Raw genomic sequence first — 49,797 nt, 5'->3', positions numbered from 1 at the left:
CGTGACCGGCACCGTGACCCTTCCCGAGGGCACCGAGATGGTCATGCCGGGCGACAACCTGAAGTTCGACGTCGAGCTGATCGCGCCGATCGCCATGGAAGACGGCCTCCGCTTCGCGATCCGCGAAGGCGGCCGCACCGTGGGCTCGGGCGTCGTCTCGAAGATCGTCGAGTGACGACGGGGTCTTCCCGGGGCTGATGGGCCCCGGGACCTCTCAGGGCCGCGCGACCTCTGTCGGGTGGCCCGCCAGAAATTGGGCACTTAGCCGAGAGGCCCCGGGCAGGAACCGGGGCGCATCGGCCGGAGGCCAGACGCGGTTCGACGAGGGGGCAGGGTGGTCCTGCCTCCTCCTCTCAACTCTCACTAGCCGATGAAGGCGAGATGAAAATGCAAAGCCAGAACATTCGCATTCGGCTGAAGGCGTTCGATTACCGCGTGCTGGACGCCAGCACGCAGGAGATCGTGAACACCGCCAAGCGGACGGGCGCCGACGTGCGCGGCCCGATCCCGCTGCCGAACAAGATCGAGCGCTTCACCGTTCTGCGTGGCCCCCACGTGAACAAGAAGTCCCGCGACCAGTTCGAGATCCGCACCCACAAGCGGCTTCTCGACATCGTCGATCCCACCCCGCAGACCGTGGACGCGCTGATGAAGCTCGACCTCGCCGCGGGCGTGGACGTCGAGATCAAGGTTTAAGGAGGGCACGTAGCATGTTGCGCTCTGGAGTGATCGCAAAGAAGGTCGGCATGACCCGGCTCTTCCTCGAAGATGGCAAGCAGGTGCCCGTCACCGTTCTGCAGCTGGACAAGCTGCAGGTCGTGGCGCAGCGCACCCAGGATCAGCACGGCTACACCGCCGTTCAGCTGGGCTGCGGCACCGTGCGGGCCAAGAATGTCACCAAGCCGATGCGCGGCCATTTCGCCGCCGCCAAGGTGGAACCGAAGCGCAAGGTCGCCGAGTTCCGCGTGGCGCCCGAGAACATGATCGACGTGGGCGAAGAGATCACCGCTGACCACTATTTCGCGGGTCAGTTCGTGGACATCTCCGGCACCTCGATCGGTAAGGGCTTCGCCGGTGCCATGAAGCGGCACAACTTCGGCGGTCTGCGCGCCTCGCACGGCGTGTCGATCAGCCACCGCTCGCATGGTTCGACCGGTCAGTGTCAGGACCCCGGCAAGGTGTTCAAGGGCAAGAAGATGGCCGGCCACATGGGCGCCGTGCGCGTCACCACGCAGAACCTGCAGATCGTCAAGACCGATGCAGAGCGTGGCCTGATCATGGTCAAGGGTGCCGTCCCCGGCGCCAAGGGCGGCTGGGTCACCGTGAAGGACGCGGTGAAGAAGGCACAGCCCGAAGGCATCATCCTGCCCGCCGCGCTGAAGTCGGCTGCCGACGAAGCCAAGCGTCAGGCCGAGGAAGCCGCCAAGCAGGCCGAGGAAGAGGCACGGGCCGCCGAAGAGGCACGCCTGGCCGAAGAGGCCGCGCAGCAGGAAGAGGCTCTCAAGGAAGCCGAGGCCGAGATCGCTGCCGATGAAGACGGCGCCGCGGGCTCGGACGACGAGAAGAAGGAAGGCGAGGAATGAAACTCGACGTGATCAAACTGGACGGCGCCAGCGCCGGATCGGTCGAGCTCGGCGACGAGATCTTCAATCTCGAGCCGCGCGCCGACCTCCTGCACCGCGTCGTGCGCTGGCAGCGCAACAAGGCCATGCAGGGCACCCATGCCACGCTCGGCCGCTCCGATGTCAGCTACTCGACCAAGAAGATCTACCGTCAGAAGGGCACCGGCGGCGCACGCCACGGCTCCCGCAAGGCGCCGATCTTCCGCAAGGGCGGCATCTACAAGGGCCCGACCCCGCGCAGCCACGCCCATGACCTTCCCAAGAAGGTCCGCAAGCTTGGCCTGATGCACGCGCTGTCGGCCAAGGCCCGCGAAGGCCAGCTGGTCGTCATCGACACCGCGGAGTGCGACGGCAAGACCGGCACCCTGGCCAAGCAGGTCCGGGATCTGGGCTGGAAGCGCGCGCTGGTGATCGACGGGACCGAGGTCAACGACGGCTTCGCCCGCGCGGCGGCCAACATCGACGGTCTCGACGTGCTGCCCTCGGTCGGCGCAAACGTCTATGACATCCTCAAGCGCGACACGCTCGTGCTGACCAAGGCGGGTGTCGAAGCACTGGAGGCTCGACTGAAATGAGCGCGAAAGAGACACATTACGACGTGATCCGGAAGCCGGTGATCACCGAGAAGTCCACCATGGCCTCCGAACAGAACGCCGTGGTCTTCGAGGTGGCTCTCGAGGCGAACAAGCCGCAGATCAAGGAAGCGGTCGAGGCGCTCTTCGGCGTCAAGGTGAAGGCGGTCAACACCACCATCACCAAAGGCAAGACCAAGCGCTTCCGCGGCCGCCCCGGTCGCCGGTCGGACTTCAAGAAGGCCTATGTGACCCTCGAAGAGGGAAACACCATCGACGTGACCACCGGTCTCTGATAACAGGCCGCGAATCCTTCGTCGTGGCCCCGGCAGGTCCGGGGCCACGTCGTTTTTCACCGGGCGGGGTGCGTCGCGCGCGCCAACCGGATCCCGCGGACAGGCTTCCGGCCTGACGCGATACCACCGGGCACCTACGGGGGCCTACATCCGAGGGACGGGCAACCGTCCCGCAACATAGGCAGGGCCAGGACAGAGGGTCCGATCCCTGCCGTCTGACATACGGAAGACAGAAAGCATGGCACTCAAGTCGTACAAGCCGACGACGCCGGGCCAGCGCGGGCTGGTGCTGATCGACCGTTCGGAGCTGTATAAGGGACGCCCTGTCAAGGCCCTCACCGAGGGTCTGACCAAGTCGGGCGGTCGCAACAACACCGGACGGATCACGGCACGTCGCCGCGGCGGCGGGGCGAAACGCCTCTACCGGATCGTCGATTTCAAGCGTGGCAAGGCCGATGTGACCGCCACCGTCGTTCGCATCGAATACGACCCGAACCGCACCGCATTCATCGCGCTCCTGCAGTACGATGACGGCGAGCAGGCCTATATCCTCGCGCCCCAGCGCCTCGCCATCGGCGACCGCGTGGTCTCGAGCGCGAAGGCCGACATCAAGCCGGGCAACGCGATGCCCTTCTCGGGCATGCCGATCGGCACGATCGTCCACAACATCGAGCTGAAGCCGGGCAAGGGCGGCCAGATCGCACGCGCCGCGGGCACCTACGCCCAGTTCGTCGGCCGTGACGGCGGCTACGCGCAGATCCGCCTGTCCTCGGGCGAGCTTCGCATGGTCCGCCAGGAATGCTACGCCACCGTCGGCGCGGTTTCCAACCCGGACAACTCGAACCAGAACATCGGCAAGGCCGGCCGCACCCGCCACATGGGCAAGCGTCCGTCCGTCCGCGGTGTCGTGATGAACCCGATCGACCACCCGCACGGCGGTGGTGAGGGTCGCACCTCCGGTGGCCGCCACCCGGTCACGCCCTGGGGCAAGCCCACCAAGGGGGCCCGGACCCGCAACACCAACAAGGCGTCGCAGAAGCTCATCCTTCGCTCGCGCCACGCACGGAAGAAGAGGCGCTAAGATATGGCACGTTCTGTTTGGAAAGGCCCCTTCGTGGACGCCTACGTCCTGAAGAAGGCCGAGGCCGCCCGCGAATCCGGGCGCAACGAAGTCATCAAGATCTGGTCGCGCCGTTCGACGATCCTGCCCCAGTTCGTGGGCCTGACGTTCGGCGTCTACAACGGCCACAAGCACGTTCCGGTGAACGTGTCCGAAGACATGATCGGCCAGAAGTTCGGTGAATACTCGCCGACCCGTACCTACTACGGGCATGCTGCCGACAAGAAAGCGAAGCGGAAGTAAGTCATGGGCCAGGAAAAGAACCCCCGCCGCGTGGCTGACAACGAGGCAATGGCGAAGCTGCGTATGCTTCGCACCAGCCCGCAGAAGCTGAACCTCGTCGCAGCGATGATCCGCGGCAAGAAGGTCGAGAAGGCGCTGACCGATCTCACCTTCTCCAAGAAGCGCGTGGCTCTCGACGTGAAGAAATGCCTTCAGTCGGCGATCGCCAACGCCGAGAACAACCACGGTCTCGACGTCGACGAACTGGTCGTCGCCGAAGCCTGGGTCGGCAAGAACCTCGTGATGAAGCGCGGCCGTCCGCGGGCGCGTGGCCGGTTCGGCCGCATCATGAAGCCGTTCTCGGAAATCACCATCAAGGTGCGTCAGGTCGAGGAGCAAGCCTAATGGGTAACAAGACCAATCCGATCGGCATGCGGCTCCAGGTCAACCGCACCTGGGACAGCCGCTGGTATGCCGACACCAAGGACTACGGCGACCTGCTGCTCGAGGATATCGCGATCCGCGAGTTCATCCACGACGAGTGCAAGCAGGCCGGTGTCGCCCGCATCATCATCGAGCGTCCGCACAAGAAGTGCCGCGTGACCATTCACGCCGCGCGTCCCGGTGTCATCATCGGCAAGAAGGGCGCGGACATCGAGGCGCTTCGCAAGAAGCTCTCGTCGATGACCGACAGCGAGCTGCACCTGAACATCGTCGAGGTGCGCAAGCCCGAGCTCGACGCCCGTCTGGTCGGCGAGTCGATCGCCCAGCAGCTCGAGCGTCGTGTGTCCTTCCGCCGCGCGATGAAGCGCTCGGTGCAGAACGCCATGCGCATGGGTGCCCTCGGCATCCGGGTCAACGTGTCGGGCCGCCTCGGCGGCGCCGAGATCGCCCGGACCGAATGGTACCGCGAAGGCCGGGTGCCGCTGCACACGCTGCGTGCCGACATCGACCACGCGTCGGTCGAGGCCGAGACGCCCTACGGCATCATCGGGATCAAGATCTGGATCTTCAAAGGCGAGATCATGGAGCACGATCCCCAGGCGCGTGACCGCAAGGCGCAGGAACTCCAGGACGGACCCGCCCCGCGCGGTCCCCGTCGCTGAGGAGGTTTGAGACATGCTTCAACCGAAACGTACGAAGTACCGCAAGCAGCAGAAGGGCCGGATCAAGGGCGTCGCCAAGGGCGGCTCTGACCTGAACTTCGGCACCTACGGCCTGAAGGCCCTGCAGCCCGAGCGCGTCACCGCGCGCCAGATCGAGGCGGCACGCCGCGCCATGACGCGTCACATGAAGCGTCAGGGCCGTGTCTGGATCCGCATCTTCCCCGACACCCCGGTCACCTCGAAGCCGACCGAGGTCCGCATGGGTAAGGGCAAGGGCTCGGTCGATTTCTGGGCCTGCAAGGTCAAGCCCGGCCGGGTGATGTTCGAGATCGACGGCGTGGGTGACGAGGTCGCGCGCGAAGCGCTGCGGCTGGCCTCCATGAAGCTGCCGATCAAGACCCGCGTGGTGGTCCGCGAGGACTGGTAAGCCACGTCGCTTGCAGAGAGATCGAGGCCCCCGCCGGGAAACCGGCGGGGGTCTTTTGTTTTGGGGGAGAGGGCAGGGGGGGGCGTCTGGGATTGGGCTGTCCCAGCGTTTGCCCTGACGCGAGGGGGATCAGCCGCCAAAAGCTCACCACCCGCGCCACCCGTCTAGATAGTCGCGTCCCCGCGCGCCCCTCTGGCGTCCGCCGCCCCACCTCCACCATCAGGGCAGAGCACCCCACCTCTCCGCACCACCCCGCCGGAAGAGAACTCCACGTGGAGTTCTCCCGGTGATTTCCACGTGGAAATCACCCCTCGCCAGCCCTGCCGGGCTGCGCTACACCGCCGCCATGACCGAGATCCGTTCGCTCTTCGCGACCCGCCTCTACCGCGCGCCCCTGGCCCCCGCCGACGAGATCGACCGGGCCGAGCTCGAGGCCTCCTGCTATTCCATCGCCGACGACGACGAGGCCGGGCAGGAATGGTGCGAGGAGAACGGCTACCCGGGCTATACCTCCTATGCCTCGCTGACCGATCTGCCCTGGCGCTTCCCGATCTTCGCCGAGGTGGTCCGCGCGCTCGACGCCCATGTCACCGCCTTCGCCGCCGACCTCGAGTTCGACCTCGCCGAGCGTGCGCTGGTGCTCGAGGACATCTGGATCAACATCCTGCCCGAGGGCGGCAGCCACGGCAGCCACATCCACCCGCATTCGGTGATCTCGGGCACGACCTATGTCGCCATGCCCGGCGGCACCTCGGCGCTGAAGCTCGAGGACCCGCGCCTGCCGATGATGATGGCCGCGCCCATCCGCAAGCCCGACTGCCGCGAGGAGCTCAAGAGCTTCGTCTACGTCACGCCCGAGCCGGGCGAGGTGCTCCTCTGGGAGAGCTGGCTGCGCCACGAGGTGCCGATGAACATGGCCGAGGACGACCGCATCTCGGTGAGCTTCAACTACCGCTGGGAGTAAGCGGGCCCCTTGTCTCCCGCGGGCCAGCGTGGCTATCTGAAAACCTGAGACCAACGGATCCGACCCATGGCCAACTCGAGAGAAGACATCCGCAAGGAGCCTGTGAAGGGCGGCGTTGTCGCTCGCGGCTCGCAGAGCGGGCGCTTCGTCTCGGTCGAAACCGAGGAAGGCACCTCGCATGCCTCGGAAAAGAGCCTCGCAACGCTCAGGGAGGTTTCGACGCGGCGCCGCGCTGCGCTGAAACGGCTCGCGGATCGCTAGGCGCCACTATCGCGTCACGCTGGCGGATGCCATCGAGGCCCATGACGAGGCCATGGCGATCCAGGGCCGGCCGGGCATCGCCAGCCTTCACCTGATCGAATCCGCCCTCGCGCGCCCTTATTCGGGCTACCACCGGCGCATCGAGGCCAAGGCGGCCGCGCTCCTGCACAGTTTCGTCGGAAACCACGGCTTCGTGGACGGCAACAAGCGCACGGCCTGGCTTCTGGTCGAGCTGTTCATCGAACGCAGCGGCTATCGGCTCGCCATTCCCGACGATGCCCCCATCGACGACCTGGTCGTGGCGGTGGCGGAAGGGGCGCTTGGCGTCGAGGATCTGAAGCTCTGGTTCGGCACCAGACTGGAGCGCAAGGCGCAATAGCGGGCGCCCAGGCGGCGCCCGCCAAAACAAGGCTTGCGCCAAACCCCGATCCCGGTTAGGTGGCACCCTCATCCACGGACTCCACCGGAATCAGGGTGACCCTGCGGGCTACGCGGGCAGGGGCCTTCCGGTGATGTTGAAAAGGAAAGGGCGCCATGAACGCCAGCGAACTCCGTGACAAGACCCCGGACGAACTCCGGGACCAGCTTGTCCTGCTCAAGAAAGAGGCCTTCAACCTGCGCTTCCAGCAGGCCACCGGCCAGATCGAGAACACCGCGCGCATGAAGCTCGTGCGCCGGGACGTCGCGCGGATCAAGACCGTGCTGAACGAGAAGGCCGCCGCAGCGGCCTCCGCGGAATAAGGGGAACGGACCATGCCCAAGCGTATCCTTCAAGGCACCGTGACCTCGACGGCGAACGCCCAGACCGTGACGGTCTCGGTCGAGCGCCGCTTCAAGCACCCCGTGCTGAAGAAGACCATCCGGAAATCGAAGAAGTACCGCGCCCACGACGAGGCCGGCTCGATCCAGGTGGGTGATTCCGTGCGCATCATCGAATGCGCGCCGAAGTCGAAGACCAAGCGCTGGGAGGTGATCGCCGAATAAGGCGCATCATCTTCCGGTTTTAGCGAAACCCTGGGGGCGACAACAGAACACCCCTCAAAGGTCGGGAGAAACCACATGATCCAGATGCAGACCAATCTGGATGTCGCTGACAACTCCGGCGCGCGCCGGGTGCAGTGCATCAAGGTCCTGGGTGGTTCCAAGCGCAAGTACGCTTCCGTGGGCGACATCATCGTCGTCTCGGTCAAGGAAGCCATCCCGCGCGGCCGCGTGAAGAAAGGTGACGTCCGCAAGGCCGTCGTCGTGCGCACCGCCAAGGAGGTCCGTCGCGAAGACGGCACCGCCATCCGCTTCGACCGCAACGCCGCCGTCATCCTGAACAACACGGGCGAGCCTGTCGGCACCCGTATCTTCGGGCCGGTCGTGCGCGAGCTGCGGGCGAAGAACTTCATGAAGATCATCTCGCTTGCTCCGGAGGTGCTCTAATGGCCGCGAAACTCCGCAAGGGCGACAAGGTCGTCGTGCTCACCGGCAAGGACAAGGGCAAAGAGGGTGAGATCACCTCTGTCGACCCGAAAGCCGGCAAGGCCGTCGTCGAGGGCGTGAACATGGCCGTGCGCCATCAGCGCCAGACCCAGACCAACCAGGGCGGCCGTCAGCCGAAGGCGCTGCCGATCGACCTGTCGAACCTCGCCATCGTCGACAAGAACGGCAAGGCCACCCGCGTCGGCTTCCGCGAGGAAGACGGCAAGAAGGTGCGTTACGCCAAGACCACGGGGGATGCGATCTGATGCTCGATACCCAGAACTACACCCCGCGTCTCAAGGCGCTCTACCGGGACGAGGTCCGGGCCAAGCTCCGCGAGGAGTTCGGCTACACCAACGACCTGCAGATCCCCTTCCTCGAGAAGATCACCCTGAACATCGGCTGCGGTGCCGAGGCGGTGCGTGACAGCAAGAAGGCGAAATCGGCTCAGGAAGACCTGACCAAGATCGCCGGTCAGCACGCGGTCGTCACGAAGGCGAAGAAGTCCATCGCGGGCTTCCGCGTCCGTGAGGAAATGCCGCTCGGCGCCAAGGTGACCCTGCGCCATGCCCGCATGTACGAGTTTCTCGATCGTCTGATCACCGTCGCGATGCCCCGGATCCGGGACTTCCGCGGTGTGAAGCCGTCCTTCGACGGCCGTGGCAACTTCGCCATGGGCATCAAGGAACACATCGTCTTCCCCGAGATCGACTTCGACAAGGTCGACGAGGTCTGGGGCATGGACATCAACATCACCACGACCGCGAAGACCGACGCGGAAGCCAAGGCGCTGTTGAAGCACTTCAACATGCCGTTCAACGCATAAGGGGATTCTGAACTATGGCGAAGAAATCCATGGTTGAGCGCGAGAAGAAGCGTCAGCGCCTCGTGGCCAAATACGCCGAGAAGCGTGCTGCGCTGAAGGAAATCGCGAACGACGAAGCGAAGCCGATGGAAGAGCGGTTCAAAGCACGGCTGAAGCTCGCAGAGCTGCCGCGCAACTCCTCGCCGACCCGGCTTCACAACCGCTGTCAGCTCACGGGGCGTCCGCACGCCTATTACCGCAAGCTGAAGATCAGCCGCATCATGCTCCGCAACCTCGGTTCGCAGGGCCTGCTGCCCGGCATGGTCAAGTCGAGCTGGTAAGGAGGTCCTGAGATGAACGATCCTATCGGCGATATGCTGACCCGCATCCGCAACGCGCAGCTGCGGGGCAAGTCCACCGTCTCGACGCCGGCGTCCAAGCTTCGCGCCTGGGTGCTCGATGTCCTGGCCGACGAAGGCTACATCCGCGGCTACGAGAAGGGCACCGACGAGCGCGGTCACCCGACGCTCCAGATCGCCCTCAAGTACTACGAGGGTGCGCCCGTCATCCGCGAGCTGACCCGCGTCTCCAAGCCGGGCCGCCGCGTCTACCTGGGCGTGACCGACATTCCGCAGGTCCGCCAGGGCCTGGGCGTGTCGATCGTCTCGACCCCCAAGGGCGTGATGTCGGATGCCAATGCACGCGCGGCCAATGTCGGCGGCGAAGTGCTCTGCACGGTATTCTAAGGAGGTCCTGAGCATGTCTCGTATTGGTAAGAAGCCGGTCGAACTGCCCTCGGGGGTCTCCGCCTCCGTGTCGGGTCAGACGATCGAAGTGAAGGGCCCCAAGGGCACGCAGAGCTTCACCGCCACCGACGACGTCACCATCGTCGTCGAAGGCGACACGGTCTCCGTGTCGCCGCGCGGCAAGTCGAAGCGCGCCCGCCAGCAGTGGGGGATGGCCCGCACCATGGTCGCGAACCTGGTGCATGGCGTCCAGGAGACCTTCAAGAAAGAGCTGGAGATCCAGGGCGTGGGTTACCGGGCGCAGGTTCAGGGCAATGTCCTGAAGCTGAACCTCGGCCTCAGCCACGACGTGGATTTCCCCATTCCGGACGGTGTGACTGTCACCGCGGCGAAGCCGACGGAGCTCGTGGTCGAAGGCCACGACGCCCAGCAGGTCGGCCAGGTCGCGGCGAACATCCGTGATTGGCGGCGTCCCGAGCCCTACAAGGGCAAGGGCATCCGCTACAAGGGTGAGTACATCTTCCAGAAGGAAGGCAAGAAGAAGTAAGGACGCAAGGACATGGCTAACAGCAAACGTGACCTGTTCCGCAAACGCCGCCTGCGCGTCCGGAACAAGCTTCGCAGCGCAAATTCGGGCCGTGCCCGCCTTTCGGTGCATCGCTCGAACAAGAACATCAGCGTTCAGCTGATCGACGACGTCAACGGCCGGACCCTGGCCGCGGCCTCCTCCATGGAGAAGGCGCTTGGCGTGGTCGGCAAGAACGACCTCGAAGCGGCCCAGAAGGTCGGCGCGGCGATTGCCGAGCGGGCCAAGAAGGCCGGTGTCGAGGAAGCCTATTTCGACCGTGGGGGCTTTCTGTTCCACGGCCGTGTGAAGGCGCTGGCAGATGCCGCTCGCGAGGGTGGCCTGAAGCTCTGATATGTGAGGGCCGGGGGTTCCCGGCCTTCGCGTCATGTCCCGGGCCGGATCCTCGCGATCGCGGCCCGGGGTGCATTCTCCCGCAGCCGGCCTTGCCGGCACTAGGGGGACCGCAAGGGTAGGCGGGTCCGCCCGCCTCGATGATCGGGGCACCGGAGCGATCCGGGCACTTCGATTGGAACATCGCGCTGCGGCGCAGAGAAGAACAGGAATGCCAGATGGCAGAACGTGAGAACAGAGGGCGTGGCCGTCGCGATCGCGACGAAGCGCCGGAATTCGCAGATCGCCTTGTCGCGATCAACCGCGTGTCGAAGACCGTGAAGGGCGGCAAGCGCTTCGGCTTCGCAGCGCTCGTCGTGGTCGGCGACCAGAAGGGCCGCGTCGGCTTCGGCAAGGGCAAGGCCAAGGAGGTCCCCGAGGCCATCCGCAAGGCCACCGAGCAGGCCAAGCGTGGCATGATGCGCGTGCCGCTGCGCGAGGGCCGCACCCTGCACCACGACGTCGAGGGCCGCCACGGCGCGGGCCGGGTCGTGATGCGGACCGCCCCCCAGGGTACCGGGATCATCGCCGGTGGTCCGATGCGTGCCGTCTTCGAGATGCTGGGCGTTCAGGACGTGGTCGCCAAGTCGGTGGGCTCGCAGAACCCCTACAACATGATCCGCGCGACGCTGAACGGCCTGTCGCGTGAGGCCAGCCCCCGCCAGGTGGCGCAGCGTCGCGGCAAGAAGGTCGCCGACATCCTGCCCAAGCGGGACGAGGCCCCGGATCACGGTGATCCGCAGACCCACCTCGCCGAGGAGGCATGAGCACCATGGCAAAGACCATCGTCGTCAAGCAGATCGGCAGCCCGATCCGCCGCCCCGAGAAGCAGCGCCAGACGCTGATCGGCCTGGGGCTGAACAAGATGCACAAGACCCGCGAGCTCGAGGACACCCCCTCGGTGCGCGGCATGATCGCCAAGATCCCGCATCTGGTGGAGATCGTCGAAGAGCGCGGCTGAGCCCGCCCTTCGGATCTTGCGAATGAGCTATGAAAGGCGCGCTCCGAGAGGGGCGCGCCTTTTGCGTGTTGGGTGCGCGGTGGGGGCGGGGCTGCGCTACTCGGGAGCAGGGAGCAGGGAGCAGGGAGCAGGCAGCAGGCAGCAGGCAGCAGGCAGCAGGGAGCAGGGAGCAGGGGCTTGGGTCGGCTTGACTGTTGTCTCGACGGTCAATCGGGGGGCGCCTCTCCGATCGCCAAAAGAACCACCAGTCACAACTGTTGGCCGCCGCTCCCCAGAATCCCCCCTCGCCACCATCCCCAACAGAGGGCGCGCTCCGGACCGGGGGCCGGCGCTGCTGTCCTCTGAGCTGCGCGCTTTATCCCAGCAAGGTCAGGACTAGGGCTGATCTAGGCACGCCACCCCAAGGAGCGCCGGCCCAAGGGGCCGGTCCGGCGCGCGCCCGGCACCTTCGGTGCTGTTCGGGCGCAAGAGGCGCTGGGGTGATCCGCGTGGCGCGAGAAGACCAGAGTGCAGGGGACACACGCGCGTCGCTCGGAAAGGTCCGCATGGTTCTGTCCCAGCCGATTGCCGCTTGAATACGTTGCACCAAGCGCAACCCGCGCCCAGCACCAAACCCCGCACCACCGCACTCAATCCCGCGACCGCACTCCCCCGTCACCCCGCCCCGCCACAACGTCACCGGGAATTCTGCCACGCATCCCCGCGCCTGCCCTTGAACCGCCTGCCCACCCCGTCTATACGCCCCCGGTGATCTCTGAGGATCACACCGACCACATCTGAAAACGCCGCGTTTGGCCCATCCGTCGCTGGGGGCCACATCCGGCAAGGAGAAGCGACATGAAACTCAACGAACTGCGCGACAACGAAGGCGCCAACCGCCGCAAGAAGCGTATCGGCCGCGGCCCGGGCTCGGGCGTCGGCAAGATGGGCGGCCGCGGCATCAAGGGCCAGAAGTCCCGTTCGGGCGTGGCCATCAACGGCTACGAGGGCGGCCAGATGCCGCTCTACCAGCGCCTGCCGAAGCGCGGCTTCAACAAGCCCAACCGCAAGACCTTCGCCGTCGTGAACCTCGGCATCATCCAGAAGTTCATCGAGGCCGGCAAGCTCGACGCGGGCAAGCCGATCGACGAGGACGCACTGGTCGCCTCCGGCGTCGTGCGCCGCAAGCTCGACGGCATCCGCGTGCTCGCCAAGGGCGACATCTCGTCCAAGGTCTCGCTGACCGTCACCGGCGCCTCGAAGTCGGCTGTCGCCGCGGTCGAGAAGGCCGGCGGTTCGATCACCACGGCTCAGGCGGCCGAATAAAGGTTGTGGGCGGCCCGCGCGCCGCTTACATCCGTTAGCAGTTTCCGACGCCGCCTCAGCCCCTCAAGGCTCGGGGCGGCGTTTGACCGAATAGAGAGACCGCTTCATGGCATCTGCTGTCGAACAAATGGCCGCGAATACGAGCTGGTCCGCGCTCGCATCGGCCACCGACCTTCGCAAACGCATCTTCTACACGCTGGCGCTGCTCTGCATCTTCCGCCTCGGCACCTTCATCCCGGTGCCCGGGATCGACGGGCAGGCGCTTCGGGAATTCATGGAAGGCGCGCAGTCGGGCATCGGCGGCATCCTGACCATGTTCACCGGCGGCGCGCTGGGACGCATGGGCATCTTCGCCCTGGGCATCATGCCCTATATCTCGGCCTCGATCATCGTGCAGCTCCTGGCCTCCATGGTGCCGGCGCTCGAGCAGCTCAAGAAAGAGGGCGAGCAGGGGCGCAAGAAGATCAACCAGTACACCCGCTACGGCACGGTGCTCCTGGCGACCTTCCAGGCCTACGGTCTGGCTGTGAGCCTGGAAGCGGGCGACCTGGTGACCGATCCCGGCTGGTATTTCCGCGCCGCGACCGTGATCACCCTGGTCGGCGGCACGATGTTCCTGATGTGGCTCGGTGAGCAGATCACCGCGCGCGGCGTCGGCAACGGCATCTCGCTGATCATCTTCGTCGGCATCATCGCCGAGGTTCCCGCCGCCCTGGCGCAGTTCTTCGCCTCGGGCCGTTCGGGCGCCATCAGCCCGGCCGTGATCATCGGCGTGATCCTCATGGTGGTGGCGGTGATCACCTTCGTGGTCTTCATGGAGCGGGCGCTCCGCAAGATCACCATCCAGTATCCGCGCCGCCAGGTCGGCATGAAGATGACCGAGGCGCAGAACAGCCACCTGCCGGTCAAGGTAAATCCCGCGGGCGTGATCCCGGCGATCTTCGCCTCCTCGCTCCTGCTGCTGCCGGTCACGGTCTCGACCTTCTCGGGCGAGGGCAGCACCGGTCCGGTGATGTCGACGCTCCTGGCCTATTTCGGCCCCGGGCAGCCGCTCTACCTGCTGTTCTTCGCGGCGATGATCGTCTTCTTCGCCTATTTCTATACCTTCAACGTCTCGTTCAAACCCGATGACGTGGCCGACAACCTGAAGAAGCAGAACGGCTTCGTGCCGGGCATCCGTCCGGGCAAGCGGACCTCGGAATACCTCGAATACGTGGTGAACCGCGTGCTGGTGCTGGGCTCGGCCTATCTGGCCTTCGTCTGCCTCCTGCCCGAGATCGTCCGCAGCCAGTTCGCGATCCCCTTCTACTTCGGCGGCACCTCGGTTCTCATCGTGGTGAGCGTGACGATGGACACCATTCAGCAGGTGCAGAGCCACCTCCTCGCGCATCAATACGAAGGTCTTATTCAGAAGTCGCAGCTCCGCGGTAAGGGTAAGACCCGCAAGAGAAAAGGACCGCAGCGCCGATGAACATCATTCTTCTCGGACCGCCGGGTGCCGGCAAAGGCACCCAGGCCCGCCACCTCGTCGATGGCCGTGGCATGACCCAGCTCTCGACCGGCGACATGCTGCGCGAAGCCAAGGACTCGGGCACCGAGATGGGCCAGGTCGTGGCCGATGTGATGGCCAAGGGCGAGCTGGTGACCGACGAGATCGTGATCGGCCTGATCCGCGAGAAGCTGCAGGGCGAGAAGACCGCGGGCTTCATCTTCGACGGCTTCCCGCGCACGCTCGCCCAGGCCGACGCGCTTGGGGCGCTCCTGGCCGAACAGGGCGAGAGCCTCGATGCGGTGATCGAGATGCGCGTCGACGACGAGGCGCTGGTCGAGCGCATCACCGCGCGGTCGACCTGCGGCAACTGCGGCGAGGTCTACAACGACAAGACCAAGCCGATCCCCTCGGATGGCGTCTGCTCGAACTGCGGCGAAAAGGCCGAGTTCAAGCGCCGCGCCGACGACAACGCCGAAAGCCTCAAGCAGCGGCTGATGGAATACTACAAGAAGACCTCGCCGCTCCTGGGCTACTACTACGCCAAGGGCCAGCTCGAGCGGGTCGACGGCCTGGGCGACATCTCCGAGGTGCAATCGGCAATCGCCGGCGTGCTTGACGCCACGGCATCTTGAACAATTTCTGCGGATGCACAGTTATCGCCTTGGAATGAGCGACCGCGCATTCCCTTCGTAAGGCACAGCCAAAGACGGTTTCTGAAAGGCGTCCGGTCCCCCTCCCGGGCGCCTTTCTCGTTAGGGCGCGCGGGCGCCTCGCGGATCATCGCGGCGGGAGCGGGGCAGGGGCCTTGCCGGACCGGGCACCGCGCCCCATATCCCTGCCCGAGGCCGCACCCCGCCGGCGATCTTCGCGGGTCGGCGGCGGGGCTTCGCCTGAGGGCTTGACCCCCCGGTCAAATCACACTACCCACCGGCATCTCCGAAAGGGGAATCGCCTTTTGCGGCGTGTTTTCCGACCGCCGCAAGACCACCTGATCGACAATTGGCCCGCGGGCGTCGCCGCCCAAGGGCCTTGTGTTGTGAAAAAAGGTTCTGGAGCTACGGAACCGCAACTAGAGGACATAGAGACTTGGCACGTATTGCCGGCGTCAACATCCCGACGAACAAACGGGTGCCCATCGCACTCACCTACATCCACGGCATCGGCCCGAACTCCGCCCAGGAGATCTGCCAGGCCGTCAACATCGACGCGACCCGTCGCGTGAACGAGCTGAGCGACGCCGAAGTCGTCGCCATGCGCGAGCACATCGACGCGAACTACACCGTCGAGGGCGACCTGCGCCGTGAGGTTCAGATCAACGTCAAGCGCCTGATGGACCTTGGCTGCTACCGCGGCCTGCGCCATCGTCGCAACCTCCCCGTGCGCGGTCAGCGCACCCACACCAATGCCCGCACCCGCAAGGGCCCGGCCAAGCCGATCGCTGGCAAGAAGAAGTAAGGGAGGCTCGCAACAATGGCACGTGATACCCGTCGCGGAGGCAAGAAGAAGGTCTCCAAGAACATTGCAGCTGGCGTCGCCCATGTGAACTCCAGCTTCAACAACACCAAGGTCCTGATCTCGGACGTGCAAGGCAACGCGATCTCCTGGTCGTCCGCCGGCACCATGGGCTTCAAGGGCTCGCGCAAGTCGACGCCTTACGCCGCGCAGCTCGCGGCCGAGGACGCCGGCAAGAAGGCGCAGGAGCACGGCGTCAAGACCCTCGAGGTCGAGGTGCAGGGCCCCGGTTCGGGCCGCGAATCCGCGCTGCGCGCGCTCGCCGCTGTCGGCTTCAACATCACGTCGATCCGCGACGTGACGCCGATCGCGCACAACGGCTGCCGCCCGCCCAAGCGTCGCCGCGTCTGATACGGACGTTTTCTTGTCCGGGGCCCGGCATCTGTCCGGGCCCCGGACCTCGCGTTTCTTAACCTCGGGCGTCTCGAGCCTTTCGGACATGGGGTCGAGACAGGAATGGAGGTCATACATGATCCACAAGAATTGGGCAGAGCTCATCAAGCCGACCCAGCTTGATGTTCGTCCCGGCAACGAACCGGCCAAATCCGCGACCCTGGTCGCCGAACCGCTCGAGCGCGGCTTCGGCCTGACGCTCGGCAACGCGCTGCGCCGGGTTCTCCTGTCGTCGCTGCAGGGCGCGGCGATCACCTCGGTGCAGATCGACAACGTGCTGCACGAGTTTTCCTCGGTCGACGGCGTCCGCGAGGATGTGACCGACATCGTCCTGAACCTCAAGGCCGTCTCGCTGAAGATGGAGGTCGAGGGGCCGAAGCGGCTGTCGATTTCGAAAAAGGGCCCCGGCGTCGTCACCGCCGGCGACATCTCGGAATCGAACGGCATCGAGGTCCTGAACAAGGACCACGTGATCTGCCACCTGGACGAGGGCGCAGAGCTCTACATGGAGCTCACCGTCAACCAGGGCAAAGGTTACGTCTCGGCCGACAAGAACAAGCCCGAGGATGCGCCCATCGGCCTGATGCCGATCGACGCGATCTATTCCCCGGTCAAGAAGGTCGCCTATGACGTGCAGCCCACCCGCGAGGGCCAGGTGCTGGACTACGACAAGCTGACCATGAAGATCGAGACCGACGGCTCGGTCAGCCCCGAGGACGCCATCGCCTTCGCGGCGCGCATCCTGCAGGACCAGCTGTCGATCTTCGTCAACTTCGACGAGCCGGAAAGCGCCCAGCGTCAGGACGACGACGACGGCCTCGAGTTCAACCCGCTTCTGCTGAAGAAGGTCGACGAGCTCGAACTGTCGGTGCGTTCGGCCAACTGCCTGAAGAACGACAACATCGTCTATATCGGCGACCTGATCCAGAAGACCGAAGCCGAGATGCTCCGCACTCCGAACTTCGGCCGCAAGTCGCTGAACGAGATCAAGGAAGTGCTCTCGGGCATGGGCCTGCATCTCGGCATGGACGTCGAGGACTGGCCGCCGGACAACATCGAGGATCTCTCGAAGAAGATGGAAGACCAGTTCTGAGACATGCCCGTCCGGGTGGCCCACCCGCCCGGACGCCGCATCGGGTCGCATGACCCCAAGGAGAGCGGCCTCACCACGCATGGGCCGCCGGACAAAGCAAAACGAACCTAGGAGACACGACAATGCGTCACGCAAAAGGCTACCGTCGCCTCAACCGCACCCATGAGCACCGCAAGGCGCTCTGGGCCAACATGGCCGGCTCGCTGATCGAGCACGAGCAGATCAAGACGACCCTGCCGAAGGCCAAGGAACTGCGCCCGATCGTCGAGAAGCTGATCACGCTCGGCAAGCGCGGCGATCTGCACGCCCGCCGCCAGGCCGCAGCGCAGCTCAAGCAAGATGCCCACGTCGAGAAGCTTTTCGAAGTGCTGGGCCCCCGCTACGCCGAGCGTCAGGGCGGCTACATCCGCGTCCTGAAGGCCGGCTTCCGCTATGGCGACATGGCGCCCATGGCCATCATCGAGCTCGTGGACCGCGATCCCGAGGCGAAAGGCGCGGGCGACAAGGCCCGTCTCGAGGCCGAAGAGGCCTTCGCCGACGAGGAGTGATCCCCGGGGCGCGCGTTCCGCGCCCGACCGATCTTCCTGGCCCCGCCGGTTCCCCCGGCGGGGCCTTTTCTTTTCCGGCCCTTTTCCGCGCCCCGCATGGCCCCTCGCGGGCCTCCGCACTGGCAGCGGCGCGCGGAATGCCTATCTGTCCCCGGCGAGGACGCAACGAAAGGACAGGCCCCCCGTGCAGCGCACGCACAGCATCGAGGATGTCTTCGACCGGATCGAGGCGGCCACCGGCGACGGGCGGCTGACCCTGGGCGAGGCGGTGGACGCGCTTGGCGGGCGCGGCTACGGGCCCTTCCTCTTCCTGCCCGCGCTCCTGGAGATCACGCCTTTCGGCGGCATCCCCGGCGTGCCGACGCTGCTGGCGCTGCTGATCAGCCTTTTCGCGGTGCAGATCGCCCTTGGCCGCGACCGGATCTGGGCGCCCGCCGTGCTGCGCGCCCGCTCGGTCGAGGGGGAGCGTCTGCACCAGGCCATCGAGATGCTGCGCCCCGCCGGGCAGCGCGTCGAGCGCTGGTTCCCCGGCCGCCTGCCGATGCTGGTGCGCGGCCCGGTGCGGCGGCTCGCGGCGCTGGTGGTGGTGACGCTCTGCCTGACCGTCCCGGCGCTGGAGCTGGTGCCCTTCGCCAGCACCGCGCCGATGGCGGCGATCGCGATGATCGGCCTGGCGCTGACCCTGCGCGACGGGCTCCTCATGGCGCTGGGGTTTGCGCTCTCGGCGGGCGCGGTCGGGGTGATCGTCTGGGCGCTCCTGAGGCTGCCGATCTGAGCGACGCCCCTTGCCCGCGCGCTTGCAAAGCCCGCGGGCGGGCGACATATCTCGGCCCATGACCTGTTTCCGGCCCTTGCCCCGCGCCGCCGCCGCCCCTTCGCGCCCCCGCGCCGCGCGAGAGGCGCGCCGCTGATGGGCGATCTCTTCGACAGCGACCCCGCGCCCGAGCGCCCCGGCCCCGAGACGCCCCAGTCCCGCGCCGCGGGCCCCGACCGCGCGCCGCGCCCCCTGGCCGACCGGCTCCGGCCGCAAAGCCTCGACGAGGTGATCGGCCAGGACCAGATCCTCGGGGACGACGGCCCCCTGCGGGTCATGCTCGACGGCGGCGCGCTCGGCTCGATCGTCTTCTGGGGCCCGCCCGGGGTCGGCAAGACCACCATCGCGCGGCTTCTGGCGCATGAGACCGACCTGGAGTTCGTGCAGATCAGCGCGATCTTTTCCGGCGTGGCCGAACTGCGCAAGGTCTTCGACGCCGCCCGCCAGCGCCGCCGGGCGGGGCAGGGGACGCTGCTCTTCGTCGACGAGATCCACCGCTTCAACAAGGCCCAGCAGGACAGCTTCCTGCCGCATATGGAAGACGGCACCATCCTGCTCGTCGGCGCCACCACCGAGAACCCGAGCTTCGAGCTGAACGCGGCGCTTCTGTCGCGCGCCCAGGTCATGGTGCTGACCCGCCTTGAAGAGCCGGACCTGGCCGACCTCCTGGCGCGCGCCGAGGCGGAACTGGGCGCGCCCCTGCCGCTCGACGAGGGCGCGCGCCGGGCGCTTCTGGAGATGGCCGACGGCGACGGACGGGCGCTTCTGAACCTGGTCGAACAGATCGCCGCCTGGAGCACCGAGGCGCCGCTCGGCCGCGAGGCGCTGTCGAAGCGGCTGATGCGGCGCGCGGCGCAATACGACAAGTCCGGCGACGGCCATTACAACCTGATCTCGGCGCTGCACAAATCGGTGCGCGGCTCGGACCCCGATGCCGCGCTCTACTGGTTCGCGCGGATGCTCGAGGCCGGCGAGGACCCGCGCTACCTGGCGCGGCGGCTGACCCGCATGGCGGTCGAGGACATCTGCCTGGCCGATCCCGAGGCGCAAAGGGTCTGCCTCGAGGCCTGGCAGAGCTACGAGCGCCTCGGCTCGCCCGAGGGCGAGCTGGCGCTGGCCAACGCGGTGATCTACCTGGCGCTCGCGCCGAAATCGAACGCCGCCTACAGCGCCTACAAGGCCGCCCGCGAGGCGGCGCGGAAATCCGGCTCGGCGCCGCCGCCGAAACACATCCTGAACGCGCCGACCAAGCTCATGTCGGAGCAGGGCTACGGCGCGGGCTACGCCTATGACCACGACCAGGACGAGGCCTTCTCGGGCCAGAACTACTTTCCCGAAGGCATGGCGCGCCCGGAGTTCTACCGCCCCGTGGAGCGCGGCTTCGAACGCGAACTGAAGAAGCGCCAGGACTACTTCGCCCGCCTCCGCCGCGAGCGCGGCGGCTGACCGCGCGCCGCGCCGCCGCCCACAGCCAGAAACACCCGCCCAGCAAAAAAGCGCGCCCCGCAAAGGCGCGCATTCCACACTCACCACCCGCAGCCCGCCCGCTGGGCCAAAAGCACGCCGCCCCCTGCCTTCAGCGTGGCGAAAATACCTCGGGAGCGCGAGGGCAGAGCCCTCGCCGCCCGGGCACCGGGCGCCAGCACGCCCGGACAACCGGCCCCAGACCGAAGCTTACTTCCCGATCATCTCCGCCTGCCGCACGATCACCTCGGCCTGCTTGATCGAGGCGATGTCGACCAGCCGCCCCTTGTAGACCGTCGCGCCTTCGCCACGGGCCTTGGCGGCCTCCATGGCCTCGAGGATCTCGCGGGCCTCGCCGATGGCCTCGGCGGTGGGCGTGAAGACCTCGTTCGACAGCGCCACCTGCTTGGGGTGGATCGCCCATTTGCCGACCATGCCCAGGGTGGCCGAGCGGCGCGCCTGGGCGCGGAAACCTTCCTCGTCGGAGAAATCGCCGAAGGGCCCGTCGACCGGCAGCACGCCGTGGGTGCGGCAGGCGGCGACGATATTGGCCTGGGCCCAGTGCCAGGGATCGGCCCAGTAGTTCTGCCCTTCGCGGTGCATGTAGTAGCCCTCCTGGGTGCCGCCGATGCCGGTGGTGGCCATGCCCATGGAGGCCGCGAAATCCGCCGCGCCGAGGCTCATGGCCTGCAGCCGGGGCGAACCGGCGGCGATCTCCTCGACATGGGCGATGCCGGCGGCCGATTCGATGATCACCTCGAAGCCGAGCCGCCGCCCGCGACCCGCGGCGGCCTCGGCGGCGGTCACCAGCGCGTCGACGGCGTAGAGATCGCCGGCCGTGCCGACCTTGGGGATCATGATCAGGTCGAGCCGGTCGGGCGCCTCCTCGACCAGGGCCAGCACGTCGCGGTACCAATAAGGCGTGTCGAGCCCGTTGATCCGCACCGAGAGGGTCTTCTCGCCCCAGTCGATGTCGCCGATCGCCTGCACGACGTTCTTCCGGGCCTCGGCCTTGTCGTCGGGGGCGACGGAATCCTCGAGGTCGAGGTTGATGACATCGGCCTCCGAGGCCGCCATCTTCTCGAAGATCGCGGGCCGCGAGCCGGGGCCGAAGAGCTGGCAGCGGTTGAGCCGGGCGACGGGCGCGGGTTGGATGCGGAACGACATGGGGCCTCCACCTTGGTAAGGAAATTACATATGCGTCAGCATTTGCGATATTATCTTGCGAGCGCTTCTGCAACCGGATTTTGCAGACGCAGAAACTGCGCGGCGTCACGCAAGATCGTCCCGGCATCTCTGGACAAGCCGGGACAATCCCCCGATCCCACCGGGGATTTCGCGCAGAATTCCGCAAGACATTCCGCGCCGCTCCGCTAGGTTTGGCGCAAAGAACAGGAGAGAGTGATGATCGAGACACCCTATCTGCTTTTCCTCGGCGATGCGCCCGATCCGCTGGCGGCCAAGGTCGCCCAGGGCATCAAGGACTGGCGGCCCGAGAACTGCGTCGGCCAGCTGCGCCTCGAGGGCTGCCAGGCGGATATGGGGCTCACCGACATGACGCTCGAGGAGGCCCGCGCCGCCGGCGCCAAGACGCTGGTGATCGGCGTGGCCAACCGCGGCGGGGTGATTTCCCAGGCCTGGAAAGAGGTGCTGCTGGCGGCGCTCGATGCGGGTTTCGACATCGCCAGCGGGCTGCACAATCTGCTGCACGACGAGGCGGACCTCGCCGCCCGCGCCGAAGAGCGCGGCCGCGCGCTGCACGACGTGCGGGTGCCCGAGGTGCAATACCCGATCGCCGACGGCAAGAAGCGCCAGGGCAAGCGGGTGCTGGCCGTGGGCACCGATTGCTCGATCGGCAAGATGTACACCGCGCTGGCGCTGGACGCCGAGATGAAGAAACAGGGCATGAAGTCCTCCTTCCGGGCGACCGGCCAGACCGGCATCCTGATCACCGGCGAGGGCGTGCCGCTCGACGCGGTGGTGGCCGACTTCATGGCCGGGGCGGTGGAATGGCTGACGCCCGACAACGACCCGGACCACTGGGACGTGATCGAAGGGCAGGGCAGCCTCTATCACGTCTCCTACTCGGGCGTGACCATGGCGCTCATTCACGGCGGCCAGCCGGATGCGCTGATCCTCTGCCACGAGCCGACCCGCACCCATATGCGCGGGCTGCCCGACTACAGCCTGCCGAGCCTCGAGGAGCTGCGCGAGCTGTCCCTGACGCTGGCGCGGGTGGCGAACCCGGCCTGCCAGGTGGTGGGCATCTCGGTGAACACCAAGGCGCTCTCGGACGAGGAAGCCGACAGCTACCTGGCCGGCCTCGAAGAGCGGCTGGGCCTGCCGGCGGTCGATCCCTACCGCCACGGCGCGGGCAAGCTGGTCGCGGCGCTGGCCAAGGTCTGAGCCGCGCAGCCCGGGCGTCCTGCGTGGCGCCCGGCTATCGCATCGGACAAGGGAATTCAGCCAGGATCGAACAGGGGGTCGAGATGACCATCGAAGTGACGCGCGACGTCTTCCGCCTCGCCGAGGCCTTCACCATCAGCCGGGGCTCGCGCACCGAGGCCAAGGTGCTGACCGTCCGGGTCACCCGCGACGGCGTGACCGGGCAGGGCGAATGCGTGCCCTATGCGCGCTACGGCGAAACGCTGGACAGCGTGGCGGCCGAGATCGAGGGGCTCGACCCCGGGATCACCCGCGCCGCGCTGCAGAAGGCGCTGCCCGCGGGCGCCGCGCGCAACGCGGTCGACTGCGCGCTCTGGGACCTCGAGGCCAAGGCTGCGGGCAAACGCGTCTGGGAGCTGGCGGGCCTTGCCGCCCCGGGCCCCGAGATCACCGCCTACACGCTGTCGCTCGACACGCCCGAGAAGATGGAGGCCTCGGCCCGCAAACACGGCCACCGCCCGCTTCTGAAGATCAAGCTCGGCACGCCCGACGACATGGCCCGGCTCGAGGCCGTGCGGCGCGGCGCCCCCGAGGCGCGGATCATCGTCGACGCCAACGAGGGCTGGACCGCCGAGGTCTATTCCGAGCTGGCCCCGCATCTGGCCCGGCTGGGCGTCGCGCTGGTCGAACAGCCGCTGCCCGCGGGCGAGGACGAGGCGCTGATCGGGCTCGACCGCCCGGTGCCGCTCTGCGCCGACGAAAGCTGCCACGACCGCGCTTCGCTGCCCGAGCTCGAGGGCAAATACGACGTCGTGAACATCAAGCTCGACAAGACCGGCGGGCTGACCGAGGCCTTGGCCCTGCGCGAGGACGCCCGGGCGCGCGGCTACGGCGTGATGGTCGGCTGCATGGTCGGCTCGAGCCTGGCCATGGCGCCCGCGACGCTGGTCGCCCAGGGCGCGCAGGTGACCGATCTTGACGGCCCCCTGCTTCTGGCCGAAGACCGCAACACGCCGCTGCGCTTCGACGAAGCGGGCGTGCACCCGCCCGAGGCGGCGCTCTGGGGCTGAGCGCGGCCGCCGCATCGATCAAGGAGAGACCCGCATGACCCGCACCGTCTACGTGAACGGCGACTACCTGCCCGAGACCGAGGCCAAGGTCTCGATCTTCGACCGGGCCTTCCTGATGGCCGATGGCGTCTACGAGGTGACAAGTGTGCTCGACGGCAAGCTCATCGACTTCCCGGGCCACGCCAAGCGGCTGGAGCGGTCGCTCTCCGAGCTGGACATGCCGAACCCGGTGACCACCGAGGAGCTGCTCGAGATCCACCGCGAGCTGGTGGCGCGCAACGGCATCGAGGAGGGGCTGGTCTACCTGCAGATCACCCGCGGCGCGCCCGCCGACCGCGACTTCGCCTTCCCCGACCCCGAGACCACGCCGCCGACCATCGTGCTCTTCACCCAGAACAAGCCGGGGCTGGCCGCGAGCCCGGTGGCCGACAAGGGCATCAAGGTCATCTCCATCGAGGACCAGCGCTGGGGCCGCCGCGACATCAAGACGGTGCAGCTTCTCTACCCCTCGATGGGCAAGATGATGGCCAAGAAGGCCGGGGCGGATGACGCCTGGATGGTCGAGGACGGCTTCGTCACCGAGGGCACCTCGAACAACGCTTATATCGTCAAGGGCAACACCATCGTGACCCGGGCGCTGTCGAACGACATCCTGCACGGGATCACCCGCGCCGCCGTCCTGCGTTTCGCCGAAGAGGCGCAGATGCAGGTCGAGGAGCGGAACTACTCCATCGAGGAAGCCAAGACCGCCGACGAGGCCTTCATCACCTCGGCCTCGACCTTCGTGATGCCGGTGGTCGAGATCGACGGCGCTCCGGTCGGCGCGGGCACGCCCGGCCCCAAGGCCCGCCGCCTGCGCGAGATCTACCTCGAGGAAAGCCGCAAGGCCGCGGTCTGATCTAGCCCGCCCCGAGGTCGACCTGCTGGTAGAGGCAGCCGGTCTCGGGGTCGAAGCTGCCGGCGCGGCCGCTCAGCCGCTCGGGCAGCTCGAACTCCGCGCAAAGCCGGTATTCGCCGGGGTTCAAGACCTCGTAGCGATAGGGCGCCTCGGTGAAGGGATCGCTGCGGCGGGTGTCGTAGTGGCAGCTCTCGCCTGGCGACAGGTCCTCGGGCAGGGCGTCGCCGCCGGTTGCCGCCTTGCAGGCCACCAGGCTCGTGAGCCCCAGAAGGTCCGAGAACCGCGCCTCGTCGCGGGCCTCGGCGCGGCCCTGGCCGGGGCCGCCGACCTGCCAGAAGGCCGATGCCACCAGGATCAGCGCCAGCCCACCTAGGCCCGCGACCGCCAGCCGGTCCGGGGCCGGGCGGCGCGCCTCGGCCATGAGCCCGCGGATGTAGAGAAAGACCAGCCCCGCCGCGAGCGCCACCAGAAGCGCCTTGGCCAGGAAGCGCGGTGTCAGCTCCCCGGAAAGGAAGGCATAGAGCACCGCCACCGCATCGCCGATCAGCGCCGCGGCGGCCAGAAGCAGCAGCACATGCCCGAGCCAGGCGCGGCTGCGCGACCGCGCCCCCGCCGGATCGCCCTGCCGGTTGGTGACCATGCGCCGGTCGAGCAGCAGGAACAGCGGCACGAAGATCACCAGGTTGGCGATGGCCCACCGCATGGTGCCGCTGAAGCCGCCGTAACGCGGCGCATCGGCGGGATCGGGAAACCAGCGGCCGATCAGCGAAAAGCCCAGCGTGACGAGATAGCCGATGCTGACGCCCAGCGACAGGAACATCAGCGCGTAAAGGAACGCCTCGCGCGCCCCGAGCGCCGGGCCCGGGCGCGGCACCGGCTGGCCTTCGGGCCCCTCGGCCCAGGCGTCGAGCGCGGCGCGGGTCTCGGCCTCGGACCAGCCGGCGCCGGTCAGCGCGCGGGTGATCTCGGCCCGAGAGGTGCCCCGGGCCAGCGCCTCGCGCACGTAGTCGTCGCGCCGGACCTCGGGGCGCATGGCTCAGCCCTTCTTGCCGACGTTCTGGTCGAAGGCGGTCTGGAAGGCCTCCTGTTTCTCGGGCGCGGCCTCGGTCTGGTAGTTGGCCTTCCACTCGGCCATGGTCATGCCGTAGAAAATCTCGCGCGCCTCGTCCTTCTGCATCTCGATGCCGCGTTCCTGGGCGGCCTCCTGGTACCAGCGCGACAGGCAGTTCCGGCAGAAGCCCGCGAGGTTCATCATGTCGATGTTCTGGACGTCGGTGCGCTCTTCCATCAGGTGCTGGCGCAACCGGCGGAAGGCGGCGGCTTCAAGCTCGGTGCGGGTTGTATCGTCCATCGCGGCCTCCTACTGACGCTTTGGTCATAGGTCGGATGTTTTGGGCATCGGCGCAAGGGGCGGGTCATGCCGCTGTCGCAGTGCCCTGCGATGGGCAGGGCGGGGCCCCGCCGGGCTTGCATCCGGCGCCCGGCTTCGGTTGGAGTTGAGGCGCGAGACGAGATGCGTCATAAGCGCGGTGACTGATAGCGGTAACGGCGCGAAGCGCGGACAGGAGCAGGACGATATGAGACGGATGCGTAACGTGAAGATCGTGGCCACGCTGGGCCCGGCCTCTTCGACCTACGAGATGATCCGCGCGCTGCACGAGGCGGGGGCGGATGTCTTCCGGCTCAACATGAGCCACGGCACCCACGAGGAAATCGCCGAGCGGCACGCGATCATCCGCCAGGTCGAGGAAGACCTCGGCACCACCATCGGCATTCTGGCCGACCTGCAGGGCCCGAAGCTGCGCGTCGGCGCCTTCGCCAAGGGCGAGGAGGAGCTCGAGGAAGGCCAGTCCTTCCGGCTCGACCTCGACAGCGCCAAGGGCGACGCCAAGCGCGTGACCCTGCCGCATCCCGAGATCTTCCAGGCGCTCGAGCCCGGCGCCTCGCTGCTGGTCAACGACGGCAAGATCCGCCTCAAGGTCGAGGCCTGCGGCAAGGATTTCGCCGATTGCACCGTGGTGGTCGGCGGCACCATCTCGAATCGCAAGGGCGTGAACGTGCCCGACGTGGTGCTGCCGCTGGCGGCGCTTTCCGAGAAGGACCGCACCGATCTGGAGTTCGTGGCCGACCTCGGCGTCGAATGGCTGGCGCTCTCCTTCGTGCAGCGCGCCGCCGACGTGGAAGAGGCGCGCCGGCTCGCCAAGGGCCGCGCCGCGATCCTGTCGAAGATCGAGAAGCCCGCGGCCGTGAAGGCCTTCGACGAGATCCTCTATGCCTCGGACGGCATCATGGTCGCGCGCGGCGACCTGGGCGTCGAGCTGCCGGTGCAGAACGTGCCGCCGATCCAGAAGCGCCTGATCCGCAAGTGCCGCGCCGCGGCCAAGCCGGTGATCGTCGCGACCCAGATGCTCGAATCGATGATCGAGAGCCCGATGCCGACCCGCGCCGAGGTCTCCGACGTGGCCACCGCGATCTACGAGGGTTCGGACGCGATCATGCTCTCGGCGGAATCGGCGGCGGGTGACTACCCGATCGAGGCGGTGACGACGATGAACAACGTCGCCTGCGAGGTCGAAAGCGACCCGACCTACACCGAGATTATCGAGGCCTCGCGCCTCGCCGACAAGCGCAGCGTCGCCGACGGCATCGTCGCCGCCGCCCGCGAGATCGCCGAGAGCGCCAAGGTCAAGGCGATCTGCTGCTACACCCAGTCGGGCACCACGGCGCTCCTGGTGGCGCGCGAACGCCCGCGGGTGCCGATCCTGGCGCTGTCCTCCTCGAAGTCGACGGCGCGGCGGCTGGCGCTGACCTGGGGCACCAAATGCGTGACCATCGGCCCGCTCGACCGGTTCAAATCGGCGGTGGTCGATGCCGCCAAGGCGGCGCGCGAGCTGGAATATGCCACCACCGAGGATCTGATCGTGGTGACCGCCGGGGTGCCCTTCAACACCACCGGCACGACCAACATCCTGCGCGTGGCGCCCTGCGACGAACGTTTGATCTACGCCACCGACCCGGAATAACCTGTGTCCCGGTAAGCGGGACGGGGGCAGGGCGATGACGCCGGATATCGCGCTGGCGCTGGGGGTCTTCTTCCTGGCGCTGGCGATCACCTCGGGGCTGGCCGCCCTGAGCGAGGGGCGGCGGCCCTACGTGGCGCTCCTCTTGCTGATCGGGGCGGGTGCCGCGGGGGTGCACGCCTGGCAGGCGACCGAGGGCGGGCTGGTCCTGGCCGATGTGCCCATGGCCTTTTACCGCATCATCGCCAGCCTGCGCTGATCGCTTTCACCGAAGACTTGCAATCGCATCGGACCGCTTGTAAGGGGGCGGCTCTGACGTCGCGCGGCCGGCCAGGTGGCATTGCCGAGTTGCGTGGAACGACGCTCAAGCCAAGGAGATGGAAATGCCCAAGATGAAGACCAAGTCGAGCGCCAAGAAGCGCTTCAAGATCTCGGCCCGCGGCAAGGTGATCGCGGCTCAGGCCGGGAAACGCCACGGCATGATCAAACGCACGAACAAGTTCATCCGCGACGCGCGCGGCACGACGACCCTGTCGGAGCCCGACGCAAAGATCATCAAGGGCTATATGCCCTACGATCGCTGATCCCACGGATACGAGAAGGAGCTAGATCATGTCTCGAGTCAAAGGTGGGACCACGACCCACGCCCGTCACAAGAAGATCACCAAGGCAGCCAAGGGTTACTACGGCCGCCGCAAGAACACCTTCAAGGTCGCCACGCAGGCGGTCGACAAGGCGAACCAATACGCCACGCGCGACCGCAAGAACCGCAAGCGCAATTTCCGCGCGCTGTGGATCCAGCGGATCAACGCCGCGGTGCGTGCGCATGACGAATCGCTGACCTACTCGCGCTTCGTGAACGGCCTGTCGAAGGCCGGCATCGAGGTCGACCGCAAGGTGCTGGCCGATCTCGCCGTGCACGAGCCCGACGCCTTCGGCGCGATCGTCGACAAGGCGAAGGGCGCGCTGGCTGCATAAGCGCCGGGCACTGATCGCAGATCATCGAAAGCCGCTCCCTCCAGGGGGCGGCTTTTTTCTTTGGGGGATGCCGGGGGCGGTGTCCGCCCGCCGGGCGGCCTCACCGCAGCGCCGGATCGGCGGCGCGCATCGCTTCGGCCAGATGCGCGGCGATCCGGGCGGAGCCCTGGGGCGAGGGATGCAGCCGGTCGGGCGCGAATAGCTCGGCGCGCTCAGGCGGCATGACCGCGCCCATGTCGGCCAGGACCACGCCGGGATCGGCCTCCGCCATGGCGGTGAGCCGCTCGGCCAGAACGTCGTAGGGCCTGCGGCAGATCGTGCCGGCGTAGATCGGCGAGGTGTAGTAATCCGCCCAGAGGACCCGCGCGCCCTTGGCCCTCTGCGCCGCGACCAGCTCCGCGATGGCGCCGGAGCGGCCGTCGGGCGACAGGAGCCGGTCGAGCACCGCGCCGCAGTCGTTGCAGCCGCAGTCCCCGCGCAGGTCGTTGCCGCCGCCGTCGAGCACCACCCAGGTGGGCGAGACGCCGGTGAGCTGGTTGGGGATGCTGAGCGCCCCGCGCGCGCGGGTGACGCGGGCCAGCGGCAGGGAGACGTCGCCCACCGGCTGGCCGAGCCGCGCCTCCAGGCCATCGGCGACCGAGGCGCCCTCAATCCGGTTCCAGGCCATGATGGAATCGCCCGCGACCACGATCTCGGCGCCGGGCGGCACGCCGCGCCCGCAGGCGCTGGCGAGACACAGGAGGGCGGCGATCAGGAGCGGGCGCATGGCATTCTCCGGGAGGGGGCTCGGGTCGGGCTCTGCCTGAGGCACCTAGCGCGATTGCCCGCAAGGGCAGGGGCCGCGCCCCGCGCGTGACCCGGGATTGTCCGCTTGAAGCAGGCCAAGCGGCGCTGTAGCAGGGGCCGCGAGCATGTGAGGGGCCCCGCAATGGAAGATCTGCGTCAGAAATACATCGACCGCATCGCGCAGGCCGGCGACGAGGACAGCCTCGAGTCGCTGCGCGTCGAGGCGCTCGGCAAGAAGGGCGAAATCAGCCTGAAGATGCGCGAGCTGGGCAAGATGTCGCCCGAGGAGCGCAAGACCGCGGGCCCCGCGCTGAACGCGCTCAAGGACGAGATCAACAGCGCGCTGGCCGCCAAGAAGGAGGCCCTGGGCGATGCCGCGCTCGAGGCGCGGCTGCAGGAGGAATGGCTCGACGTGACGCTGCCCGGGCGCAGCCGGCGGGCGGGCTCGATCCACCCGATCAGCCAGGTCACCGAGGAGGTCACCGCGATCTTCGCCGACATGGGTTTCGCGGTTGCCGAGGGCCCCCAGATCGACACCGACTGGTATAATTTCGACGCGCTGAACATCCCCGGCCACCACCCCGCGCGGGCCGAGATGGACACCTTCTACATGCACCGCGACGAGGGCGACAATCGCCCGCCGCATGTGCTGCGCACCCATACCTCGCCGGTGCAGATCCGGCACATGGAGAAGCACGGCGCGCCCTGCCGGATCATCGCGCCGGGCCGGGTCTACCGGGCCGATTACGACCAGACCCATACGCCGATGTTCCACCAGGTCGAGGGGCTGGCCATCGACCGCGAGATCTCCATGGCCAACCTCAAGTGGGTGCTCGAGGAGTTCTTCGCCGCCTTCTTCGAAGTGAAGGGCATCAAGACCCGCTTCCGGGCCTCGCATTTCCCCTTCACCGAGCCCTCCGCCGAGGTCGACATCCAGTGCTCCTGGGAGGACGGCCAGCTGAAGATCGGCGAGGGCGACGGCTGGCTCGAGGTCCTGGGCTCGGGCATGGTGCACCCCAAGGTGCTGGAGGCCGCGGGCGTCGATCCCAAGGCCTGGCAGGGCTTTGCCTTCGGCATGGGCATCGACCGGATCGCCATGCTGAAATACGGCATCCCGGACCTGCGCGCCTTCTTCGACAGCGACCTGCGCTGGCTGCGCCACTACGGTTTCTCGGGGCTGCAGGTGCCGACGCTGCACGGCGGTCTGTCGCGCTGAGGGCGGGCGCGATCCGCGACGCGGATCGCGGGTCGGTTTTCGACGCGAAAACCTTCCGACCCGGCGCGCTTCCGACCGGCCCCGCTTTCCCCGAGGGAAAGCGCCACGCTTTTTCCGTGAAAGAGCGCAGCCCCCGCCCCCCGGGCCCGCCGGCCCCGGGCCTTCCACCCCGCTGCCCGATCCGCTAGGAGACCGGCAACACGGCAAGCAGAGAGCGCGCGAGACATGAAGTTCACCCTGTCCTGGCTGAAGCACCACCTCGAGACCGAGGCCTCGGTCGCCACGATCGCCGAGACGCTCACCGACCTCGGGCTCGAGGTCGAGGGCGTCGACGACCCCGCCGAGCGCCTCGGCGCCTTCACCCTGGGCCGCGTGATCGCCGCCGAGAAACACCCCGATGCCGACAAGCTGAAGGTCTGCCGGGTCGAGACCGACGCGGGCGAGACCCAGATCATCTGCGGCGCGCCCAACGCCCGCGAAGGCATCACCGTGGTCATCGCCAAGCCCGGCACCTATGTGCCCGGCATCGACACCACCATCCAGGTCGGCAAGATCCGCGGCGTCGAGAGCCACGGCATGATGTGCTCCGAACGCGAGATGGAGCTTTCGGAGGAACACTCCGGCATCATCGAGCTGCCCTCGGGCGAGGTCGGCCAGCGCTTCACCGACTGGCTGGCGCAAAACGACCCGGACAAGATCGACCCGGTCTTCGAGATCGCCATCACCCCCAACCGCCCCGACGCGCTGGGTGTGCGCGGCGTGGCCCGCGACCTCGCGGCGCGGGGGCTGGGCAGGCTCCTGCCGCGCGACACCGACCCGGTGCCGGGCGCGTTCGCAAGCCCGATCTCGGTCACCATCGATGAGGCGGCCCGCGAGGCCTGCCCGGTCTTCTACGGCCGGCTGATCCGCGGCGTGAAGAACGGCCCCAGCCCGGACTGGCTGCAGCGCCAGCTCAAGGCCATCGGCCTGCGCCCGATCTCCTTCCTCGTGGATGTGACCAACTTCTTCACCTACGACCGCAACCGCCCGCTGCACGTCTTCGACGCCGACAAGGTCTCGGGCGATCTGCGGGTGCATCTCTCCGAGGGCGGCGAGAGCTTCGCGGCGCTCGACGACAAGATCTACACGTTGGCCCCGGGCATGACGGTGATCTCGGACGACAGCGGCGTCGAGAGCCTTGGCGGCATCATGGGCGGGCTCGAGACCGGGGTGACCGAGGAGACGGCGAACGTCTTCCTCGAGGCGGCCTTCTTCGACCCGGTGCGCACCGCGCATACCGGCCGGGCGCTGAAGATCAACTCGGACGCGCGCTACCGCTTCGAGCGCGGCATCGACCCGGCCTGGACCCCGCATGGCATCGAACATGCGACCCGGATGATCCTCGATCACGCCGGGGGCGAGGCCTCCGAGGTGGTCATCGCCGGCGCGCTGCCGGATCATTCCCGCGCCTACAAGCTCGACACCGCGCGCTGCCAGAGCCTCGTCGGCATGGAGATCGCCCCCGAAGTCCAGCGCGCCACGCTCGAGGCGCTGGGCTTCACGCTGGACGGCGACATGGCCCAGGTGCCCTCCTGGCGGCCCGATGTTCTGGGCGAGGCCGACCTCGTCGAGGAAGTGGCCCGCATGGCCTCGCTCACGCAGCTCGAGGGCAAGCCCCTGCCGCGCCGCGAGCCGGGCGTGCCGAAGCCGATCCTCTCGCCCATGCAGATCCGCGAGCGCACCGGGCGGCGCAGCGCCGCGGCGCTCGGCTACAACGAATGCGTGACCTACAGCTTCATCGACCGCCGGGCGGCCGAGCTGTTTGGTGGCGGCGGCGATGCGACCATGCTGGCCAACCCGATCTCCTCGGAGATGAGCCACATGCGCCCCTCGCTTCTGCCGGGGCTCCTGCAGGCGGCGGCGCGCAACCAGGCGCGCGGCATGGCCGACCAGGCGCTCTTCGAGCTGGGTTATGCCTTCTCGGGCGGCGAGCCGGGCGAGGAGCACCAGCTTCTGACCGGCCTCCTGGTCGGGCGCACCGGGCCGAAGGACGTACATGGCGCCTCGCGGCCGGTCGACCTTTACGACGCCAAGGCCGATGCCGAGGCGCTCCTGGCCGCCATGGGCGCGCCGCGCAAGATGCAGATCCAGCGCGGCGGCTCGGACTGGTGGCATCCCGGGCGCCACGGCGTCCTCTGCCTCGGCCCGAAGAAGGTGCTGGGCGTCTTCGGCGAGCTGCACCCCAAGGTGCTGCGCGCGCTCGACGTGAAGGGCCCGGCGGTGGGCTTCACCCTCTGGCCGGGCGAGATCCCGATGCCGAAGAACAGCGCTACCACCCGTCCGGCACTGGCCCAGAGCGATCTGCAGCCGGTCGAGCGCGACTTCGCCTTCGTGGTCGACACAGAGGTGCAGGCGCTGGACCTGGTGAACGCCGCGGCGGGTGCCGACAAGGCGCTGATCGAGGAGGTCCGGGTCTTCGACGAGTTCATCGGCGGCAGCCTCGGCGAGGGCAAGAAGTCCCTCGCCATCACCGTGCGCCTGCAGCCGGTCGAGAAGACGCTGAAGGAAAAGGACATCGAGGCGGTGGCCGCCAAGATCGTCGAAAAGGTCACCCGCGCCACCGGCGGCAGCCTGCGCGGCTGAGCCGAGCCTCTGGGCCGCCCGCCCGGGCGGCCTAGCTCAAGCCCGAGAAGGGCGATCCCGAAGGAGGAAGCGACATGGGCCTGAACGTCTACCTGGCGGGCGAGATTCACACCGACTGGCGCGAGCAGATCATCGACGGCGCGCAGGGGCTGGACGTGACCTTCTCGGGCCCGGTCACCGATCACGCGGCCTCGGACGATTGCGGCGTGGCGATCCTCGGCGCCGAGGAGCAGAAGTTCTGGCACGACCGCAAGGGCGCGCTGGTGAACGGCATCCGTACCCGCAAGGCGCTCGAGGATGCCGACGTGGTGGTCGTGCGCTTCGGCGAGAAATACAAGCAGTGGAACGCCGCCTTCGACGCGGGCATCGCCGCGGCGCTCGGCAAGAGCCTGGTGGTCCTGCAGCCGCCCGAGCACGACCACGCCCTGAAAGAGGTCAATGCCGCCGCCGCCGCCGTGGCCCGCGCGCCCGGGGAAGTGGTGGAGATCCTGCGCTACGTGTTGACCGGGCAGTTGCCGGAATAACACGGACCGGGCCCTGAGTGGCCTGCCTGCCCGTCCCGGAGGCGGGTCCTCGAGGTTTCATCTCGCCCGCGAAGTGGCGAGGCGCTATGCACGTCCCCGCCCCGCGGGCCTTTCGCGGGGGAGCTTCTGACACCATTCGGGACGTCGCTTCATGATCAGTGAATTCAAGGACTTCATCGCCAAGGGCAATGTCATGGACATGGCCGTCGGCATCATCGTCGGCGCGGCTTTCACCGCCATCGTGACCTCGCTTGTCGGCGATATCATCAACCCGATCATCGCGCTTTTCACCGGCGGGATCGATTTCTCGGGCTGGTTCTACACGCTCGACGGCTCCGACCAGCCTTCGATCGAGGCCGCCCGCGAGGCCGGGGTGCCGGTCTTCGCCATCGGCTCCTTCCTCATGGCGGTGATCAATTTCCTGATCGTGGCCTTCGTGGTCTTCCTCCTGGTGAAGACGGTGAACCGGATCAAATCCGCCGCCGAGAAGCCCGACGAAGTGGCGCCCTCGGTGCCGACCGGGCCCTCGCAGGTGGACCTGCTGATCGAGATCCGGGACGCGTTGAAGAAGTAGGTTTTTGGGGTCGATTGGGGCTGGGGGCGCTTGCGTGTCCGGCCGTGGGCGCCTGTTGCGCGGGCGAGGGGGCTGTCTGCCCCCTCGCGCTCCCCCGAGAGGTATTTAAGGCCCGGTCATGCAGGCGGGGCGGGGCGCGGGTTGTGAGCGTTGTGGGTTGGATTTGGGGGTGTGTGACGGCAGCATCGGAGGGCGGCGCTTTGGGCCTTGCGTTCGGGCGGCACCGAGGGCGGTTCCGCCAGCGTCGAGGGTTGATCAGCGCCGACGGTCGCTCATTTGGCGCTTTCTTGCGCCCTCTGTGGCACGTAGTGGGCCCGGGAGTAGCGCCAGCCCGGAGCGCCCTCTGTGGCGAGGGTATGGACCGGGGAGCAGCACCAGCCCGGAGCACCTTCTGTGGCAAGGGGTGGACCGGGGGCGCAGCGCCAGCCCGGAGCGCCCTCCGTTGCAAAGGGTGGACCGGGGCCGCAGCCCCGGCCCCCCACGCCCTCAGGCGGACTTCAGCACCAGCTGCGGCGAGGTCACGTCGATGCCGAGCGCCCGGCCGACCGCGAAATAGGTCAGCTTGCCGCCGTGCACGTTCAGCCCCTCGAGCAGGTGCGGATCGTCCAGCATCGCCTGCTTCCAGCCCTTGTCGGCCAGCGCCAGCATATGCGGCAGCGTCGCGTTGCCGAGCGCCAGCGTCGAGGTCCGCGCCACCGCGCCGGGCATATTGGCCACGCAGTAGTGCATGATGCCGTCGACCTCGTAGACCGGGTCCTGGTGGGTCGTGGGCTTCGAAGTCTCGAAGCAGCCGCCCTGGTCGATCGCCACGTCCACCAGCGCCGCGCCGGGCTTCATGTCGGAGAGATCCGCGCGGCTGATCAGCTTCGGCGCGGCGGCACCGGGGATCAGCACCGCGCCGATCACCATGTCCGAGGCGCGGGCGACCTCGGCGGTGTTGGCCTGCGTCGCGTAGAGCGTCTTGAATTCGCCGCGGAACATGTCGTCGAGCTGCTTGAGCCGCGGCAGCGAGCGGTCGAGCACGGTCACATCCGCGCCCATGCCGGCGGCGATCCGCGCCGCATGGGTGCCGACCACGCCGCCGCCGATCACCGCAACCTTCGCCGGCGAGACGCCGGGCACGCCGCCCATCAGCACGCCGCGCCCGCCGTTGGCCTTCTGCAGGGTCCAGGCGCCCATCTGCGGGGCAAGCTTGCCCGCCACCTCGGACATCGGCGCCAGGAGCGGCAGCCCCCCGCGCGGATCGGTCACCGTCTCGTAGGCGATGCAGGTCGCGCCCGAGGCGATCAGGTCATGGGTCTGCTCGGGGTCGGGGGCGAGATGCAGATAGGTGAAGAGCACCTGGCCCTCGCGCAGCATCTGGCGCTCGGCCTTCTGCGGCTCCTTGACCTTCACCACCATGTCGGCCTCGGCGAAGATCTCCTCGGCGCTGTCGACGATCCGCGCGCCCTGGGCGCTGTAATCGCTGTCGGGGAAGCCCGCGCCCTCGCCGGCGCCGGACTGGATCAGCACCTCGTGGCCGTGCGCGATGGCCTCGGCGGCGGCGCCGGGGGTGAGACCGACGCGGAACTCCTGCGCCTTGATCTCCGTGGGACATCCGATCTTCATGGCTACCTCCCGTATTTCCTCCTCGCGAGCCTGCCAGAGGAGGCGCGCAATGTGTGTGACATTTCGCTGGCACCTCGCGGTGATCTGCGCAAGAATCCAGCGGCAACGAGGCTCAACGTCGAAGGATCTTGCGGACCATGACGCTCGACACGATGGATCGTCGACTGTTGGGGCTCCTGCAGAAGCGCGGGCGGATCTCCAACGCCGACCTGGCCGAGGCCGCGGGGCTGTCCTCCTCGGCCTGCCACCGGCGCGTCGCCCGGCTCGAGGCCGAGGGCTACGTCTCGGGCTACGTGGCGCTTCTGGACGCCCGGCGGCTGCGGATGTCGGCCACGATCTTCGTCGAGATCACCCTGACGCATCAGTCCGACGAGACGCTCGACGCCTTCGAGACAGCGGTCCGGCGCATCCCGAACGTACTGGAATGCCACCTCATGGCGGGCACCGCGGACTACCTGGTGAAGGTCGTCGCCGAGGACACCGAGGACTTCGCCCGCATCCATCGCCAATACCTCACCAGGCTGCCCGGGGTGGCGCAGATGCATTCCTCGTTTTCGCTCCGGGAAGTGCAGAAAACCACCGCGCTGCCGCTCTGAGACCCGCGCCCGGGGCAAAAAAACCGGAACTCCGGGGCCGCGAGGGGGTTGAATGGCATCGACCCGGGCCCGTAGAGGGCGCGACGCAAGAACCACAAGCAACCACAGGGACCGCAGGCGCGCCCCCCGAGGTGCGGCGCTGCGTCAAGGATCTATGAATCATCAAGACAAGATGAAGCAGGAGCCGCTCCTGTTTTTTCCCAGGGTCAACCGCACGGTCTTCTCCGTCTCGGCGATCCTGATCATCGGGTTCATCATCTTCGGTGCAACCTTCAATGACACCGCCAGCGCGCTCTTCTCCGGGATGCAGTCCTGGCTCGCCGGCAACCTTGGCTGGGCGATGATCATCCTGGTCAACGTGCTCCTGATCGCCGTGGTCTGGCTGGCCTTCGGCCGCTTCGGCGACATCCGGCTGGGTCGGATGACCGAGGAGCCCGCCTATGACCTCTTCTCCTGGACGGCGATGCTGTTCTCGGCGGGCATCGGCATCGGCCTGATCTACTGGGGCGTGGCCGAGCCACTCTATCACTATTTCGCGCCGCCGATCGGCGACCCGGAGACCCAGGAGGCCGCGCAGCAGGCCATGGTGATCTCCTTCATGCACTGGGGCTTCCACGCCTGGGCGATCTACGCGATCGTGGCGCTGAGCCTGGCGTATTTCCACTTCCGCAAGGGCCTGCCGCTGACCATCCGCTCGGCGCTTTACCCGGTGCTCGGTGACCGGATCTACGGCTTCTGGGGCGACGTGGTGGACATCCTCGCGGTCTTCGGCACGATGTTCGGCATCGTCACCTCGCTGGGCCTTGGCGCCATGCAGATCAACTCGGGCCTGGGCCAGGTCCTGGGCATCGAGCAATCGGCGACCATGCAGATCCTGATCATCGCCGCGATCACGGCCATGGCGACGCTCTCGGTGGTGGCGGGTCTCGACGGCGGCATCAAGCGGCTGTCGAACATCAACATCCTGCTGTCGCTCCTGTTCCTGGTGTTCATGGTGGTCGTCGGGCCGACGCTCTTCATCTTCGACACCTTCGTGCAGAGCTACGGCGCCTATGTCCGCGACCTCGTGCAATGGGGCACCTGGGCCGAGGCCTGGACCGATGGCGGCACCTGGCAGAACTCCTGGACCATCTTCTACTGGGCCTGGTGGGTGAGCTGGGCGCCCTTCGTCGGCGTCTTCGTCGCCCGCATCAGCCGCGGCCGGACCATCCGGCAGTTCCTGATCGGCGTCATGCTGATCCCGGCCACGATCATGTTCTTCTGGTTCGCGGCCTTCGGCGGCACCGCGCTGCAGATCTCGCTGGGCGGGGATCCGACCATCGTGAACGCGACCAAGGAGGCCTATGGCGACGCGATGTTCGCGCTCCTGGACTACTTCCCGGCCTCCGAGCTGATGTCCGGCTTCGCCATCGTGCTGATCGTCCTGTGGTTCGTGACCTCCTCGGACTCGGGCAGCTTCGTGATCGACATGCTGACCGCCGGGGGCGATCCGAACCCGCCGAAGGTGCAGCGCATCTTCTGGGCGGTCTCCGAGGGCGCCGTGGCCTCGGTCCTGCTTCTGGCGGGCGGTCTCTCGGCGCTGCAGGCGGCCGCGGTGGTCGCGGGCTTCCCCTTCGCGGTGGTGGTGCTGTTGATCCTCTTCGGGCTGATCCGGGCGCTGTCCTGGGATCCGCTGATGGTCTACCGCCACAACAAGCAATACCGCGACGACGACGAGGCGGACCACGCCATGCCCTCGGAGCTGCCGGGCGAGCTTTACGGCTCCGACCCGACGCCGCCGCCGAAGGCGCAGCCGAGCCCTGCGGAGTGAGGCTTCGCCGCTGAGCGCGGTGGGATGAGACGGGAGGCGCCCCGTGGCCGGAGAGGCTGCGGGGCGTTTTCGTGTGGGGGAGGGGGGCGTGGTGCGGCAGGGCGTGGAGCGACGGCAGGCCCGGTGGCAGGGCGTGGAAGCGCGCCGGCGGCCCCGGTTGCAGGGCGTAGGGGGCGCGCCGACAACCCCCCGGTCGAAGGGCGCGGGATCACTGCAACAGCCCCGTTGGCCGCTGCCGCCAGCCGAGGCACCGGCGCGCGCGAAGCACGACCACAACGCGCGGTCCACTTGCGCCACCAAGAACTGCACACCCACCCAACAGCCCGCCCCCCTCACAACACATCCCGCCAGAGGGCGCGCGCCGGACCGGGGGCCGGCGCTGCTGCCCTCTGGGCTCAGCGCTTTATCCCCACAAGGTCAGGACTAGGGGATAGCTACGCGCACCACCCTAAGGAGCGCCGGCCCAAGGGGCCGGTCCGGCGCGCGCCCGGCATCTTCGATGCTATTCGGGCGCAAGGAGGCGCGTGGGAAGGCTGAGGGCGGGCTTGGCACCTTCGGTGCTAATTGGGGGAAAAAGAAAGCGGGGCGCGCATGGGGAGGCGTGGGTGTGGCAGAGATGTGGTGGTCTCAAGGTGCAGGGCCTTCGCAGCATTGAGCAGCGCAATGGTCAGGGGAGGGGATGGGCGTCGCTGGACGGTCTTCCACTCTCCGGTCCGCCCTCGACTCTTCGTTCGGAACGATCCGCCCTCATCCGCCACAGCACTGCATCCACCACCGCCCCCCATCCTCTATAGCGTCCCATCCACCACCGCACCCAATCCCCAATTCCCCCCAACCCCCCAACCCCCACCCGCCCTTGCGCCCGCCGGGCGCTTCGGCAAGTGTCGGGCGCAAGAGGAGGACCGGTATGGCGGCAGAGCGGATCGAGGCGGATTACATCGTCGTGGGCGCGGGCAGCGCCGGCTGCGTCCTGGCGCGCAGGCTCTCGGACGCGGGCCACAGCGTGCTGCTGCTCGAGGCCGGCGGGCGCGACAACTACCATTGGGTGCACATCCCGATGGGCTACCTCTACTGCATAGGCAACCCGCGCACCGACTGGATGTTCAAGACCCGCCCCGAGCCGGGGCTGAACGGGCGCGAGCTGCTCTATCCGCGCGGGCGCATCCTGGGCGGCTCTTCGGCGATCAACGGCATGCTCTACCTGCGCGGCCAGGCGGCGGATTACGACGGCTGGCGGCAGATGGGCCTCTCGGGCTGGGGCTGGGACGAGGTGCTGCCCTATTTCCGCAAGAGCCAGGACTACGTCGAGGGCGAGAGCCCGCACCACGGTGCCGGCGGCCCCTGGCGGATCGAGAACCAACGGCTGAAATGGCAGGTGCTCGACGACTGGATGGAGGCCGCCGCCGCCGAGGGGCTGCCCAAGGTCGGCGATTTCAACACCGGCGACAACGAGGGCGTGGGCTACTTCCGCGTCAGCCAGAAGCGCGGCTGGCGGGTCTCCATGGCGAGCGCCTTCCTCAAGGGCGCCGACAAGACCCGGTTGCGGATCGAGACCGGCGCCCAGGTCATGCGGCTCGTGACCGAGGAGGGCCGCGTCCGGGGGCTGATCTTCGACCAGCAGGGCACCCCCCGCGAGGCCCGCGCCCGGAGCGAGGTGATCCTCTCGGCGGGCGCCATCGGCTCGCCGCAGATCCTCATGCTCTCGGGCATCGGGCCGGGCGAGCATCTCGCCGAGCGGGGCATTACGGTCGCGGCCGACAGGCCCGGGGTCGGCGGCAACCTGCAGGACCACCTGCAGCTGCGCTGCGCCTGGCGGCTGACCGGGGCCAAGACGCTGAACCAGCTGGCCAATTCCTGGATCGGCAAGGCGCGGATCGGGCTCGAATACGCGCTCTCGCGCTCGGGGCCGATGTCCATGGCGCCCTCGCAGCTTGGCGCCTTCGCGCGCTCGCGGCCGGACCTGGCGACGCCGGATCTCGAATACCACGTGCAGCCCCTGTCGCTGCCGGCCTTCGGCCAGCCGCTCGATCCCTTCCCGGCGGTGACCGCCAGCGTCTGCAACCTGCGCCCCGAGAGCCGGGGCACGGTGCGGCTCTCCGGGCCGGACTTCCGCGCCGCCCCGGAGATCGCGCCGAATTACCTCGCGACCGAGGGCGACCGCCGCGTCGCCGCCGATGCGATCCGGCTGACCCGGCGGATCATGGCCCAGGCCCCCATGGCGCGCTACGCCCCCGAGGAGCTGAAGCCCGGAGACGCGCTCCAGAGCGACGCCGAGCTGGCCCGCGCCGCGGGCGACATCGGCACGACGATCTTCCACCCGGTGGGCACCGTGGCCATGGGCGCCGAGGAGACGGCGCCGCTCGACGCAAGGCTGCGGCTGCGCGGGCTCTCCGGGCTGCGGGTGGTCGACGCCAGCGTGATGCCGTGGATCACCAGCGGCAACACCAACGCGCCGACGGTGATGATCGCCGAGAAGGCCTCGGACATGATCCTGGAGGACGCGCGGGGCTGAGCGGGGCCGGGCGCCGGGGCGGTTTGGGCCGTTTTATTTAAGCGGGAGCTGCTGGGACGCGGTGATCCGCGCCGGGTTCGGCACCTAGGCTCTCAAGCGCCGGATGGGTCCGCACGGGTCATTCTGAAATCGGCGGGCGGGCTCGAACACCAACGCAAGGGCAGGGCGCCCCGCGCATCGGGCGCACGGCAAAATGCACCCCCCAGAAACGACAAACCCCCGCGGGCAGAACCAGCGGGGGCATCTATGACCGGGCCAAGGCCCGATCGTGTCCGAAAGGCTGCCTCAGAGCAGACCTTCGCGCTGCGCCTTCTTGCGCGCCAGCTTGCGCGCACGGCGGATCGCTTCGGCCTTCTCGCGGGCTTTCTTCTCGGAGGGTTTCTCGAAATGCTGCCGAAGCTTCATCTCGCGGAACACCCCTTCACGCTGGAGCTTTTTCTTCAGCGCACGAAGAGCCTGGTCGACGTTGTTGTCGCGAACACTCACCTGCATGTGGTTGTCACCACCTTTCTAGGTTGAAGTTACAAGGAATTGCAGGAGGTGGCCGTATAGCAAAGGGATGCTAGCTTGTCTAGGGTGCCGCTGACCCGGAAATTCCACCGGAAAGGATGCCTCTCATGAGTGACGAGACAAGCGAGAAGCTGATCGAGGCCGCGCTGATGCATGTGCCCTTCGACGGCTGGACCGAGACCACCTTCCGCGCCGCCCTGCGCGACGCCGAGGTCGACCGCACCGTGGCCGAGGCGCTCTTTCCGCGCGGCGCGGTGGACCTGGCCTTGGCCTTCCACCGCCGCGGCGACGCGCGCATGCGCGCCCGCATCGAGGAGACCGACCTGAGCGGCATGCGCTTCCGCGACAAGGTGGCCTTTGCCGTCCGCGCCCGGATCGAGGCCGCCGAGGACCGCGAGGCGGTGCGGCGGGGCACGACGCTCTTTTCCCTGCCGCCCTATGCGCCCGACGGGGCCCGGGCGATCTGGGGCACCGCGGATGCGATCTGGACGGCGCTGGGCGACACTTCGGACGATGTGAACTGGTACACCAAGCGCGCGACGCTCTCGGGGGTCTATTCGGCGACGCTGCTCTACTGGCTGGGCGACGATTCGATCGACCACCAGGCGACCTGGGAGTTCCTCGACCGCCGGATCGGCGACGTGACGAAGATCGAGGAAGCCAAGGCGCGGGTGAACCGCAACCCTGTGCTCTCGCGGATGCTCGCGGTGCCGACCCGGGTGATGGGCGGGATCAAGCCGCCGAAGCGGCGAGAGGACCTGCCCGGGCAGACGGGGATGTGAGCGGGGGGCTGGGGGCTTGAGCGGTTAGATGCCTCTCTGTGCCCCTGCTGCCCGCGCTCCAAGAGAAGCTGTAGAGGAAGGTGGCCTTGAGCGTTCTGAACGCTCCGCCATAACCCGCGCTGCCTGGTCGGCCTGAAGGACGCAGAATGGGCCAGTCGCCATCACGAATGAAGACCACCGCACCCCATACCGCGCCCCTCCTTGCGCCCGAACAGCACCGAAGGTGCCGGGCGCGCGCCGGACCGGCCCGATGGGCCGGCGCTCCTTGGAATGGCGTGCATAGCTCACAGTGAGCAATGACCTTGCTGACATAAAGCGCATAGCCCGGAGGGCAGAAGCGCCGGCCCCCGGTCCGGCGCGCGCCCTCTGTTGGGGTCTGTGGGGCAGGGGGCGATGCGTACCCTGCGAACGACGGGGCCGCACCACCTACCTGCGGTCAGAGACGTGCTCGCTGCCGGGACAGGCTGGGAAGGGGGGCTCCGTCCATAGACGACGACAGAGCCGCCCTGTGCACCGCCGCGCGGTCCGGCGCGGTCCCCATGTCGGGACAAGTAGGGCAGGCGGTCCTGCGTCTCGCGCGAACGACAAAACCGCCCCGCACCCCCTCCCAACTTCTCCGCCAACACCCGCCACACCCCCTCAACCCCACGCCTTCCCCGCAAACCGAGTTGCCACTCCCGCCCCGAGGGGCCAGTCTCCCGCCAACGTCACCAAGGGTCCAAGGCAAGGGAGACAGGACATGGCCGAGATGATGCGCGCGGTGGAGATATCCCAGAGCGGCGGGCCGGAGGTGCTCACCCCGATCACCCGCGCGCGGCCCGAGCCCGGCCACGGCCAGGTGCTGATCAAGGTCGCCTATGCCGGGGTGAACCGCCCCGACGCGCTGCAGCGGGCGGGCAATTACACCCCGCCGCCGGATGCCTCGGACTTGCCGGGCCTGGAAGCCTCGGGCGAGGTCGTGGCGCTTGGCCCCGGCGCCGAGGGCGTGGCGCTGGGCGACCAGGTCTGCGCGCTCCTGCCCGGGGGCGGCTATGCCGAATATGTCGTTACCCCGGCGGCGCATTGCCTGCCGGTGCCCAAGGGCCTCTCGCTCAAGGAGGCCGCCTGCCTGCCCGAGACCTATTTCACCGTCTGGTCCAACGTCTTCATGCGCGGCGGGCTCACGGGCGGCGAGCGCATCCTGATCCACGGCGGCTCCTCGGGGATCGGCACCACCGCGATCCAGCTCGCGCGCAACGCCGGGGCCCGGGTCTTCGCCACCGCCGGCTCGGCGGAGAAATGCGCGGCCTGCGAGAAGCTCGGCGCCGAGCGCGCGATCAACTACCGCGAGGAGGACTTCGTCGAGATCCTGCGCGCCGAGGGCGGCGCCGACCTGATCCTCGACATGGTGGGCGGCGATTACATCCCGCGCAACATCAAGGCGCTGGCCGACGACGGGCGGCTGGTGCAGATCGCCTTCCTCTCGAGCCCCAAGGTCGAGATGAACTTCGCCCCCTTGATGGTGCGGCGGCTGACCTTCACCGGCTCGACCCTGCGCCCGCAGTCGGTCGCAGCCAAGGCCCGCATCGCCGAGGAGCTGCAGACCCATGTCTGGCCGCTGCTCGACGCCGGCACCGTCGGGCCGATCATGGATTCGGAGTTCCCGCTGGAAGAGGCGCGCGCCGCCCATGAGCGCATGGAGGGCTCGACCCATATCGGCAAGATCGTCCTCAAGGTAGCAGACTGAGATGAGCGAGGAGGCGGGCCGGAAAAGCCCGCTCGACCATCTCTACGACTGGTCGGTGCGGGACAGTTTCGAGACCTTCCGCGAGGCGATGTCGGGGGCGATGCTCTTCCCCGACAAGCGCCAGATCCGCCGCTATTGCCTGGCCCGCGCGCTGGCGGGCCCCGCCGCGGCGGGGCTCATCGCCGAGTTCGGCGTCTGGCGCGGGCACGGCGTGAACCTGTTTGCCAAGGCCGCGCCCGACCGCGAGGTCTGGGGCTTCGACAGCTTCGAGGGGCTCGAGGAGGATTGGACCGGCCATGCCAAGGGCGGTCAGGCCGGGCGCTTCTCGCTGCAGGGCGCGCTGCCCGAGGTGGCGGAGAACGTGCATCTGGTGAAAGGCTGGGTGCAGGACACCCTGCCGGACTGGCTTGCCGCGCGGCCCGGGACGGCGCTGGCCTTCGCGCATATGGACCTCGATACCTACAGCCCCACCCGCTTCGTGCTGGAGGCGCTGGCGCCGCGGCTTGTGCCCGGCAGCGTCCTGCTGTTTGACGAGCTCTACGGCTACCCCGGATGGCGTCACCACGAATGGCGCGCGCTCTCCGAGGTTCTGGCCCCGGAGCGCTACCGGTTCCTCGCCTTCTCGACCGAGGCGGTGGGGATCGAGATCATTTCCGACACCCAAGGAGGAGCACCATGGCCAAGACCATGATCATCGAGGACCACGGCGGCCCGGAGGTCTTCAAATCCGTCGACCGCGAGGTCGGCGCGCCCGGCCCGGGCGAGATCCGCATCCGCCACGAGGCGGTAGGTCTGAACTTCATCGACGTCTACCAGCGGACGGGGCTCTACAAGATGGAGCTGCCGCATGCGCTGGGCATGGAGGCCGCCGGCGTGATCGAGGCCGTGGGCGAGGGCGTCACCCACCTCAAGGAGGGCGACCGCGCCGCCTATGCCGCCGCGCCTCCGGGCGCCTATGCCGAGGCCCGGGTCATGCCCGCCGCCCAGGTCTGCCCGCTGCCCGAGGGCATCTCCTTCGAGGAGGGGGCCGCGATGATGCTCAAGGGGCTGACGGTGCAGTATCTCTTCCACCGCACCACGCCGATTGCAAAGGGCGACACGGTGCTCTTCCACGCCGCCGCCGGCGGGGTCGGGCTGATCGCCTGCCAATGGGCGAAATCCGAGGGCATCCGCCTGATCGGCACCGCCGGATCGGACGAGAAATGCGCCCTGGCCGAGGAACACGGCGCCGAGCGCTGCCTGAACTACCGCGACGCGGATTGGCCAGAGCAGGTCCGGGCCCTGACCGAGGGCAAGGGCGTACATGTGGTCATGGACGCCGTGGGCGCGGCCACCTTCGAGGGCTCGCTCTCGGTCCTGCGGCCCTTGGGGATGATGATCTCCTTCGGCAATGCCTCGGGCCCGGTGCCGCCCTTCAGCATTGCCGATCTGGGTGCCAAGGGCTCGCTGAAGATCACCCGGCCGACGCTCTTCACCCATATCGCCGAGCACGAGACCTGCCAGGAGATGGCGGCGATGCTCTTCGAGAAGGTGCGCTCGGGCGCGGTGAAGATCCGCATCGACCAGCGCTTCGGGCTGGAGGAGGTCGCCGAGGCGCACCGGACGCTCGAGGCGCGGAAGACGACCGGCAGCACGGTGCTGGTGGTGTGATGGGCTGAGGGCAGGGGCTCGCCGGTGGATGGCTGGCCCCCGGCCTTTGGCGTGGCCGGGCCGTCTTTCTTGCGCCCGAATAGCACCGAAGGTGCCGGGCGCGCGCCGGACCGGCCCGATGGGCCGGCGCTCTTTGGGATGGCGCGCTCAGATCGCCTCTAGTCCTGACCTTACCGGGATAAAGCGCATAGCTCGGAGGTCGGCAGCGCCGCCCCCCGGTCCGGCGCGCGCCCTCTGTTGCGAAGGGTGAGTGAGCGGAAGGCGTGGCGTGGGCCCTTGTGTGCAGCACTCACGTGAAGCGCGCATGACAAGCGAAACGCTTCAAACTCTCGGACATCCCGAACATCCCAGAGCCCCTCCTTGCGCCCGAACAGCACCGAAGGTGCCGGGCGCGCGCCGGACCGGCCCCTTGGGCCGGCGCTCCTTGGGATGGCGTGCTTAGCTTTTCTCTAGCCCTGACCTTGTTGGGATAAAGTGCCTCGCTCGGAGCTCAGTAGCGCCGGCCCCCGGTCCGGCGCGCGCCCTCCGTCGCGAAGGGTGAGTGAGCGGAAGGCGTGACGTGGACCCCTGTGTACCGCCTTCAGGTAGAGCACGCATGACAAGCGGAACGCCTCCAACTCTCCGGCATCCCGCACACCCCAGAGCCCTTTCTTGCGCCCAGCACCTGCCGCCAGCACCTACCCCAGCGCGCGCCAGCCGATGTCGCGGCGGCAGAAGCCCTCGGGCCAGTCGACCGCGTCGACCAGCGCATAGGCGCGGTCGCGGGCCTCGCCGAGGCTCGCGCCCCGGGCGGTGGCGTTCAGCACCCGACCGCCGCTGGCCACCACCGCGCCCTCGCGGGTGGCGGTGCCGGCGTGGAAGGTCATGTGGAAGCTGTCCTCGGGCAGATCACCCAGCCCGCGGATCACGCTGCCTTTCTCGTAGGCCCCGGGATAGCCCTCGGCGGCCATGACCACGGTCATCGCGTGGTCCTCGGCCCAGCTCACCCGGGCCTCGCCGAGCCGCCCTTCGGCGCAGGCGTGGATCAGGTCGAGCGCCTGGGCCCCGAGCCGCATCATCAGCGCCTGGCACTCGGGATCGCCGAAGCGGACGTTGTATTCCACCAGCCGCGGCGCGCCGTTCTCGATCATCAGCCCGGCATAGAGCACCCCCTGGTAGGGCGTGCCGCGGCGGGCCATCTCGGCGATCGTGGGCTTCACGATCTCTTCGAGCGCCCGGGCCGTGACGGTCTCGTCCATGATCGGCGCGGGGCTATAGGCGCCCATGCCGCCGGTGTTGGGCCCGGTGTCGCCTTCGCCCACGCGCTTGTGGTCCTGGGCGGTGCCAACGGCCAGCACGTCCCTGCCGTCGCAGAGCACGAAGAAGGAGGCCTCCTCGCCGGTCATGAACTCCTCGATCACCACCTCGGCGCCGGCCGCGCCGAAGGCGCCGCCGAACATCTCCGCGAGGGCGGCCTCGGCCTCCTCGAGGCTCTCGGCGATGATCACGCCCTTTCCGGCGGCGAGCCCGTCGGCCTTGATCACCACCGGGAAGGGGCCCTGGCGCACATGCGCGAGCGCCGCGGCCTCCTCGGTGAAATGCGCATAAGCCGCGGTGGGCGCGCCCGAGGCGTCGCAGATCTCCTTGGTGAAGGCCTTGGAGGCCTCGAGCCGGGCGGCCTCGCGGCTCGGGCCGAAGACCAGGATGCCGGCGTCGCGCAGGGTGTCGGCCACGCCCGCGGCGAGCGGCGCCTCGGGGCCGATGATCACCAGGTCGATGGCGTTCTCGCCGGCGAACTCGGCCACCGCGCCGCCGTCCTCGATGTCGAGCGCCGCGCAGGTGGCGATCTCGGCGATGCCGGCATTGCCCGGCGCCACGATCAGCTTGTCGCACTTGGGGTTCTGCATCGCCGCCCAGGCCAGGGCATGTTCGCGCCCGCCGCCGCCGAGGATGAGGATGTTCATGGCCCGTTCTCCGTCTCGCCCGTCCCTTGCTGGCCCGCCTCGTAGCCGCGTGGCCCCCGCCGCACAAGCCTTGGCCCGGCGAAAGCCCGCGCGGGCCCGGTTTTCCCCGCTGCGAAGCGGCGCTAGTGTCGGGCAGGCAAGACAAGCGGCAGGGCAGGCATGAGCGACCTCATCGACGACGGCGAAAGCGGCAACACCCCGGAATTCACCGTCTCCGAGATTTCCGGCGCGGTGAAACGCACCATCGAGGGCGAGTTCGGCCATGTCCGCATCAAGGGCGAGGTCGGCCGGGTCTCGCGGCCGCGTTCGGGCCATGTCTACCTGGACCTGAAGGACGACCGCGCAGTGATCTCGGGGGTGATGTGGAAGGGCGTCGCCGCGCGCCAGGACACCCAGCCCGAAGAGGGCATGGAGGTCGTCGCCACCGGCCGGCTGACCACCTTCCCGGGGCAGTCGAAATACCAGATCGTGATCGAGGACATCCGCCCCGCCGGCATGGGCGCGCTCATGGCGATGCTGGAGAAGCGCCGCAAGGCGCTGGCCGCCGAGGGGCTTTTCGACGAGGGCCGCAAGAAGCCGCGGCCCTTCCTGCCCGAGATCATCGGCGTGGTGACCTCGCCTTCGGGGGCGGTGATCCGCGACATCCTGCACCGGCTGCGCGAGCGTTTCCCCCGCAAGGTGCTGATCTGGCCGGTGGCAGTGCAGGGCCAGGCCTCGGCCCCCGAGGTCGCCCGCGCGATCCGCGGCTTCAACGCGCTGACCCCCGGCGGCGCGCTGCCCCGGCCCGACCTGCTGATCGTGGCGCGGGGCGGCGGCTCGATCGAGGATCTCTGGGGTTTCAACGAAGAGATCGTGGTGCGCGCGGCGGCCGAGTCGCAGATCCCGCTGATCTCGGCGGTGGGCCATGAGACCGACACCACGCTGATCGATTTCGCCGCCGACCTGCGCGCGCCCACGCCCACCGCCGCCGCGGAACTGGCGGTGCCGGTCCGGCGCGACCTCCTGGCCTGGAGCGGCGAGATGCAGGCGCGCATGGGCCGCGCGGTCTCGCAGCGGCTCGAGTATCGCGGCCAGCGGCTGGGCGACCTGGCCCGGGCGCTGCCCCGGGCCGAGACGCTTCTGGACAGCGCCCGCCAACGGCTCGACACCGGTGGCGAGCGGCTGCCCGCGGCGCTGATCCGCGGGGTGCAGAGCCGCCGGGTGACGCTGTCCGAGACCGCCGGCAGCCTGCGCCCCGGCATGCTGCGCGCGCGCACCGCCGAGGGGAGGCGCGCGCTCGAGGTCTGGGGCGCCCGGCTCGCGCCGGCGCTCGGGCGGCTGACCGAGACCCGCGCCCAGGCCCTGGGGCGGGTTAGCGACCGGCTGAGCCTGCGCCCGATCCAGCGCGAGGTCTCCGAGCACCGCCGCAGCCTCGAGGCGCTGGCGCTGCGGCTCGACCAGGGCGCCGAGGCGCGGCTGCGCGCGGGCCGCGAGGGGCTCGCGGGGCTCGACCGGCTGCACGAGACGCTGGGCTACAAGGCGACGCTCGAGCGCGGCTACGCGGTGGTGCGGGGCGCGGGCGGCGTGCTGACCACTCGCGCCGAGGCCGAGGCCGCGGGCGGGCTGGAGATCGAGTTCAAGGACGGCCGGTTGAAGATCGGCGGCGGTGCCGGGGTCGGTGGCGGCGGGGCCGGTGGGGCCGCGAAGAAGGGCGAGGCGCGGAAGAAGAGCGCGCCGGAGCAGGGGTCGTTGTTCTGAAGGTTGGGGGGCTGGCTGGCGTGTTCCTAGTGCAGCCAGGCGGTGTCGCTGGGTTTGGAACGGCGTGAGACGCGGGTATTCAGGCTTCTGGCTGCAGAATGGTAATGCCGAAGGCCATTCGATATTCGTGGCCGTCCGACGGGGTATCTGACCGCTCAGGGCGGCTTCCGATAGAGGGACCGGGCGCGGGAAAATCGACGGGCATTACCGGCCGTCGAATAGTAGAGCCGACCTGCGTGCGCTGCTTCTGACCACCAAGCCGCGCTGCTGCCCGTCTGAAGGCGCCACCCTCACAACCCGCGCCCCTGCCCAACATCACAACAGGCACACCCGAGGGCGCGCACCGGACCGGGGGCCGGCGCTTCTGACCTCTGAGTAAAGCGCTTTATCCCAGCAAGGTCAGGGCTAGGGGATAGCTAAGCGCGCCACCCCAAGGAGCGCCGGCCCAAGGGGCCGGTCCGGCGCGCGCCCGGCACCTTCGGTGCTATTCGGGCGCAAGAGGGCGCGGGGCGGTGGCCACGGGCATTCGGGGGGAGCGGGGCACTAGCTGATGTGGGCTGCCGTGGTGCCATTGGTGGCATGAGGGCGCGAGGGGTCTTGTCTGGCTCCGAGTCGTGAGGAAGCCTTTCTCGGCTCGGCTCGGTTCGGCTCGGCTCGGCTCGGCTCGGCTCGGCTCGGCTCGGCTCGGCTCGGCTCGGCTCG

At 68.3% G+C, this 49,797-nt stretch carries 59 protein-coding genes; 52 read left to right on the top strand and 7 right to left on the bottom strand.

Features of this window, described 5'->3' with window-relative positions; all coding sequences use genetic code 11:
- The 33 genes from ACX938_RS16705 to ACX938_RS16545 all read left to right on the top strand — a co-directional run.
- The coding region (locus ACX938_RS16705) for an EF-Tu C-terminal domain-related protein (RefSeq protein WP_459431881.1) at positions 1 to 175 on the top strand (175 nt) is incomplete at its 5' end.
- A gap of 212 nt (positions 176 to 387) precedes the next feature.
- Complete coding sequence (gene rpsJ, locus ACX938_RS16700; protein ID WP_076450108.1) at positions 388 to 696, top strand: 30S ribosomal protein S10; 309 nt, start codon at positions 388 to 390, stop codon at positions 694 to 696.
- Positions 697 to 710: 14 nt separating this feature from the next.
- On the top strand, positions 711 to 1,583 hold the full coding sequence (gene rplC, locus ACX938_RS16695; protein WP_232754984.1) for a 50S ribosomal protein L3: 873 nt from the start codon (positions 711 to 713) through the stop codon (positions 1,581 to 1,583).
- Complete coding sequence (rplD, locus tag ACX938_RS16690; RefSeq protein ID WP_232754985.1) at positions 1,580 to 2,197, top strand: 50S ribosomal protein L4; 618 nt, start codon at positions 1,580 to 1,582, stop codon at positions 2,195 to 2,197. Before rplC ends, rplD begins: the two co-directional genes overlap by 4 nt.
- Positions 2,194 to 2,490: a 50S ribosomal protein L23 gene (locus tag ACX938_RS16685; protein ID WP_232754986.1), complete on the top strand. Its 297-nt coding sequence runs from the start codon at positions 2,194 to 2,196 to the stop codon at positions 2,488 to 2,490. Before rplD ends, ACX938_RS16685 begins: the two co-directional genes overlap by 4 nt.
- Before the next feature lie 238 nt (positions 2,491 to 2,728).
- Entirely contained in the window at positions 2,729 to 3,571 is an 843-nt protein-coding gene (rplB, locus tag ACX938_RS16680) for a 50S ribosomal protein L2 (RefSeq protein WP_232754987.1), read from the top strand.
- Positions 3,572 to 3,574: 3 nt separating this feature from the next.
- Positions 3,575 to 3,853, top strand: coding sequence for a 30S ribosomal protein S19 (gene rpsS / locus ACX938_RS16675; protein ID WP_216336671.1), 279 nt, complete (start codon positions 3,575 to 3,577; stop codon positions 3,851 to 3,853).
- 3 nt (positions 3,854 to 3,856) lie between these two features.
- Positions 3,857 to 4,237 carry a 50S ribosomal protein L22 gene (gene rplV / locus ACX938_RS16670; protein WP_232754988.1) on the top strand — a complete coding sequence of 127 codons (381 nt, stop codon included), beginning with the start codon at positions 3,857 to 3,859 and terminating at the stop codon, positions 4,235 to 4,237.
- Positions 4,237 to 4,938, top strand: a complete 702-nt coding sequence (rpsC, locus tag ACX938_RS16665) for a 30S ribosomal protein S3 (protein ID WP_232754989.1) — start codon at positions 4,237 to 4,239, stop codon at positions 4,936 to 4,938. Before rplV ends, rpsC begins: the two co-directional genes overlap by 1 nt.
- Positions 4,939 to 4,951: 13 nt before the next feature.
- Entirely contained in the window at positions 4,952 to 5,365 is a 414-nt protein-coding gene (rplP, locus tag ACX938_RS16660; protein ID WP_459431880.1) for a 50S ribosomal protein L16, read from the top strand.
- Between the two features lie 346 nt (positions 5,366 to 5,711).
- Positions 5,712 to 6,329, top strand: coding sequence for a 2OG-Fe(II) oxygenase family protein (locus ACX938_RS16655; protein ID WP_459431879.1), 618 nt, complete (start codon positions 5,712 to 5,714; stop codon positions 6,327 to 6,329).
- Positions 6,330 to 6,395: 66 nt separating this feature from the next.
- Positions 6,396 to 6,590: a hypothetical protein gene (locus tag ACX938_RS16650; protein ID WP_459431878.1), complete on the top strand. Its 195-nt coding sequence runs from the start codon at positions 6,396 to 6,398 to the stop codon at positions 6,588 to 6,590.
- Between the two features lie 52 nt (positions 6,591 to 6,642).
- Positions 6,643 to 6,969 carry a type II toxin-antitoxin system death-on-curing family toxin gene (locus ACX938_RS16645; RefSeq protein ID WP_459431877.1) on the top strand — a complete coding sequence of 109 codons (327 nt, stop codon included), beginning with the start codon at positions 6,643 to 6,645 and terminating at the stop codon, positions 6,967 to 6,969.
- A 155-nt stretch (positions 6,970 to 7,124) separates the two neighbouring features.
- Positions 7,125 to 7,331 (top strand): 50S ribosomal protein L29, encoded by a 207-nt coding sequence (gene rpmC / locus ACX938_RS16640; protein WP_459431876.1) that lies wholly within the window; start codon positions 7,125 to 7,127, stop codon positions 7,329 to 7,331.
- 12 nt (positions 7,332 to 7,343) lie between these two features.
- On the top strand, positions 7,344 to 7,574 hold the full coding sequence (gene rpsQ, locus ACX938_RS16635) for a 30S ribosomal protein S17 (protein ID WP_232754993.1): 231 nt from the start codon (positions 7,344 to 7,346) through the stop codon (positions 7,572 to 7,574).
- A 75-nt stretch (positions 7,575 to 7,649) separates the two neighbouring features.
- Positions 7,650 to 8,018 (top strand): 50S ribosomal protein L14, encoded by a 369-nt coding sequence (rplN, locus tag ACX938_RS16630; RefSeq protein ID WP_232754994.1) that lies wholly within the window; start codon positions 7,650 to 7,652, stop codon positions 8,016 to 8,018.
- Positions 8,018 to 8,323, top strand: coding sequence for a 50S ribosomal protein L24 (rplX, locus tag ACX938_RS16625; protein ID WP_232754995.1), 306 nt, complete (start codon positions 8,018 to 8,020; stop codon positions 8,321 to 8,323). Before rplN ends, rplX begins: the two co-directional genes overlap by 1 nt.
- Positions 8,323 to 8,883 carry a 50S ribosomal protein L5 gene (gene rplE / locus ACX938_RS16620; protein WP_232754996.1) on the top strand — a complete coding sequence of 187 codons (561 nt, stop codon included), beginning with the start codon at positions 8,323 to 8,325 and terminating at the stop codon, positions 8,881 to 8,883. Before rplX ends, rplE begins: the two co-directional genes overlap by 1 nt.
- 14 nt (positions 8,884 to 8,897) lie before the next feature.
- Complete coding sequence (gene rpsN / locus ACX938_RS16615; RefSeq protein WP_232754997.1) at positions 8,898 to 9,203, top strand: 30S ribosomal protein S14; 306 nt, start codon at positions 8,898 to 8,900, stop codon at positions 9,201 to 9,203.
- Between the two features lie 12 nt (positions 9,204 to 9,215).
- A complete protein-coding gene (gene rpsH, locus ACX938_RS16610; protein ID WP_232754998.1) occupies positions 9,216 to 9,608 on the top strand; it encodes a 30S ribosomal protein S8 in 393 nt (130 codons plus the stop codon).
- Between the two features lie 13 nt (positions 9,609 to 9,621).
- The gene (gene rplF, locus ACX938_RS16605) at positions 9,622 to 10,155 is read left to right on the top strand and encodes a 50S ribosomal protein L6 (protein ID WP_232754999.1); all 534 of its coding nucleotides are present in this window, start codon (positions 9,622 to 9,624) and stop codon (positions 10,153 to 10,155) included.
- Between the two features lie 12 nt (positions 10,156 to 10,167).
- Positions 10,168 to 10,527: a 50S ribosomal protein L18 gene (gene rplR / locus ACX938_RS16600; protein WP_232755000.1), complete on the top strand. Its 360-nt coding sequence runs from the start codon at positions 10,168 to 10,170 to the stop codon at positions 10,525 to 10,527.
- A 218-nt stretch (positions 10,528 to 10,745) separates the two neighbouring features.
- Positions 10,746 to 11,333 (top strand): 30S ribosomal protein S5, encoded by a 588-nt coding sequence (rpsE, locus tag ACX938_RS16595; RefSeq protein WP_232755001.1) that lies wholly within the window; start codon positions 10,746 to 10,748, stop codon positions 11,331 to 11,333.
- Positions 11,334 to 11,338: 5 nt separating this feature from the next.
- Positions 11,339 to 11,527, top strand: coding sequence for a 50S ribosomal protein L30 (rpmD, locus tag ACX938_RS16590; protein WP_232755128.1), 189 nt, complete (start codon positions 11,339 to 11,341; stop codon positions 11,525 to 11,527).
- 837 nt (positions 11,528 to 12,364) lie between these two features.
- A complete protein-coding gene (gene rplO / locus ACX938_RS16585; protein ID WP_232755002.1) occupies positions 12,365 to 12,832 on the top strand; it encodes a 50S ribosomal protein L15 in 468 nt (155 codons plus the stop codon).
- A 106-nt stretch (positions 12,833 to 12,938) separates the two neighbouring features.
- Positions 12,939 to 14,303, top strand: a complete 1,365-nt coding sequence (secY, locus tag ACX938_RS16580; protein WP_232755003.1) for a preprotein translocase subunit SecY — start codon at positions 12,939 to 12,941, stop codon at positions 14,301 to 14,303.
- Positions 14,300 to 14,956: an adenylate kinase gene (locus ACX938_RS16575; RefSeq protein ID WP_459431875.1), complete on the top strand. Its 657-nt coding sequence runs from the start codon at positions 14,300 to 14,302 to the stop codon at positions 14,954 to 14,956. Before secY ends, ACX938_RS16575 begins: the two co-directional genes overlap by 4 nt.
- Positions 14,957 to 15,410: 454 nt before the next feature.
- Positions 15,411 to 15,779 carry a 30S ribosomal protein S13 gene (gene rpsM / locus ACX938_RS16570; RefSeq protein ID WP_232755005.1) on the top strand — a complete coding sequence of 123 codons (369 nt, stop codon included), beginning with the start codon at positions 15,411 to 15,413 and terminating at the stop codon, positions 15,777 to 15,779.
- 15 nt (positions 15,780 to 15,794) lie between these two features.
- Positions 15,795 to 16,187, top strand: a complete 393-nt coding sequence (gene rpsK, locus ACX938_RS16565) for a 30S ribosomal protein S11 (RefSeq protein ID WP_232755006.1) — start codon at positions 15,795 to 15,797, stop codon at positions 16,185 to 16,187.
- A 118-nt stretch (positions 16,188 to 16,305) separates the two neighbouring features.
- Complete coding sequence (locus ACX938_RS16560; protein WP_232755007.1) at positions 16,306 to 17,322, top strand: DNA-directed RNA polymerase subunit alpha; 1,017 nt, start codon at positions 16,306 to 16,308, stop codon at positions 17,320 to 17,322.
- 122 nt (positions 17,323 to 17,444) lie between these two features.
- Complete coding sequence (rplQ, locus tag ACX938_RS16555) at positions 17,445 to 17,870, top strand: 50S ribosomal protein L17 (protein WP_232755008.1); 426 nt, start codon at positions 17,445 to 17,447, stop codon at positions 17,868 to 17,870.
- A 184-nt stretch (positions 17,871 to 18,054) separates the two neighbouring features.
- Positions 18,055 to 18,645 carry an exopolysaccharide biosynthesis protein gene (locus ACX938_RS16550; protein ID WP_459431874.1) on the top strand — a complete coding sequence of 197 codons (591 nt, stop codon included), beginning with the start codon at positions 18,055 to 18,057 and terminating at the stop codon, positions 18,643 to 18,645.
- Positions 18,646 to 18,780: 135 nt separating this feature from the next.
- Positions 18,781 to 20,130 carry a replication-associated recombination protein A gene (locus ACX938_RS16545; protein WP_459431873.1) on the top strand — a complete coding sequence of 450 codons (1,350 nt, stop codon included), beginning with the start codon at positions 18,781 to 18,783 and terminating at the stop codon, positions 20,128 to 20,130.
- Between the two features lie 228 nt (positions 20,131 to 20,358).
- Here the strand turns inward: ACX938_RS16545 and ACX938_RS16540 are convergent, their stop codons facing one another.
- Positions 20,359 to 21,315, bottom strand: a complete 957-nt coding sequence (locus ACX938_RS16540; protein WP_459431872.1) for an L-malyl-CoA/beta-methylmalyl-CoA lyase — start codon at positions 21,313 to 21,315, stop codon at positions 20,359 to 20,361.
- A 237-nt stretch (positions 21,316 to 21,552) separates the two neighbouring features.
- Between ACX938_RS16540 and dgcN the strand changes: the two genes are divergently transcribed.
- The 3 genes from dgcN (at position 21,553) to ACX938_RS16525 (ending at position 24,501) form a co-directional block, all read left to right on the top strand.
- Positions 21,553 to 22,554 (top strand): N-acetyltransferase DgcN, encoded by a 1,002-nt coding sequence (dgcN, locus tag ACX938_RS16535; protein ID WP_232755012.1) that lies wholly within the window; start codon positions 21,553 to 21,555, stop codon positions 22,552 to 22,554.
- Positions 22,555 to 22,637: 83 nt separating this feature from the next.
- The gene (gene dgcA, locus ACX938_RS16530) at positions 22,638 to 23,603 is read left to right on the top strand and encodes an N-acetyl-D-Glu racemase DgcA (protein WP_459431871.1); all 966 of its coding nucleotides are present in this window, start codon (positions 22,638 to 22,640) and stop codon (positions 23,601 to 23,603) included.
- Between the two features lie 34 nt (positions 23,604 to 23,637).
- Complete coding sequence (locus ACX938_RS16525) at positions 23,638 to 24,501, top strand: D-amino-acid transaminase (RefSeq protein ID WP_459431870.1); 864 nt, start codon at positions 23,638 to 23,640, stop codon at positions 24,499 to 24,501.
- 1 nt (position 24,502) lies between these two features.
- Here ACX938_RS16525 and ACX938_RS16520 read toward each other — a convergent pair whose 3' ends face one another.
- Entirely contained in the window at positions 24,503 to 25,534 is a 1,032-nt protein-coding gene (locus tag ACX938_RS16520) for a DUF5671 domain-containing protein (protein WP_459431869.1), read from the bottom strand.
- Positions 25,535 to 25,537: 3 nt separating this feature from the next.
- A complete protein-coding gene (locus tag ACX938_RS16515; RefSeq protein ID WP_459431868.1) occupies positions 25,538 to 25,852 on the bottom strand; it encodes a DUF1244 domain-containing protein in 315 nt (104 codons plus the stop codon).
- A gap of 226 nt (positions 25,853 to 26,078) precedes the next feature.
- On the opposite strand from ACX938_RS16515, the gene pyk reads away from it, so the two are divergent.
- The 4 genes from pyk (at position 26,079) to rplT (ending at position 28,499) form a co-directional block, all read left to right on the top strand.
- Positions 26,079 to 27,524, top strand: a complete 1,446-nt coding sequence (gene pyk, locus ACX938_RS16510; protein ID WP_459431867.1) for a pyruvate kinase — start codon at positions 26,079 to 26,081, stop codon at positions 27,522 to 27,524.
- Between the two features lie 34 nt (positions 27,525 to 27,558).
- Positions 27,559 to 27,780, top strand: coding sequence for a hypothetical protein (locus tag ACX938_RS16505; RefSeq protein ID WP_232755018.1), 222 nt, complete (start codon positions 27,559 to 27,561; stop codon positions 27,778 to 27,780).
- Between the two features lie 124 nt (positions 27,781 to 27,904).
- The gene (rpmI, locus tag ACX938_RS16500) at positions 27,905 to 28,105 is read left to right on the top strand and encodes a 50S ribosomal protein L35 (protein WP_232755019.1); all 201 of its coding nucleotides are present in this window, start codon (positions 27,905 to 27,907) and stop codon (positions 28,103 to 28,105) included.
- Between the two features lie 28 nt (positions 28,106 to 28,133).
- Entirely contained in the window at positions 28,134 to 28,499 is a 366-nt protein-coding gene (gene rplT, locus ACX938_RS16495; RefSeq protein ID WP_459431866.1) for a 50S ribosomal protein L20, read from the top strand.
- A 100-nt stretch (positions 28,500 to 28,599) separates the two neighbouring features.
- Here the strand turns inward: rplT and ACX938_RS16490 are convergent, their stop codons facing one another.
- Positions 28,600 to 29,265, bottom strand: a complete 666-nt coding sequence (locus ACX938_RS16490) for an SGNH/GDSL hydrolase family protein (RefSeq protein WP_459431865.1) — start codon at positions 29,263 to 29,265, stop codon at positions 28,600 to 28,602.
- A gap of 162 nt (positions 29,266 to 29,427) precedes the next feature.
- On the opposite strand from ACX938_RS16490, the gene pheS reads away from it, so the two are divergent.
- From pheS to mscL, 4 genes are all read left to right on the top strand, one after another.
- A complete protein-coding gene (gene pheS, locus ACX938_RS16485) occupies positions 29,428 to 30,501 on the top strand; it encodes a phenylalanine--tRNA ligase subunit alpha (protein ID WP_232755022.1) in 1,074 nt (357 codons plus the stop codon).
- Between the two features lie 225 nt (positions 30,502 to 30,726).
- A complete protein-coding gene (gene pheT, locus ACX938_RS16480; protein WP_459431864.1) occupies positions 30,727 to 33,123 on the top strand; it encodes a phenylalanine--tRNA ligase subunit beta in 2,397 nt (798 codons plus the stop codon).
- Between the two features lie 74 nt (positions 33,124 to 33,197).
- Complete coding sequence (locus tag ACX938_RS16475) at positions 33,198 to 33,647, top strand: YtoQ family protein (protein ID WP_232755024.1); 450 nt, start codon at positions 33,198 to 33,200, stop codon at positions 33,645 to 33,647.
- Positions 33,648 to 33,798: 151 nt separating this feature from the next.
- Complete coding sequence (mscL, locus tag ACX938_RS16470) at positions 33,799 to 34,221, top strand: large conductance mechanosensitive channel protein MscL (protein WP_459431863.1); 423 nt, start codon at positions 33,799 to 33,801, stop codon at positions 34,219 to 34,221.
- Positions 34,222 to 34,707: 486 nt separating this feature from the next.
- On the opposite strand, the gene ald is transcribed toward mscL, so the two are convergent.
- Positions 34,708 to 35,829 carry an alanine dehydrogenase gene (gene ald / locus ACX938_RS16465; RefSeq protein WP_459431862.1) on the bottom strand — a complete coding sequence of 374 codons (1,122 nt, stop codon included), beginning with the start codon at positions 35,827 to 35,829 and terminating at the stop codon, positions 34,708 to 34,710.
- A gap of 137 nt (positions 35,830 to 35,966) precedes the next feature.
- Between ald and ACX938_RS16460 the strand changes: the two genes are divergently transcribed.
- The 3 genes from ACX938_RS16460 (at position 35,967) to ACX938_RS16450 (ending at position 40,747) form a co-directional block, all read left to right on the top strand.
- Positions 35,967 to 36,425 (top strand): Lrp/AsnC family transcriptional regulator, encoded by a 459-nt coding sequence (locus ACX938_RS16460; RefSeq protein WP_232755027.1) that lies wholly within the window; start codon positions 35,967 to 35,969, stop codon positions 36,423 to 36,425.
- 154 nt (positions 36,426 to 36,579) lie between these two features.
- The gene (locus ACX938_RS16455; RefSeq protein WP_459431861.1) at positions 36,580 to 38,235 is read left to right on the top strand and encodes a BCCT family transporter; all 1,656 of its coding nucleotides are present in this window, start codon (positions 36,580 to 36,582) and stop codon (positions 38,233 to 38,235) included.
- Positions 38,236 to 39,142: 907 nt separating this feature from the next.
- Positions 39,143 to 40,747 (top strand): GMC family oxidoreductase, encoded by a 1,605-nt coding sequence (locus tag ACX938_RS16450; protein WP_459431860.1) that lies wholly within the window; start codon positions 39,143 to 39,145, stop codon positions 40,745 to 40,747.
- 285 nt (positions 40,748 to 41,032) lie between these two features.
- On the opposite strand, the gene rpsU is transcribed toward ACX938_RS16450, so the two are convergent.
- Positions 41,033 to 41,239, bottom strand: coding sequence for a 30S ribosomal protein S21 (rpsU, locus tag ACX938_RS16445; protein ID WP_007818122.1), 207 nt, complete (start codon positions 41,237 to 41,239; stop codon positions 41,033 to 41,035).
- Positions 41,240 to 41,355: 116 nt separating this feature from the next.
- Between rpsU and ACX938_RS16440 the strand changes: the two genes are divergently transcribed.
- From ACX938_RS16440 to ACX938_RS16425, 4 genes are all read left to right on the top strand, one after another.
- A complete protein-coding gene (locus ACX938_RS16440) occupies positions 41,356 to 42,039 on the top strand; it encodes a COQ9 family protein (protein WP_459431859.1) in 684 nt (227 codons plus the stop codon).
- A gap of 739 nt (positions 42,040 to 42,778) precedes the next feature.
- Positions 42,779 to 43,765 carry an NAD(P)H-quinone oxidoreductase gene (locus tag ACX938_RS16435; RefSeq protein WP_459431858.1) on the top strand — a complete coding sequence of 329 codons (987 nt, stop codon included), beginning with the start codon at positions 42,779 to 42,781 and terminating at the stop codon, positions 43,763 to 43,765.
- Between the two features lies 1 nt (position 43,766).
- On the top strand, positions 43,767 to 44,456 hold the full coding sequence (locus tag ACX938_RS16430; protein ID WP_459431857.1) for a TylF/MycF/NovP-related O-methyltransferase: 690 nt from the start codon (positions 43,767 to 43,769) through the stop codon (positions 44,454 to 44,456).
- Positions 44,441 to 45,415 carry a quinone oxidoreductase family protein gene (locus ACX938_RS16425; protein ID WP_232755033.1) on the top strand — a complete coding sequence of 325 codons (975 nt, stop codon included), beginning with the start codon at positions 44,441 to 44,443 and terminating at the stop codon, positions 45,413 to 45,415. The genes ACX938_RS16430 and ACX938_RS16425 overlap by 16 nt, the downstream gene beginning before the upstream one ends.
- 677 nt (positions 45,416 to 46,092) lie before the next feature.
- Here the strand turns inward: ACX938_RS16425 and purD are convergent.
- The gene (gene purD / locus ACX938_RS16420) at positions 46,093 to 47,358 is read right to left on the bottom strand and encodes a phosphoribosylamine--glycine ligase (RefSeq protein ID WP_459431856.1); all 1,266 of its coding nucleotides are present in this window, start codon (positions 47,356 to 47,358) and stop codon (positions 46,093 to 46,095) included.
- A 159-nt stretch (positions 47,359 to 47,517) separates the two neighbouring features.
- On the opposite strand from purD, the gene xseA reads away from it, so the two are divergent.
- A complete protein-coding gene (gene xseA, locus ACX938_RS16415) occupies positions 47,518 to 49,095 on the top strand; it encodes an exodeoxyribonuclease VII large subunit (RefSeq protein WP_459431855.1) in 1,578 nt (525 codons plus the stop codon).
- Positions 49,096 to 49,797 lie beyond the last annotated feature (702 nt).

The sequence above is a fragment of the Roseivivax sp. genome, from assembly GCF_054552075.1.
Note: the sequence above shows the minus strand (reverse complement) of the source record. Positions and strands in the feature narration are given on the sequence as shown.

Bases quoted from the DNA above. Each gene is read 5' to 3' on its own strand.
- rpsJ (WP_076450108.1), top strand. From the start codon at position 388: ATGCAAAGCCAGAACATTCGCATTCGGCTGAAGGCGTTCGATTACCGC.
- rplC (WP_232754984.1), top strand. From the start codon at position 711: ATGTTGCGCTCTGGAGTGATCGCAAAGAAGGTCGGCATGACCCGGCTC.
- rplD (WP_232754985.1), top strand. From the start codon at position 1,580: ATGAAACTCGACGTGATCAAACTGGACGGCGCCAGCGCCGGATCGGTC.
- ACX938_RS16685 (WP_232754986.1), top strand. From the start codon at position 2,194: ATGAGCGCGAAAGAGACACATTACGACGTGATCCGGAAGCCGGTGATC.
- rplB (WP_232754987.1), top strand. From the start codon at position 2,729: ATGGCACTCAAGTCGTACAAGCCGACGACGCCGGGCCAGCGCGGGCTG.
- rpsS (WP_216336671.1), top strand. From the start codon at position 3,575: ATGGCACGTTCTGTTTGGAAAGGCCCCTTCGTGGACGCCTACGTCCTG.
- rplV (WP_232754988.1), top strand. From the start codon at position 3,857: ATGGGCCAGGAAAAGAACCCCCGCCGCGTGGCTGACAACGAGGCAATG.
- rpsC (WP_232754989.1), top strand. From the start codon at position 4,237: ATGGGTAACAAGACCAATCCGATCGGCATGCGGCTCCAGGTCAACCGC.
- rplP (WP_459431880.1), top strand. From the start codon at position 4,952: ATGCTTCAACCGAAACGTACGAAGTACCGCAAGCAGCAGAAGGGCCGG.
- ACX938_RS16655 (WP_459431879.1), top strand. From the start codon at position 5,712: ATGACCGAGATCCGTTCGCTCTTCGCGACCCGCCTCTACCGCGCGCCC.
- ACX938_RS16650 (WP_459431878.1), top strand. From the start codon at position 6,396: ATGGCCAACTCGAGAGAAGACATCCGCAAGGAGCCTGTGAAGGGCGGC.
- ACX938_RS16645 (WP_459431877.1), top strand. From the start codon at position 6,643: ATGGCGATCCAGGGCCGGCCGGGCATCGCCAGCCTTCACCTGATCGAA.
- rpmC (WP_459431876.1), top strand. From the start codon at position 7,125: ATGAACGCCAGCGAACTCCGTGACAAGACCCCGGACGAACTCCGGGAC.
- rpsQ (WP_232754993.1), top strand. From the start codon at position 7,344: ATGCCCAAGCGTATCCTTCAAGGCACCGTGACCTCGACGGCGAACGCC.
- rplN (WP_232754994.1), top strand. From the start codon at position 7,650: ATGATCCAGATGCAGACCAATCTGGATGTCGCTGACAACTCCGGCGCG.
- rplX (WP_232754995.1), top strand. From the start codon at position 8,018: ATGGCCGCGAAACTCCGCAAGGGCGACAAGGTCGTCGTGCTCACCGGC.
- rplE (WP_232754996.1), top strand. From the start codon at position 8,323: ATGCTCGATACCCAGAACTACACCCCGCGTCTCAAGGCGCTCTACCGG.
- rpsN (WP_232754997.1), top strand. From the start codon at position 8,898: ATGGCGAAGAAATCCATGGTTGAGCGCGAGAAGAAGCGTCAGCGCCTC.
- rpsH (WP_232754998.1), top strand. From the start codon at position 9,216: ATGAACGATCCTATCGGCGATATGCTGACCCGCATCCGCAACGCGCAG.
- rplF (WP_232754999.1), top strand. From the start codon at position 9,622: ATGTCTCGTATTGGTAAGAAGCCGGTCGAACTGCCCTCGGGGGTCTCC.
- rplR (WP_232755000.1), top strand. From the start codon at position 10,168: ATGGCTAACAGCAAACGTGACCTGTTCCGCAAACGCCGCCTGCGCGTC.
- rpsE (WP_232755001.1), top strand. From the start codon at position 10,746: ATGGCAGAACGTGAGAACAGAGGGCGTGGCCGTCGCGATCGCGACGAA.
- rpmD (WP_232755128.1), top strand. From the start codon at position 11,339: ATGGCAAAGACCATCGTCGTCAAGCAGATCGGCAGCCCGATCCGCCGC.
- rplO (WP_232755002.1), top strand. From the start codon at position 12,365: ATGAAACTCAACGAACTGCGCGACAACGAAGGCGCCAACCGCCGCAAG.
- secY (WP_232755003.1), top strand. From the start codon at position 12,939: ATGGCATCTGCTGTCGAACAAATGGCCGCGAATACGAGCTGGTCCGCG.
- ACX938_RS16575 (WP_459431875.1), top strand. From the start codon at position 14,300: ATGAACATCATTCTTCTCGGACCGCCGGGTGCCGGCAAAGGCACCCAG.
- rpsK (WP_232755006.1), top strand. From the start codon at position 15,795: ATGGCACGTGATACCCGTCGCGGAGGCAAGAAGAAGGTCTCCAAGAAC.
- ACX938_RS16560 (WP_232755007.1), top strand. From the start codon at position 16,306: ATGATCCACAAGAATTGGGCAGAGCTCATCAAGCCGACCCAGCTTGAT.
- rplQ (WP_232755008.1), top strand. From the start codon at position 17,445: ATGCGTCACGCAAAAGGCTACCGTCGCCTCAACCGCACCCATGAGCAC.
- ACX938_RS16545 (WP_459431873.1), top strand. From the start codon at position 18,781: ATGGGCGATCTCTTCGACAGCGACCCCGCGCCCGAGCGCCCCGGCCCC.
- ACX938_RS16540 (WP_459431872.1), bottom strand. From the start codon at position 21,315: ATGTCGTTCCGCATCCAACCCGCGCCCGTCGCCCGGCTCAACCGCTGC.
- dgcN (WP_232755012.1), top strand. From the start codon at position 21,553: ATGATCGAGACACCCTATCTGCTTTTCCTCGGCGATGCGCCCGATCCG.
- dgcA (WP_459431871.1), top strand. From the start codon at position 22,638: ATGACCATCGAAGTGACGCGCGACGTCTTCCGCCTCGCCGAGGCCTTC.
- ACX938_RS16525 (WP_459431870.1), top strand. From the start codon at position 23,638: ATGACCCGCACCGTCTACGTGAACGGCGACTACCTGCCCGAGACCGAG.
- ACX938_RS16520 (WP_459431869.1), bottom strand. From the start codon at position 25,534: ATGCGCCCCGAGGTCCGGCGCGACGACTACGTGCGCGAGGCGCTGGCC.
- ACX938_RS16515 (WP_459431868.1), bottom strand. From the start codon at position 25,852: ATGGACGATACAACCCGCACCGAGCTTGAAGCCGCCGCCTTCCGCCGG.
- pyk (WP_459431867.1), top strand. From the start codon at position 26,079: ATGAGACGGATGCGTAACGTGAAGATCGTGGCCACGCTGGGCCCGGCC.
- ACX938_RS16505 (WP_232755018.1), top strand. From the start codon at position 27,559: ATGACGCCGGATATCGCGCTGGCGCTGGGGGTCTTCTTCCTGGCGCTG.
- rpmI (WP_232755019.1), top strand. From the start codon at position 27,905: ATGCCCAAGATGAAGACCAAGTCGAGCGCCAAGAAGCGCTTCAAGATC.
- rplT (WP_459431866.1), top strand. From the start codon at position 28,134: ATGTCTCGAGTCAAAGGTGGGACCACGACCCACGCCCGTCACAAGAAG.
- ACX938_RS16490 (WP_459431865.1), bottom strand. From the start codon at position 29,265: ATGCGCCCGCTCCTGATCGCCGCCCTCCTGTGTCTCGCCAGCGCCTGC.
- pheS (WP_232755022.1), top strand. From the start codon at position 29,428: ATGGAAGATCTGCGTCAGAAATACATCGACCGCATCGCGCAGGCCGGC.
- pheT (WP_459431864.1), top strand. From the start codon at position 30,727: ATGAAGTTCACCCTGTCCTGGCTGAAGCACCACCTCGAGACCGAGGCC.
- ACX938_RS16475 (WP_232755024.1), top strand. From the start codon at position 33,198: ATGGGCCTGAACGTCTACCTGGCGGGCGAGATTCACACCGACTGGCGC.
- mscL (WP_459431863.1), top strand. From the start codon at position 33,799: ATGATCAGTGAATTCAAGGACTTCATCGCCAAGGGCAATGTCATGGAC.
- ald (WP_459431862.1), bottom strand. From the start codon at position 35,829: ATGAAGATCGGATGTCCCACGGAGATCAAGGCGCAGGAGTTCCGCGTC.
- ACX938_RS16460 (WP_232755027.1), top strand. From the start codon at position 35,967: ATGACGCTCGACACGATGGATCGTCGACTGTTGGGGCTCCTGCAGAAG.
- ACX938_RS16455 (WP_459431861.1), top strand. From the start codon at position 36,580: ATGAATCATCAAGACAAGATGAAGCAGGAGCCGCTCCTGTTTTTTCCC.
- ACX938_RS16450 (WP_459431860.1), top strand. From the start codon at position 39,143: ATGGCGGCAGAGCGGATCGAGGCGGATTACATCGTCGTGGGCGCGGGC.
- rpsU (WP_007818122.1), bottom strand. From the start codon at position 41,239: ATGCAGGTGAGTGTTCGCGACAACAACGTCGACCAGGCTCTTCGTGCG.
- ACX938_RS16440 (WP_459431859.1), top strand. From the start codon at position 41,356: ATGCCTCTCATGAGTGACGAGACAAGCGAGAAGCTGATCGAGGCCGCG.
- ACX938_RS16435 (WP_459431858.1), top strand. From the start codon at position 42,779: ATGGCCGAGATGATGCGCGCGGTGGAGATATCCCAGAGCGGCGGGCCG.
- ACX938_RS16430 (WP_459431857.1), top strand. From the start codon at position 43,767: ATGAGCGAGGAGGCGGGCCGGAAAAGCCCGCTCGACCATCTCTACGAC.
- ACX938_RS16425 (WP_232755033.1), top strand. From the start codon at position 44,441: ATGGCCAAGACCATGATCATCGAGGACCACGGCGGCCCGGAGGTCTTC.
- purD (WP_459431856.1), bottom strand. From the start codon at position 47,358: ATGAACATCCTCATCCTCGGCGGCGGCGGGCGCGAACATGCCCTGGCC.
- xseA (WP_459431855.1), top strand. From the start codon at position 47,518: ATGAGCGACCTCATCGACGACGGCGAAAGCGGCAACACCCCGGAATTC.